General features: G+C 65.7%; 45 protein-coding genes and 4 tRNA genes (1 of these 49 running past the window's edge). 36 read left to right on the forward strand and 13 right to left on the reverse strand.

Annotation, left to right across the window (positions count from 1 at the left end; genetic code table 11):
• From mrdA to ACYVG8_RS12350, 4 genes are all read right to left on the reverse strand, one after another.
• On the reverse strand, positions 1–1,250 hold the 5' portion of the coding sequence (gene mrdA, locus ACYVG8_RS12335; RefSeq protein WP_051528714.1) for a penicillin-binding protein 2. The gene continues 808 nt to the left of window position 1, outside the view; the window shows 1,250 of its 2,058 coding nt (coding positions 1–1,250); its start codon is at positions 1,248–1,250; its stop codon lies off the left edge, out of view.
• Between the two features lie 4 nt (positions 1,251–1,254).
• Positions 1,255–1,752 (reverse strand): rod shape-determining protein MreD, encoded by a 498-nt coding sequence (mreD, locus tag ACYVG8_RS12340; RefSeq protein ID WP_028498501.1) that lies wholly within the window; start codon positions 1,750–1,752, stop codon positions 1,255–1,257.
• Between the two features lie 4 nt (positions 1,753–1,756).
• Positions 1,757–2,662 carry a rod shape-determining protein MreC gene (gene mreC / locus ACYVG8_RS12345; RefSeq protein ID WP_107888865.1) on the reverse strand — a complete coding sequence of 302 codons (906 nt, stop codon included), beginning with the start codon at positions 2,660–2,662 and terminating at the stop codon, positions 1,757–1,759.
• 63 nt (positions 2,663–2,725) lie between these two features.
• Entirely contained in the window at positions 2,726–3,769 is a 1,044-nt protein-coding gene (locus ACYVG8_RS12350; RefSeq protein ID WP_028498499.1) for a rod shape-determining protein, read from the reverse strand.
• Between the two features lie 148 nt (positions 3,770–3,917).
• Between ACYVG8_RS12350 and gatC the strand changes: the two genes are divergently transcribed.
• The 22 genes from gatC (at position 3,918) to moaC (ending at position 26,202) form a co-directional block, all read left to right on the forward strand.
• Entirely contained in the window at positions 3,918–4,205 is a 288-nt protein-coding gene (gatC, locus tag ACYVG8_RS12355) for an Asp-tRNA(Asn)/Glu-tRNA(Gln) amidotransferase subunit GatC (protein ID WP_028498498.1), read from the forward strand.
• 65 nt (positions 4,206–4,270) lie between these two features.
• Complete coding sequence (gatA, locus tag ACYVG8_RS12360; protein WP_028498497.1) at positions 4,271–5,722, forward strand: Asp-tRNA(Asn)/Glu-tRNA(Gln) amidotransferase subunit GatA; 1,452 nt, start codon at positions 4,271–4,273, stop codon at positions 5,720–5,722.
• Complete coding sequence (locus tag ACYVG8_RS12365) at positions 5,719–5,967, forward strand: hypothetical protein (RefSeq protein ID WP_028498496.1); 249 nt, start codon at positions 5,719–5,721, stop codon at positions 5,965–5,967. Before gatA ends, ACYVG8_RS12365 begins: the two co-directional genes overlap by 4 nt.
• An 11-nt stretch (positions 5,968–5,978) precedes the next feature.
• On the forward strand, positions 5,979–7,406 hold the full coding sequence (gene gatB / locus ACYVG8_RS12370; protein ID WP_107888864.1) for an Asp-tRNA(Asn)/Glu-tRNA(Gln) amidotransferase subunit GatB: 1,428 nt from the start codon (positions 5,979–5,981) through the stop codon (positions 7,404–7,406).
• 275 nt (positions 7,407–7,681) lie between these two features.
• On the forward strand, positions 7,682–8,128 hold the full coding sequence (mraZ, locus tag ACYVG8_RS12375; RefSeq protein WP_028498494.1) for a division/cell wall cluster transcriptional repressor MraZ: 447 nt from the start codon (positions 7,682–7,684) through the stop codon (positions 8,126–8,128).
• A complete protein-coding gene (gene rsmH / locus ACYVG8_RS12380) occupies positions 8,125–9,078 on the forward strand; it encodes a 16S rRNA (cytosine(1402)-N(4))-methyltransferase RsmH (protein ID WP_028498493.1) in 954 nt (317 codons plus the stop codon). Before mraZ ends, rsmH begins: the two co-directional genes overlap by 4 nt.
• A complete protein-coding gene (gene ftsL, locus ACYVG8_RS12385) occupies positions 9,075–9,347 on the forward strand; it encodes a cell division protein FtsL (protein WP_028498492.1) in 273 nt (90 codons plus the stop codon). The genes rsmH and ftsL overlap by 4 nt, the downstream gene beginning before the upstream one ends.
• Positions 9,344–11,107 (forward strand): peptidoglycan D,D-transpeptidase FtsI family protein, encoded by a 1,764-nt coding sequence (locus ACYVG8_RS12390; RefSeq protein ID WP_036385458.1) that lies wholly within the window; start codon positions 9,344–9,346, stop codon positions 11,105–11,107. The genes ftsL and ACYVG8_RS12390 overlap by 4 nt, the downstream gene beginning before the upstream one ends.
• Positions 11,104–12,576 (forward strand): UDP-N-acetylmuramoyl-L-alanyl-D-glutamate--2,6-diaminopimelate ligase, encoded by a 1,473-nt coding sequence (locus ACYVG8_RS12395; RefSeq protein ID WP_028498490.1) that lies wholly within the window; start codon positions 11,104–11,106, stop codon positions 12,574–12,576. The genes ACYVG8_RS12390 and ACYVG8_RS12395 overlap by 4 nt, the downstream gene beginning before the upstream one ends.
• Entirely contained in the window at positions 12,573–13,937 is a 1,365-nt protein-coding gene (locus ACYVG8_RS12400; RefSeq protein ID WP_460745911.1) for a UDP-N-acetylmuramoyl-tripeptide--D-alanyl-D-alanine ligase, read from the forward strand. The genes ACYVG8_RS12395 and ACYVG8_RS12400 overlap by 4 nt, the downstream gene beginning before the upstream one ends.
• 90 nt (positions 13,938–14,027) lie before the next feature.
• Positions 14,028–15,113 carry a phospho-N-acetylmuramoyl-pentapeptide-transferase gene (mraY, locus tag ACYVG8_RS12405; RefSeq protein ID WP_107888860.1) on the forward strand — a complete coding sequence of 362 codons (1,086 nt, stop codon included), beginning with the start codon at positions 14,028–14,030 and terminating at the stop codon, positions 15,111–15,113.
• A 5-nt stretch (positions 15,114–15,118) separates the two neighbouring features.
• Positions 15,119–16,489, forward strand: coding sequence for a UDP-N-acetylmuramoyl-L-alanine--D-glutamate ligase (gene murD / locus ACYVG8_RS12410; RefSeq protein WP_460745913.1), 1,371 nt, complete (start codon positions 15,119–15,121; stop codon positions 16,487–16,489).
• Between the two features lie 2 nt (positions 16,490–16,491).
• Positions 16,492–17,658 carry a putative lipid II flippase FtsW gene (gene ftsW, locus ACYVG8_RS12415; RefSeq protein ID WP_028498486.1) on the forward strand — a complete coding sequence of 389 codons (1,167 nt, stop codon included), beginning with the start codon at positions 16,492–16,494 and terminating at the stop codon, positions 17,656–17,658.
• Positions 17,655–18,737: an undecaprenyldiphospho-muramoylpentapeptide beta-N-acetylglucosaminyltransferase gene (murG, locus tag ACYVG8_RS12420; RefSeq protein ID WP_460745914.1), complete on the forward strand. Its 1,083-nt coding sequence runs from the start codon at positions 17,655–17,657 to the stop codon at positions 18,735–18,737. Before ftsW ends, murG begins: the two co-directional genes overlap by 4 nt.
• Before the next feature lie 73 nt (positions 18,738–18,810).
• Positions 18,811–20,208: a UDP-N-acetylmuramate--L-alanine ligase gene (murC, locus tag ACYVG8_RS12425; RefSeq protein WP_028498484.1), complete on the forward strand. Its 1,398-nt coding sequence runs from the start codon at positions 18,811–18,813 to the stop codon at positions 20,206–20,208.
• Complete coding sequence (locus tag ACYVG8_RS12430) at positions 20,208–21,134, forward strand: D-alanine--D-alanine ligase (RefSeq protein WP_460745934.1); 927 nt, start codon at positions 20,208–20,210, stop codon at positions 21,132–21,134. The genes murC and ACYVG8_RS12430 overlap by 1 nt, the downstream gene beginning before the upstream one ends.
• Positions 21,124–21,858 carry a cell division protein FtsQ/DivIB gene (locus ACYVG8_RS12435; protein WP_028498482.1) on the forward strand — a complete coding sequence of 245 codons (735 nt, stop codon included), beginning with the start codon at positions 21,124–21,126 and terminating at the stop codon, positions 21,856–21,858. The genes ACYVG8_RS12430 and ACYVG8_RS12435 overlap by 11 nt, the downstream gene beginning before the upstream one ends.
• 62 nt (positions 21,859–21,920) lie before the next feature.
• On the forward strand, positions 21,921–23,132 hold the full coding sequence (ftsA, locus tag ACYVG8_RS12440; RefSeq protein WP_233495175.1) for a cell division protein FtsA: 1,212 nt from the start codon (positions 21,921–21,923) through the stop codon (positions 23,130–23,132).
• A gap of 121 nt (positions 23,133–23,253) precedes the next feature.
• Positions 23,254–24,450, forward strand: a complete 1,197-nt coding sequence (ftsZ, locus tag ACYVG8_RS12445) for a cell division protein FtsZ (RefSeq protein WP_028498480.1) — start codon at positions 23,254–23,256, stop codon at positions 24,448–24,450.
• 105 nt (positions 24,451–24,555) lie between these two features.
• The gene (lpxC, locus tag ACYVG8_RS12450) at positions 24,556–25,467 is read left to right on the forward strand and encodes a UDP-3-O-acyl-N-acetylglucosamine deacetylase (protein ID WP_028498479.1); all 912 of its coding nucleotides are present in this window, start codon (positions 24,556–24,558) and stop codon (positions 25,465–25,467) included.
• A 49-nt stretch (positions 25,468–25,516) separates the two neighbouring features.
• On the forward strand, positions 25,517–25,699 hold the full coding sequence (locus ACYVG8_RS12455) for a hypothetical protein (protein WP_028498478.1): 183 nt from the start codon (positions 25,517–25,519) through the stop codon (positions 25,697–25,699).
• 20 nt (positions 25,700–25,719) lie between these two features.
• Complete coding sequence (moaC, locus tag ACYVG8_RS12460) at positions 25,720–26,202, forward strand: cyclic pyranopterin monophosphate synthase MoaC (RefSeq protein WP_460745917.1); 483 nt, start codon at positions 25,720–25,722, stop codon at positions 26,200–26,202.
• Here the strand turns inward: moaC and ACYVG8_RS12465 are convergent.
• The gene (locus tag ACYVG8_RS12465; RefSeq protein WP_028498476.1) at positions 26,199–26,639 is read right to left on the reverse strand and encodes a DciA family protein; all 441 of its coding nucleotides are present in this window, start codon (positions 26,637–26,639) and stop codon (positions 26,199–26,201) included. The genes moaC and ACYVG8_RS12465 overlap by 4 nt on opposite strands.
• A gap of 249 nt (positions 26,640–26,888) precedes the next feature.
• On the opposite strand from ACYVG8_RS12465, the gene secA reads away from it, so the two are divergent.
• Positions 26,889–29,609, forward strand: coding sequence for a preprotein translocase subunit SecA (secA, locus tag ACYVG8_RS12470; protein WP_460745919.1), 2,721 nt, complete (start codon positions 26,889–26,891; stop codon positions 29,607–29,609).
• Between the two features lie 68 nt (positions 29,610–29,677).
• Here the strand turns inward: secA and ACYVG8_RS12475 are convergent, their stop codons facing one another.
• On the reverse strand, positions 29,678–30,127 hold the full coding sequence (locus ACYVG8_RS12475; RefSeq protein ID WP_460745921.1) for a pilin: 450 nt from the start codon (positions 30,125–30,127) through the stop codon (positions 29,678–29,680).
• Positions 30,128–30,293: 166 nt separating this feature from the next.
• Here ACYVG8_RS12475 and ACYVG8_RS12480 point away from each other — a divergent pair, with 166 nt between their 5' ends.
• From ACYVG8_RS12480 to ACYVG8_RS12495, 4 genes are all read left to right on the forward strand, one after another.
• Entirely contained in the window at positions 30,294–31,637 is a 1,344-nt protein-coding gene (locus tag ACYVG8_RS12480; RefSeq protein ID WP_460745922.1) for an adenosylmethionine--8-amino-7-oxononanoate transaminase, read from the forward strand.
• 66 nt (positions 31,638–31,703) lie between these two features.
• Positions 31,704–32,117, forward strand: coding sequence for a hypothetical protein (locus ACYVG8_RS12485; RefSeq protein WP_028498473.1), 414 nt, complete (start codon positions 31,704–31,706; stop codon positions 32,115–32,117).
• Positions 32,114–33,085, forward strand: coding sequence for a 4-hydroxythreonine-4-phosphate dehydrogenase PdxA (gene pdxA / locus ACYVG8_RS12490; RefSeq protein WP_460745924.1), 972 nt, complete (start codon positions 32,114–32,116; stop codon positions 33,083–33,085). Before ACYVG8_RS12485 ends, pdxA begins: the two co-directional genes overlap by 4 nt.
• Positions 33,086–33,120: 35 nt before the next feature.
• Entirely contained in the window at positions 33,121–33,831 is a 711-nt protein-coding gene (locus ACYVG8_RS12495; protein WP_460745926.1) for an MgtC/SapB family protein, read from the forward strand.
• Positions 33,832–33,853: 22 nt separating this feature from the next.
• On the opposite strand, the gene ACYVG8_RS12500 is transcribed toward ACYVG8_RS12495, so the two are convergent.
• From ACYVG8_RS12500 to ACYVG8_RS12510, 3 genes are all read right to left on the reverse strand, one after another.
• Positions 33,854–34,408, reverse strand: coding sequence for an NADPH-dependent FMN reductase (locus ACYVG8_RS12500; protein WP_460745927.1), 555 nt, complete (start codon positions 34,406–34,408; stop codon positions 33,854–33,856).
• 151 nt (positions 34,409–34,559) lie between these two features.
• The gene (locus ACYVG8_RS12505) at positions 34,560–35,822 is read right to left on the reverse strand and encodes an Hsp70 family protein (protein ID WP_112691947.1); all 1,263 of its coding nucleotides are present in this window, start codon (positions 35,820–35,822) and stop codon (positions 34,560–34,562) included.
• A gap of 170 nt (positions 35,823–35,992) precedes the next feature.
• Positions 35,993–36,068, reverse strand: a tRNA-Ala gene (locus ACYVG8_RS12510).
• Between the two features lie 43 nt (positions 36,069–36,111).
• Between ACYVG8_RS12510 and ACYVG8_RS12515 the strand changes: the two genes are divergently transcribed.
• A complete protein-coding gene (locus ACYVG8_RS12515) occupies positions 36,112–36,675 on the forward strand; it encodes an O-acetyl-ADP-ribose deacetylase (protein ID WP_036385449.1) in 564 nt (187 codons plus the stop codon).
• Between the two features lie 54 nt (positions 36,676–36,729).
• Here the strand turns inward: ACYVG8_RS12515 and rpoH are convergent, their stop codons facing one another.
• From rpoH to ftsY, 4 genes are all read right to left on the reverse strand, one after another.
• Positions 36,730–37,578, reverse strand: coding sequence for an RNA polymerase sigma factor RpoH (gene rpoH / locus ACYVG8_RS12520; protein WP_028498463.1), 849 nt, complete (start codon positions 37,576–37,578; stop codon positions 36,730–36,732).
• Positions 37,579–37,803: 225 nt separating this feature from the next.
• Positions 37,804–38,712, reverse strand: a complete 909-nt coding sequence (ftsX, locus tag ACYVG8_RS12525) for a permease-like cell division protein FtsX (RefSeq protein WP_028498462.1) — start codon at positions 38,710–38,712, stop codon at positions 37,804–37,806.
• The gene (gene ftsE, locus ACYVG8_RS12530; protein WP_028498461.1) at positions 38,709–39,362 is read right to left on the reverse strand and encodes a cell division ATP-binding protein FtsE; all 654 of its coding nucleotides are present in this window, start codon (positions 39,360–39,362) and stop codon (positions 38,709–38,711) included. Before ftsE ends, ftsX begins: the two co-directional genes overlap by 4 nt.
• Before the next feature lie 11 nt (positions 39,363–39,373).
• A complete protein-coding gene (gene ftsY / locus ACYVG8_RS12535; protein WP_460745929.1) occupies positions 39,374–40,492 on the reverse strand; it encodes a signal recognition particle-docking protein FtsY in 1,119 nt (372 codons plus the stop codon).
• 100 nt (positions 40,493–40,592) lie between these two features.
• Here ftsY and ACYVG8_RS12540 point away from each other — a divergent pair, with 100 nt between their 5' ends.
• From ACYVG8_RS12540 to ACYVG8_RS12575, 8 genes are all read left to right on the forward strand, one after another.
• Entirely contained in the window at positions 40,593–41,975 is a 1,383-nt protein-coding gene (locus tag ACYVG8_RS12540) for a M16 family metallopeptidase (protein WP_281660501.1), read from the forward strand.
• Positions 41,965–43,296: a M16 family metallopeptidase gene (locus ACYVG8_RS12545; RefSeq protein ID WP_460745931.1), complete on the forward strand. Its 1,332-nt coding sequence runs from the start codon at positions 41,965–41,967 to the stop codon at positions 43,294–43,296. The genes ACYVG8_RS12540 and ACYVG8_RS12545 overlap by 11 nt, the downstream gene beginning before the upstream one ends.
• 6 nt (positions 43,297–43,302) lie before the next feature.
• A complete protein-coding gene (gene rsmD / locus ACYVG8_RS12550) occupies positions 43,303–43,851 on the forward strand; it encodes a 16S rRNA (guanine(966)-N(2))-methyltransferase RsmD (protein ID WP_028498457.1) in 549 nt (182 codons plus the stop codon).
• A 92-nt stretch (positions 43,852–43,943) separates the two neighbouring features.
• Positions 43,944–44,195, forward strand: a complete 252-nt coding sequence (locus tag ACYVG8_RS12555; protein WP_028498456.1) for a YfhL family 4Fe-4S dicluster ferredoxin — start codon at positions 43,944–43,946, stop codon at positions 44,193–44,195.
• A 165-nt stretch (positions 44,196–44,360) separates the two neighbouring features.
• A tRNA-Tyr gene (locus tag ACYVG8_RS12560) sits at positions 44,361–44,445 on the forward strand.
• Positions 44,446–44,498: 53 nt separating this feature from the next.
• Positions 44,499–44,572: transfer RNA gene (locus tag ACYVG8_RS12565), tRNA-Gly, on the forward strand.
• Between the two features lie 15 nt (positions 44,573–44,587).
• Positions 44,588–44,662: transfer RNA gene (locus tag ACYVG8_RS12570), tRNA-Thr, on the forward strand.
• Between the two features lie 35 nt (positions 44,663–44,697).
• On the forward strand, positions 44,698–45,356 hold a 659-nt coding region (locus tag ACYVG8_RS12575; RefSeq protein ID WP_460745932.1), incomplete at its 3' end, for a GTP-binding protein.

Below are 45,356 nucleotides of genomic sequence, written 5' to 3' on the forward strand. Positions count from 1 at the left end.
GGCGCAAGGCGGTCGATACCCATGTCCCAGGCCAGCTTGTAAAAGTAAGTGTCGCTGGAGACCTGGATCGCCTTGAACAGGTTGACCGAACCGCGGCCGCTCGGGAACGAGTCGCGGAAGCGGTGCGAGCTGCCCGGCAGCGTGAAGTAACCGGGGTCGGCGATCGCGTAGTCCGGGCTGCGGAAGCCGGCTTCCAGATTGGACATGGCCATGAACGGCTTGAAGGTCGAGCCGGGCGGGTACAGGCCGCGCAGCGCGCGGTTGACCAGCGGTTTCTTCCAGTCGTCGTTCAGATCTTTCCAGGTCTGGCTGTCGATGCCGTCGATAAACAGGTTCGGGTCGAAGCCGGGCTCGGACAGGAAGGCCAGCACGCCGCCGGTCGCCGGGTCAATGGCGACCAGGGCGCCGCGCCGGCCGGCAAACAGCTGGCTGGCTTTCTGCTGCAGGCGGATATCCAGCGCGAGCTTCAGGATCTTGCCGTTGCGCGGCGGGGTGCGGCGCAGGGTGCGGATGGCGCGGCCGCCGGCGTCGGTCTCGACTTCCTCGAAACCGGTGACGCCGTGCAGTTCTTCCTCGTAGACCTTTTCCAGCCCGGTCTTGCCGATATGGGTACTGCCGCGATAATTTGAAATCTGCTCGGTCTCCTCGAGCATGTCCTGGTCTTTCTGGTTGATGCGGCCGATATAGCCGATCACGTGCGACAGCAGGTTCTTGAACGGATAGTCACGGAACAGGCGGGCATTGATGTCGACGCCGGGCAGGCGATAGCGCTGGGCGGCGATGCGGGCGATCTCGACATCGGTCAGCTTGACCTTCAGCGGCACGCTCTCGAAATTGCGCGACTCGCCCAGCAGCTTGCGGAAGCGGCGCAGGTCGCGCGGCGTGACCTCGACCAGCTTGCCGACTTCGGCGATGGTGGCATCGAGATCGTCGATCTTGGACGGCGTCAGTTCCAGCGTGTAGGCCGAATAATTCTGCGCCAGAATCTCGCCGTTGCGGTCGACAATCAGCCCGCGGTTCGGCTCGACCGGCACCAGCGAAATCCGGTTCTGCTGCGCCAGGGTGGAAAAGTGGTCGTGCTGCAGTACCTGCAGGAACACGAAGCGGGTGAACAGCAGGAAAAACGCGAACACCATTGCCGCAAAGGCGACGACCAGCCGGATCTGGAACTGGCTGTCCTGCTGCTGGGCGGACGGGGAGTCGGCGCGCCACAGCGCTTTGAACCGGAAGCGGCGTCGGAAAGACAGCATCGCGTCAGCCCGGGCGCCCGCGGCGCTGCGGAATGATCAGGATATTGGTGACCAGCGGCCACAGCAGGGCGCCGACGAACGGCGAGGTGAAATAACCGAGACCCACCGGGGCGCTGCCCAGTGCGACGCGGGTAATCCACATGATGGCCTGGTTCAGCAGCAGCAGCGCCAGCACGACCAGCGCCTGCTGGCCGAGGTTGTACATGACCACCTGACGCTGGCGCAGCGTGATCAGGTAGGTGGTGAAGGTGTAGGCCAGCGCGTGCTGGCCGATGACGCTGGCGCTGGTGAAGTCGCAGGCGATGCCGACCAGAAAGGCCAGCACGATGCCGAAGCGCGACGGCTGGTTGATGGACCAGTACATCACCATCAGCGCGGCGAAGTCGGGCAGGAAGCGGGTACTGCCGCCCAGCGGCAGCAGCTCGACGACCAGGGCCAGGGCCACGGATAACAGGATCCAGCGCGCCTTGATCGGCTTGAGCAGTTCTCTCGGTTTGTCCATGGGCCTATTCGTCGCCGCCAGCGCGGCGGTTCTTCTTCTTCTGGGGTTTCGGCACCGGCTCGGGCGGCGGGGCCGGCAGCTCGGGCTGCTGCTGCAGCACCAGCGCAAAGCGGCCGCGGTCGACTTCACCCAGCGGGGTGCAGATGACGCGGGCGAAGGCGCCGCCGACATTGTGTTCGACCTTCAGCACCCTGGCGACGGCCAGGCCGGGCGGATAGGTGCCGTCGATGGCCGAGGTGACCAGCAAGTCGTTGGCCTCGATATCGGCGGTGGACGGCAGGAAGCGGACTTCGACGCCGCCGCCGGTACCGAACAGCAGCGCGCGCAGTCCGTTGCGCGACACCATGACCGGAACGGCGGAGTCCTTCTCGGTGATCAGCGTGACTTCGCTGGTCAGCGGGGCAACCCGCGACACCTGACCCAGCAGGCCGTGGGCATCGATGACCGGCATGCCGGGCTGGATGCCGCTCTGGTCGCCCTGGTCGATGATCAGCTTGCGGGTGAACGGGTCGCGACTCTGGTACAGGATTTCGGCGAACTGCTCGTGGCCCTGCTTCTGCGGCTTCAGGCCGCCGAGCGAGCGCAGTTCGCGGTTTTCCTGTTCGAGATTGGCCAGGCGCTGCAGCTTGGCCGACAGCATCAGCTGTTCGTTGCGCAGGGTGTGGTTTTCGCGCTCCAGCACCGCCTGGGCGGTGAAGAAGTCGCTGGCGCGCACCGCCGCCTCGATCGGGGTATTGACCAGCCACTGCAGCGGATAAAGGGCGACCGCCACCGTCTCGCGAATATGCTCGAGCAGGTGCAGGCGGCTGTCAGTGACCATCAGCGCGAGCGACAGCGACCCGCAGGCAATCAGGCGGGTCAGCGGTGTCGTACCGCGGCGAAAGAATCTCGGTTGGCTGGAAAAGTCCATGCGGCAGTCTGTGGGCCGTCAGTGGCCGGCCATCGCTGGCCGGCCGTCTCGACTGCAAAGGGATCAATCGTTGGTGAAGATGGTGCCGATGGCCTTGTCGAGCTTGTCGAGTGCCTTGCCGGAGCCGCGAACCACGCAGGTCAGCGGGTCTTCGGCAACGAACACCGGCAGGCCGGTTTCTTCCTGCAGCAGGCGGTCGATATCGCGCAGCAGCGCGCCACCACCGGTCAGCACCATGCCCTTGTCGGCGATGTCGGCGCCGAGTTCCGGCGGTGTCTGTTCCAGCGCGATCTTCACGGCGGACACGATCTGGTTCAGCGGCTCGGTCAGCGCTTCGAGGATTTCGTTCGACGACACGGTGAACGAACGCGGAATGCCTTCGGCCAGGTTGCGGCCCTTGACTTCCATCTCGCGGACTTCGGCGCCCGGGAAGGCGGAACCGATGGTCTTCTTGATCTCTTCGGCCGTGGTTTCACCGATCAGCATGCCGTAGTTGCGACGGATGTAGTTGATGATCGACTCGTCGAACTTGTCGCCGCCGACGCGAACCGAGTTCGAGTAGACGATGCCGCCCAGCGAGATCACGCCGACTTCGGTCGTGCCACCGCCGATGTCGACCACCATCGAACCGGTGGCTTCCTCGACCGGCAGGCCGGCACCGATGGCCGCGGCCATCGGCTCTTCGATCAGTTCGACGCGACGCGCGCCGGCGCCGAGCGCGGATTCCTTGATGGCGCGGCGCTCGACCTGGGTCGAGCCGCACGGCACGCAGATCACGATGCGCGGGCTGGACGACAGGAAGCGGCTCGGGCTGACCTTCTTGATGAACTGCTTGAGCATCTGCTCGGTGACGGTGAAGTCAGCGATCACGCCGTCCTTCATCGGGCGGATGGCCGAGATGCTTCCCGGGGTGCGGCCGAGCATTTTCTTGGCTTCGAGGCCGACGGCGAGAATGGTCTTCTTGTTCGAATTCGACTCGTGGTGGATCGAGACCACAGAGGGTTCGTTAAGCACGATGCCCTTGCCGGTGACGTAAATCAGCGTGTTGGCGGTGCCAAGGTCGATCGCGAGATCGTGAGAGAAATAACCGGTAATGGAACGGAGCATGTAACAATCCTGATCAGGGACGCCGCGTTTTGCGACGGCCCGAAATTCCGTGTGTGGGGGCAAATCCGCCGGTGGCGGAAGCTTGGGCGAAACGGCGCGGTATGATACCCTACAAAGTTCTAAATATTAAGGCATTAACGAGGTTTTTATGGCGCTCACGACCGAAGATGTCACCCGGATTGCCCGGCTTGCCCGGCTCCGGGTCAGCGACGAGGAACGGATGGCGGTGCAAGGTCAGTTGAATGGCATCCTCGGATTGATCGAGGCGATGCGCGCAGTCGACACGGAAGGTGTCGAGCCGATGGCGCATCCCCAGGACGTCAGCCTGCGTCTGCGTGCGGACGTCGTGACGGAAACCGATCACCGCGATGCGTTCCAGGCCGTGGCGCCGCAGGTCGAGGCTGGCCTCTACCTGGTGCCGAAAGTCATCGAATAACGCATTACCGTGCCCGGCCTCGTGCCGGCCGCCTCCCTTTATATCAAGATACTGCCCGCTCCGACATGGAATACACGCTAAAAGAGCTTTCCGACGCGCTCGCCGGCAAACAGGCATCGGCGGCCGAACTGGTTGCCGATGCGCTTGACCGCATCGAACGCGCCAACCCGGCACTCAATGCCTTTATCACCATTGCCGACCGCGACGTCGCGCTGGCCGCCGCCCGCGCGGCCGATGCGGCCCGCGCCGCCGGACAGGCCCCGCGTTTCGCCGGCATCCCGCTGGCGCACAAGGACCTGTTCGTCACCGAAGGCATGAAGACCAGCTGCGCATCGCGGATGCTCGACACCTTTATCGGCCCGTATGACGCCGCCGTGGTGTCGCGCTGCAAGCAGGCCGGCTTCGTGACCGTCGGCAAGACCAATATGGACGAGTTCGCGATGGGCTCGTCGAACGAGAACTCGTTCTATGGCCCGGTGCGCAACCCGTGGGATCACGGCGCGGTGCCCGGCGGCAGCTCCGGCGGCTCGGCCGCCGCCGTGGCCGCGCGGCTGGTGCCGGTTGCCACCGGTACCGATACCGGCGGCTCGATCCGCCAGCCGGCGTCGTTCTGCGGCATTACCGGCATCAAGCCGACCTATGGTGTCGTCAGCCGCTACGGGATGGTCGCCTTCGCCAGTTCGCTGGACCAGGGTGGCCCGATGGCGCAGACCGCCGAAGACTGCGCGCTGATGCTGAACGTGATGGCCGGTTTCGACGAACGCGACTCGACCAGCCTCGACCGTCCGGCCGAGGACTACACCCGCGAGCTGGGCCAGTCGCTGGCCGGGCTGAAGGTCGGCCTGCCGCGCGAATTCTTCACCGACGGGCTGGATGCCGAAGTGGCGCGGGTGGTTGATGCGACCGTGGCCGAGCTCAAGCGGCTCGGGGCCAGCATCGTCGAAGTCAGTTTGCCGAAGACCGAGCTGTCGATCCCGGCCTACTACGTGATCGCCCCGGCCGAAGCCAGCTCGAACCTGAGCCGCTATGACGGCGTGCGCTACGGCCACCGTGCGGCCGAATACCGCGACCTGACCGACATGTACGAAAAATCGCGCGCCGAAGGCTTCGGCGCCGAGGTCAAGCGCCGCATCCTGATGGGCACCTACGTGCTGTCGCACGGTTATTACGATGCCTATTACCTGCAGGCGCAGAAGATCCGCCGCCTGCTGGCCGACGATTTCCGTGCCGCGTTCGCGCAGTGCGACGTGATCCTCGGCCCGGTGGCGCCGACCCCGGCCTGGAACCTGGGCGAGAAGGGTGACGATCCGGTCGCGATGTACCTGGCCGACATCTACACGCTGGCGGTCAACCTGGCCGGTCTGCCGGGCATGAGCATGCCGGCCGGCTTCTCCGCCAGTGGCCGTCCGATCGGCGTGCAGCTGATCGGCAACTATTTCCGCGAGGCACAGCTGCTGAACGTTGCCCACCAGTTCCAGCAGTCGACCGACTGGCACCGACAGGCGCCGGCGTCGTGAGCGAGAAGCTTCGACATATCGTGCGCCGCGGCAAGGCGATCGGCACCGTGCTGACGCCGCACCGGTTCCGCGACGGCCTGCTCGCCGCCAGTCCGACCCACCTGGAGCGTGATTTCGTGCGTGTGCGCAGCGAACGCGAACTGGTCGAACTGGCGCGGCAGGGCTTGAAGATCCTGATGAGCAACCCGAAAGTGCCAGGCCACAACGTGCCGGTGCCGGTGATTGCGGAAATCTACGAAAAATAGGTACTGAAGCGATGAAATGGGAAGTCGTCATCGGGCTTGAGGTGCATACGCAGCTCTCGACCCAGTCGAAAATCTTTTCCGGCAGCAGCGTCGCCTTTGGCGCCGCGCCGAACACCCAGGCCAGCGCGGTCGACATCGCGCTGCCGGGCGTGCTGCCGGTGATGAACCGGGCCGCCATGGAAAAGGCCGTGCGCTTCGGGCTGGCCATCGGCGCGAAGATCAATCGCAAGTCGATCTTCGCCCGCAAGAACTACTTCTACCCCGACCTGCCGAAGGGCTACCAGATCAGCCAGTTCGAGCTGCCGATCGTCGAGGGCGGCGAGCTGGTGATCCGGGTCGGTGAGGCGGAAAAGACCGTGCGTCTGACCCGTGCCCACCTTGAGGAAGACGCCGGCAAGTCGCTGCACGAGGCCTTCCAGCACGTGACCGGCATCGACCTGAACCGCGCCGGCACGCCGCTGCTGGAAATCGTGTCCGAGCCGGACATGCGCTCGGCGGCCGAGGCGGTCGCCTATGCGCGGACCCTGCACGGGCTGGTGACCTGGCTCGGCATCTGCGACGGCAACATGCAGGAAGGCAGCTTCCGCGTCGACGCCAACGTGTCGATCCGTCCGTTTGGCCAGGCCGAATTCGGTACCCGGCGCGAGATCAAGAACCTGAACTCGTTCCGCTTCCTCGAACAGGCGATCAATGCCGAAATCCAGTGGCAGATCGATACCATCGAGGACGGCGGGCGCGTCCAGCAGGCCACCGTGCTGTTCGATGCGGACAGTGGCGAAACCCGCGCGATGCGCAGCAAGGAAGACGCGCACGACTACCGCTACTTCCCGGACCCGGACCTGCTGCCGCTCGAAGTGACCGATGCCGACCTCGACGCCGTGCGCGCCGACATGCCGGAACTGCCGGGCGAGATGAAGGCCCGCTTTATCGATGCCTATGGCGTGTCCGCCTACGACGCCGGTGCGCTGACCCAGGATCTGCATACCGCCCGTTATTTCGAGGCGGTGGCGAAGCTGTCCGGACAGGGCAAGCTGGCCGCGAACTGGATCGCCGGTGAAATCGCCGCGCGTCTGAACCGTGAGGAAAAGACGCTGGCCGATGTGCCGGTGTCGGCCGAACGCTTCTCCGGCCTGCTGGTCCGCATTGCCGACAACACGCTGTCGAACAAGCTGGCCAAGCAGGTGTTCGACGCGATGTGGGACGGCGAACTCGATGCCGACGCCATCATCGAACGCGACGGGCTGAAGCAGGTGTCCGATGCCGGCGCGATCGAAAAGCTGGTCGAGGAAGCGATCGCGGCCAACCCGAAGGCGGTCGAGGAATTCCGCGCCGGCAAGGAAAAAGCGCTGAACGCGCTGGCCGGTCAGGTGATGAAGGCCAGCCGCGGCAAGGCAAATCCGGGCCAGGTGCAGGAAATCCTGCGTCAGAAGCTGGCCTGAGGCACTGACCGTTCGTCATTTTCCCGGCAGTCCACAGTACGAGGCCCCTTGCGGGGCCTTTTACTGTTTTTGCCGTGTGGGCGCTGCAGCAAGCCGCTGATTCTTTCCGTTTTTTCCCATTCGGCAAATTCTCTAAGTGCTTGTCCTGCAAGGTGAATCGCGCAGGATGGTCATTGACCGGATTTTGTCGAATCCTTATAGTGGCGGAATGTGGGGGAAAGTGGATTAAAGTGGATTATTCCCCCCAGGGAAAACCAGGAACGCATCGGGCCATCATGTTAGGCGGCGTCAGCACCCTCAGTCTCGACAGCAAAGGTCGCCTTGCCATTCCGGCCAGGCACCGCGAGACCCTGTGCGCCGATTTCGGCGACAGGCTGGTGGTGACGCTCGAATCGCTGAATTGCCTGCTGGTGTATCCGCAGAAAACCTGGTTGCCGGTGGCGGAGAAAATTGCCGCCCTGCCGGCCAACAACCCGGCCGCGCTGCGCTACCAGCGCCTGCTGCTGGGCCACGCCGAAACGCTGGAGATGGACAGCGCCGGCCGCGTGCTGCTGCCGGCCAAACTCCGGCAGATGACCGGGCTGGACAAGAAAGTGGTGCTGGTCGGCATGGGCCGGCGCTTTGAATTGTGGGACGAAGACCGCTGGGACGCCGAGACCATGGCGACCCTGGCATTGCCGCCGGGCGAACTGACCGGCCAATTGGGAGAATTTTCATTGTGAGCACGCCGCTGCAACATATTACCGTGCTGCTTGACGAGGCTGTCGAGGCCCTCGCCGTGCGCGCGGACGGCGTGTATGTGGATTGCACGTTCGGACGCGGGGGACACTCGCGCCTGATCCTGTCCCGGCTCGGGCCCGAAGGCCGGCTGATCGCCTTCGACAAGGACCCGCTGGCCATTGCCGAGGCCGGCCGCATCGATGATCCGCGCCTGACCATCGTCCACGCCGGCTTTGAAACCCTGGCGGACGAGCTGGACCGGCTCGGCGTCGAACGGGTCGACGGCGTGCTGATGGATCTCGGCGTGTCCTCGCCGCAGATCGACGACGCGCAGCGTGGTTTCAGCTTCCGCTTCGACGCACCGCTGGACATGCGCATGGATACCACGCGCGGCCAGACGGCGGCCGACTGGCTGAACAGCGCCAGCGAGGACGATATCCGTCGCGTGATCCGCGAATACGGCGAGGAACGCTTCGCCGCCTCCATTGCCCGTGCCATCGTGCAGAACCGCGCCGACGGCACGCTGCTTCACACCACCCGCGAACTGGCGGCGCTGTGCGCGCGCTGCGTGCGAACGCGCGAACCCGGGCAGGACCCGGCCACGCGAACGTTCCAGGCCATCCGCATCTTCATCAATCGCGAGCTGGACGAACTGGAAGCCGTGCTGCCGCAGGCTGCGGCGCGGCTGTTGCCGGCCGGCCGCCTGGTGGTCATCGCCTTCCATTCGCTGGAAGACCGCATCGTCAAGCAGTTCATGCGCGCCGCGTCGTCGCCGCCCGAACTGCCACGCGGCATGCCGATCCGCGCCGCCGACCTGCCGCAGCCGCCGCTGGCGCTGCTTGGCAAACCGGTGCGCGAGGGCAGCGAACGGCTGGCGGCGAACCCGCGCGCGCGCAGCGCCATCATGCGCGTCGCGTCACGCAACAATGTGCGCTGGGGACCGTCGACATGACCCGGAGCCACCTTCTGCTGCTGGTCGTGCTGATCGGTTGTGCCCTGTCGGTCATCACCTGCCGGTTCGAATCGCGCAAGCGGTATGGCGAACTGCAGAAGGAACAGCGTTTTGCCCACGAGCTTGACGTCGAATACGGCCGCCTGCGGCTGGAACAGGGTACCTGGGCGGCGCATGCGCTGATCGAGCGCCGCGCCACCGACGCGCTCGGCATGCACATGCCGGACACGCGTGAAATCCAGGTCATTACCCTCGGGAGCCGGCCATGACCCGCGTCGGGGCGATCCACACCCCGCGCGGCGGCATTCCGCGCCGGCAGAACCAGAGCCTGCGCCTGCCCGCGTCGCGGGTCAAAATCGTCGGCTGCGTGCTGGGCGTGCTGTTTGGCGCGCTGCTGGCCCGCGCCATCTACCTGCAGGTCATCAAGCAGGACTTCCTGCAGGGGCAGGGCTCGGCCCGCTACAGCCGCACGCTGACGCTGGAAGCCACGCGCGGGATGATTACCGACCGCAACGGCGAACCGCTGGCCATCTCCACCCCGGTACAGTCGATCTGGGCCAGTCCGGCCGACATGGATGCGGTGCCGGTCGAGAAGATCAATGCGCTGGCGCGGCTGCTGGACCTGAAGCCCGAGGACATCGCGCGCAAGTTTGCCGACAAGCGGCGCGAGTTCGTCTACCTGAAACGCCAGATCCGCCCGGAACTGGCGGATGAAGTGGTCAAGCTCGCCATTCCCGGCGTGTCGACCCAGCGCGAATACCGCCGCTACTACCCGGCCGGCGAGATCATGGCCCAGGTGGTCGGCTACACCGGCATGGACGGGCGCGGCCAGGAAGGCATGGAGCTGTCGCGCGACAAGATGCTGGCCGGCCACGCCGGCAGCCGTCACGTGATCAAGGACCGTCGCGGTCATATCGTCGAGGACGTGGCCGCCATCGAGCGCCCGCGTGACGGCCAGACCCTGGCGCTGTCGCTGGACCGCCGCGTCCAGTACCTCGCCTATCGCGAACTGAAGGCCGGCATGGAAGCCAGCGGCGCCAAGGCCGGCGGCATTGTCGTGCTCGACGCGCAGACCGGCGAAACGCTGGCCCTGGTCAACCTGCCGACCTACAACCCGAACAACCGCTGGGACCTGAAACCGGCGGAGATGCGCAACCGCGTGCTCAGCGACCAGTACGAACCGGGCTCGATCATGAAGCCGCTGGTCATCGCCAAGGCTTTCGACGACCACCTGATCCGTGCCGAGCAGGTGTTCGATACCAGGAGCTATACCATCGGCCCGGCGCTGATCAAGGATACCCACCTGTATCCGGAGCTGGACATCGGCGGCATCCTGCAGAAATCGTCGAACGTCGGCGCCAGCAAGATCGCGCTGCTGCTGCAGCAGAAGACCATGTGGCAGTTCTTCAACGACATCGGCTTCGGCCGGCGGCCGCAGACCGGCTTCCCCGGTGAAGCCGCGGGCCATGTGCGGCCGTGGAAAACCTGGCGCCCGATCGAGCAGGCGACGATGGGCTACGGCCACGGCATTTCGGTCAGCCTGATCCAGATGGCGCGTGCCTACACCGTGTTCACCAACGACGGCGAAATGCTGCCGATCTCGTTTACCAAGCTGGATGCGCCGCTGCCGGGCAAGAGCATCATTTCGGCGCAGACGGCGCGCACCATCCGCCACATGATGATCAAGGTCACCGAGCCGGGCGGCACCGCGCCACGCGCGCAGGTGCTCGGCTACCACGTTGCCGGCAAGACCGGCACCGCGCTGAAGCTCGAAGGCGGGCGCTACGTGAAGAAATACGTGGCGTCCTTTGTCGGCTTTGCGCCGGCGACGCGGCCACGGCTGATCGTCGCCGTGATGTTCGATGAGCCCGGCAATGAAAGAGGCATGATTTACGGCGGGATTTCCGCCGCCCCGGTGTTCGCCAAGGTCATGGCGGACGGGTTGCGCATGCTGGGCGTCGAGCCCGATGCGCCGACCAACAACACGCTGTTCCCGGCCGATGTGCCGCTAGTGAAAGAAGAAACATGATTTCCCGCCTCATCAATCTGCCGGAATGGGACCCGGCGCAACTCGATTCGCTGGGACTGCGTCCCGATCGCGTCACGTCCGACAGCCGCCGCGTGCTGCCGGGCGACCTGTTTCTGGCCTTCCGTGGCGAATACGCCGACGGTCGCGACTACATTGCCCAGGCGATTGCCCAGGGCGCCGGCGGCGTGGCCTGGGACCCGGCCGACGGCTTCGCCTGGAACCCTGCATGGGATGTGCCCAACCTGGCCGTGCCCGACCTGCGCGCACGCGCGGGCGTGATCGCCAGCCACCGCCTCGGCGACCCGAGCCGGGCCATGACCGTCATCGGCGTGACCGGCACCAACGGCAAGACCTCGATCACTACCTGGCTGGCCCAGGCGCTGACCCTGAACAATCGCAAGACCGCGCTGATCGGCACGGTCGGCAACGGCTTCTTCGGTGAACTGGCCGACAGCACCCACACCACGCCGGACCCGGTCACCGTGCAGACCTCGCTGGCCGGTTTCCGCCGCCAGGGCGCCAGTGCGGTGGCGATGGAAGTGTCCAGCCACGGGCTGGACCAGCACCGCGTCAACGGCGTCGCCTTCACCACCGCCGTCTTCACCAACCTGACCCGCGACCACCTCGACTACCACGGCACGATGGAAGCGTACGGCGCGGCCAAGGAACGGCTGTTCCACTGGGTCGGGCTGCGTCACGCAATCATCAATGCCGACGATGCGTTCGGTCGCGAGCTTGCCACCCGCGCCGAAGCCGGCCGCGTCATCACCTATGGCATCGACCAGGGCGATGTGCGCACGCGCAAGTTCATCGCCAGCCTGGACGGGCTGCACCTCGACGTGGTCACGCCGTGGGGCGAGGGCCATATCGATTCGCCGCTGCTCGGCCGCTTCAATGCCTCGAACCTGCTCGCCTGCCTGGCGGCGCTGTGCGCCAATGGCGTGGCGCTGGACGAAGCCTGCCGCATTCTCGGCCGCATCCAGCCGGCGCGCGGGCGCATGCAGCGCGTCGGCAGCGGTGACGAGCCGCGGGTGGTGGTCGATTACGCCCACTCGCCGGACGCACTGGAAAAGGCGCTGGGCGCGCTGGCCGTGCTGCGGCCGGCCGGTGGCCGCCTGTTCTGCGTGTTCGGCTGCGGCGGCGATCGCGACCGCGGCAAGCGGCCGATGATGGGGGCCATTGCCGAACAGCTGGCCGATATCACCGTCGTCACCAGCGACAACCCGCGCACCGAAGCCCCGCAGGCGATCATCGACGACATCGTTGCCGGCATGCGTGCGCCGGGCCATGTCGATGCCGACCGCCGCGCCGCCATCCGCTGGGCGGTCAGCAATGCCCGCAGCGGCGACATGATTCTGGTCGCCGGCAAGGGCCACGAGGAATACCAGGACATCAAGGGCGTCAAGCACACGTTCAGCGACGTGCGGGAAGCCGAGGACGCGCTGGCCAGCTGGGGGACGCGGCCATGAGCATGCTGAGCCTGTCCGCCGCCGCCGATGCACTGTATGCCGTGCACACCGGACCGGATGCGGACTTTGCCCGCGTGGTGACCGACAGTCGCCAGGTCCGGCCTGGCGACCTGTTCGTTGCGCTGAAGGGCGAACGTTTCGATGCGCATGACTTCGTCGCCGACGTGCTGGCGGCCGGCGCCGTGGGCGCCGTCGTGCGTTGCGATTTCGAACTCGACGGCGCCTCGCTGATCAAGGTGCCGGATACCCGCATCGCACTCGGCCACCTGGCTGCCCGCTGGCGTCGTGGCTTCGCGCTGCCGCTGGCCGGCATCACCGGCTCGAACGGCAAGACCACGGTCAAGGAAATGCTGCGCGCGATCCTGGTCGCGCAATATGGCGACGCCGCCGTGCTGGCTACTCATGGCAACCTGAACAACGACATCGGCCAGCCGCTGACCCTGCTGCAACTGTCCGCCGGCCATCGTGCGGCGGTGATCGAAATGGGCATGAACCACGCCGGCGAGCTCAGCTGGCTGTCCGGGCTGGCCCGGCCGCGCGTGGCGCTGGTCAACAACGCGATGCGCGCGCATATCGGCTACTTCGGCAGTGTCGAGGCGGTGGCGCGGGCCAAGGCGGAAATCTACGCCGGCCTGCCGGCGGACGGTGTCGCCGTGCTGAATGCCGACGATCCGCATGCAGATCTGTTCCGGGTTGCGGCCGCCGGCCGCCGCCGGGTCGAGTTCGGCCTGACGCGCGGCGACGTCCATGCCCGCGATCTGGTCGCGCAGGCCGACGGCAGCCGCTTCACGCTGGTGACGGCGCAGGGCGAGGCCGCCGTGACGCTGCACGTACCCGGTGACCACATGGTCGCCAATGCGCTGGCTGCCGCTGCGGTGGCGCTGGCCCTCGGTGCCTCGCTGGCCGATGTCGCGACCGGACTGGATGCCTTTGCCGGCGTCGCCGGCCGGCTGGCGCCGGCCACGGCACTGAACGGTGCCGCCGTGATCGACGACACCTACAACGCCAACCCCGACTCGGTCCATGCCGCGATCCGCGTGCTGGCCGGCTGTGGTGGCGATACCTGGCTGGTGTTCGGCGATATCGGCGAACTGGGGGCCGAAGCCCCTGCGCTGCATGCCGAAATCGGCCGCTACGCCCGCGAACACGGCATCCGTCACCTGGTCACCATCGGCGAGCACAGTGCCGGGGCGACGCAGGCGTTCGGTGCCGGTGCCGTGCATGGCGCGGACATCGACGCGGTGCTGCAGGCGCTGGCTGCGACCGGGCGCGGTTCGACCGTGCTGGTCAAGGGCTCACGCTTCATGAAGCTGGAACGGGTGGTCGCCGCGCTGACCGGAAAGTCCGCGACCGGCCACTGAGCCGGCGGCGGAGAACAAGCGGCGACCGGACCACCGGTCGCAAACAGAAAAACAGGGTTCGCCGTACGCGGCGGACACAGGGAGTACGAGTTGTTACTTTGGCTGGCCGACTGGCTCGGGGAATATGTCCGCGCCTTCAACGTTCTCAATTACATCACGCTGCGCGCGGTGCTGGCGAGCCTGACTGCGCTCGGCATCGGGCTGTTCTCCGGCCCCTGGGTCATCCGCAAGCTGACCGAGCTGAAGGTCGGCCAGGCAGTGCGCAGCGACGGTCCGCAGACCCATCTGGTCAAGGCCGGCACGCCGACCATGGGCGGCACGCTGATCCTGATGTCGATCGGCATCACCACCCTGCTGTGGGCGGACCTGTCGAACAAATACGTGTGGCTGCTGCTGGCGGTCATGTTCGGTACCGGCGCCATCGGCTTCTACGACGACTGGCGCAAGGTGGTCTACAAGGACCCGAAGGGCATTTCGGCCCGGGCCAAGATGTTCTGGCAGTCGCTGATCGCCATCGGCGCCGGCGTCTATCTGATCACCACCGCGACGCTGCCGACCTCGACCGAATTCATCGTGCCGTTCTTCAAGAACGTCGTCTATCCGTTCGGGGTGGTCGGCTTCTGCGTTCTCACCTATTTCGTCATCGTCGGCACCTCGAACGCGGTCAACCTGACCGACGGCCTCGACGGTCTGGCCGCCATGCCGGTGGTGATGGTGGCCTCGGCGCTGGCGGTGTTCGCCTATGTGGCCGGCCACAGCGGCTTCGCCCATTACCTCGGTCTGCCGCACATTCCGGGCGCGCATGAAGTGGTGGTGTTCTGCGCGGCCATGGCCGGCGCCTGCCTGGCCTTCCTCTGGTACAACGCCTACCCGGCCCAGGTGTTCATGGGCGACGTCGGCGCACTGGCGCTGGGCGCCTCGCTCGGCACGGTGGCGGTGATCGTGCGCCAGGAGATCGTGCTGTTCGTCATGGGCGGACTGTTCGTGATGGAAGCGCTGTCGGTAATGATCCAGGTCGCCAGTTTCAAGCTGACCCGCAAGCGCGTGTTCCTGATGGCGCCGCTGCATCACCACTTCGAACTGAAAGGCTGGAAGGAGACCCAGGTCGTGGTCCGCTTCTGGATCATCACCATGATGCTGGTGCTGGCCGGCCTTTCCACGCTGAAGCTGAGGTAACGGACATGTTTGCGGATCTCGGACTCAAGCAAAAAACGGTCGGTGTGGTCGGCTTCGGCGATACCGGGCTGGCGGCGGCGGCGTTCCTTGCCTCGCGCGTCGGCCGGCTGGTAGTGGCCGACAGCCGCGACACGCTGCCGCATGCCGATGAGCTGCGTGCCGTGGCGCCGGACGCCGACGTGCGCACCGGCGCCTTTGACGCGACCACGTTCGCCGGCTGCGACCTGCTGGTGGTCAGCCCCGGCGTGCCGGTGGCGACGCCGGCCATCGCCGCCTTCACCGGCGAAGTGGTCGGTGATGTCGAGCTGTTCGCCCGCGCCATCCGCCCGCTCGGCAAGCCGGTGATTGCCATCACCGGTTCCAATGGCAAGACCACCGTGACCTCGCTGGTCGGCCATCTGTGCCATGCCACCGGACTGCGGGCCGTGGTGGCCGGCAATATCGGCCTGCCGACCCTGGCGGCGCTGACCGGCATCGAACGCGAAGGCCGGCTGCCGGACCTGTTTGTGCTCGAACTGTCGAGTTTCCAGCTGGAGACCACCCGCTCGCTGGATGCGGTCGCTGCCACGGTGCTGAACATTTCCGAAGACCACCTGAACCGCTATCGCGACCTGCTGGCCTATGCCGACAGCAAGGCTGCGGTTTTCAACGGGGCGGGCGTCCAGGTGCTGAATGCCGACGACGTGTTCGTCCGCGCCATGGCCCGCCCGGATCGCCGCCACGTCACCTTCTCGCTGCGCGACCCGTCCGCCGACTACGCACTGGTCGAACGCGATGGTCGTCACTGGCTGCAGGCCGGTGGCGTCGCGCTGCTGGCGGCCGACGAGATGCAACTGGTCGGCCTGCACAACGCGGCCAATGCGCTGGCGGCGCTGGCACTGGCCGAAGCGGCCGGCATGCCGCGCGCCGGACTGGTCGCCGGACTGAAAACCTTCCGTGGCCTGCCGCACCGGGTCGAACACGTACTGGCCCATGGTGGCGTCGATTTCATCGATGACTCCAAGGGCACCAATGTCGGTGCGACCGAGGCCGCCCTCAACGGCATGACCCGGCCGGTGGTGCTGATCGCCGGCGGTGACGGCAAGGGACAGGACTTTGCGCCGCTGAAGCCGGCCATCGCCCGCATCGCCCGCGCCGTGGTGCTGATCGGTCGCGACGCGGCGCAGATCCGCGGCGCGCTGGATGGCATTGCGCAGCCGGTCATTGATTGCGCCACGCTGGAAGACGCCACCCGCGAGGCCTTTGCGCTGGCGCAGGCCGGCGACGTGGTGCTGCTGTCGCCGGCCTGCGCCAGTTTCGACATGTTCCGCGGCTATGCCCACCGTTCCGAGGTGTTTATCGATGCCGCCCGTGCCATTGCGGCAGGCAGGAGCTGACCGTGCGCTTTGCCTTCGACCGACCCACCCCCGGCGCGCCACGCTTCACCGCGTATGACGAGGCGCTGGTGTGGGTCATCGTCGCGCTGCTGGCCATCGGTCTGGTGATGGTGTATTCGGCGTCGATCGCGTATGCGGAAGCCGATGCCGACACCCACAACCGCTTCTACTACCTGGTCCGGCACAGCATTGCGCTGACGGTCGCGCTGGCCGTGGGCTGGGTCGCCTTCCAGGTGCCGACCGCGATGTGGCAACGCCACGCCAGCCGGCTGTTCATGCTGGCCTTCGTCATGCTGATCCTGGTGCTGGTGCCCGGCATCGGCAAGGTGGTGAACGGCTCGCGGCGCTGGGTATCGCTCGGCATCATGAACCTGCAGCCGTCCGAGATCATGAAACTGGCGGCCTGCCTGTATGCGGCCGACTTCACCACCCGCAAGGCCGACTACATGCACAGCATCACCAAGGGCTTCGTGCCGATGGCGGCGGCAGTGGCGGTGACCGGCATCCTGCTGCTGATGGAGCCCGACTTCGGCGCCTTCGCCGTGGTGGCGGTGATCTCGATGGGCACGCTGTTCCTCGGCGGCATCAACTGGCGCATCTTCGCCGCGCTGATCACCGTTGGCGGCCTCAGCGCCGTTGGCCTGGTGATGAGTTCGCCATACCGGATGGAGCGCGTGGTCGGCTTCCTCGACCCGTGGCAGGACCCGTACGGCAAGGGCTACCAGCTGTCGCACTCGCTGATTGCCTTCGGCCGCGGCGAGTGGTTCGGCGTCGGCCTCGGCAACAGCGTGGAAAAACTGTTTTATCTGCCGGAAGCGCATACCGACTTCCTGATGGCAGTGATTGCCGAGGAATTCGGCTTCGTCGGCATTGCCGTCGTCGTCGGCCTGTTCGCCTGGCTGGTCCGGCGCGCGTTCCACATCGGCATGGAATCGAAAAAACTCGAACGCTTCTTCCAGGCGCTGGTCGCCCAGGCCATCGGCATCTGGATCGGCTGGCAGGCGTTCATCAACGTGGGTGTGAACATGGGCTTGCTGCCGACCAAGGGTCTGACCCTGCCGCTGCTGTCGTATGGCGGCAGCGCGATCCTGGCCAACTGCATCGCGCTGGCGATCCTGCTGCGCATCGACTGGGAAAACCGCTTGCTGATGCGGGGGTACAAGGTATGAGCATGCCGACCGCCCTGATCATGACCGGTGGCACCGGCGGGCATATCTTCCCGGCGCTGGCCGTTGCGGACGAACTGAGCTCGCGCGGCTGGCAGGCGGTATTCCTTGGCGCCGACGGCGGCATGGAAACCCGGCTGGTGCCGTCGCGCGGCTATGCGCTGGAAACCCTGGCCATTCGCGGCGTGCGCGGCAACGGCATCGCGCGCTGGCTGGCGCTGCCGGCCGTGCTCGGCCGCGCGGTCAGCCGCTCGGTGGCGATCCTGCGCCGGCTGCGTCCGGACGTGGTGATCGGCTTTGGCGGTTATACCGGCGCGCCGGGCGGCCTGGCTGCCCGGCTGCTGGGCATTCCGCTGGTGGTGCACGAACAGAATTCGGTCGCCGGGCTGACCAACCGCATGCTGTCGAAGATTGCCAGTCGCACCCTGTTCGCCTTCCCCGGTGCCTTTGCCGGCGAGGCCGGACTGGTCGGCAACCCGGTTCGGGCCGACATCGCCGCCGTTCCCGCTCCCGACACGCGCTTCGATGGCCGCGACGGCCCGCTGCGCCTGCTGGTGGTTGGCGGCAGCCTGGGCGCCCGGGTATTCAATGACACCCTGCCGGCCGCGCTGGCCAGCCTGCCCGTCGCCTCGCGGCCGCAGGTAGTCCACCAGGCCGGGCAGAAGCAGATCGAGGCGCTGCACCAGAACTATGCGGACGCCGGCGTCGAGGCCGACTGCCGTGCCTTTATCGACGACATGGCCGGCGAGTATGCGCGGGCCGACCTGGTGCTGTGCCGTGCCGGCGCGCTGACCGTGGCCGAGCTGGCCGCCGTGGGCGCGGCCAGCGTGCTGGTGCCGTTTCCGAGTGCGGTCGACGACCACCAGACCGGCAATGCGCGCTTCCTCAGCGAGGCCGGCGCCGGCATCCTGCTGCCGCAGCCGCAGATGACGGTCGAACGGGTCGCCGCGCTGATTTCCGGCCTGACGCGCAGCCAGTGTCTGGACATGGCGCGGGTCGCGCGCGGCAAGGCGAAAACCGATGCTGCCGCCCGTGTGGCGGACATTTGCGCGCAACTGGCGGGCAAAGGATGTAACAAATGACGCCACGCAAAACAGTTTTGGCTCAAAAGCCAGTATCCTTGCGGGTTTTGTGCGGTCTACGCGGAATATCGGGATGAAACACAGAGTCAGACATATCCATTTCGTCGGAATCGGCGGGGTCGGCATGAGCGGCATCGCCGAGGTGCTGCTGACGCTCGGCTATACCGTGTCAGGCTCCGACGTCGCGGCGAATGCCACCACCGAGCGGCTGACGGCTGCCGGCGCGAGCGTGCAGTTCGGCCATGACGCCACCTATGTCGGCGGCGCGGATGTCGTCGTCACCTCCACGGCGGTCAAGGCGGACAACCCGGAAGTGCTGGCGGCGCGTGCCGCAGGCATCCCCATCGTGCCGCGCGCGCTGATGCTGGCCGAGCTGATGCGGATCAAGCAGGGCATCGCCATTGCCGGTACCCACGGCAAGACCACGACCACCAGCCTGGTGGCCAGCGTGCTGGGCCAGGCCGGCATGGACCCGACCTTCGTCATCGGCGGGCGGCTGACCGCCGCCGGCAGCAATGCGCGGCTGGGGTCCGGTGATTTTCTCGTCGCCGAAGCCGACGAGTCGGACGCCTCGTTCCTGTACCTGTCGCCGATCATGGCCGTCGTCACCAATATCGACGCCGACCACATGGACACCTATGGCCACGACTTCGACAAGCTGAAGCAGGCCTTCGTCGACTTTCTGCAGCGGCTGCCGTTCTACGGTCGTGCCGTGGTCTGCGTCGACGACCCGAACGTGCGCGAGATTCTGCCGCGCATCACCAAGCCGATCACCACCTACGGTTTCAGCGAGGACGCCCAGGTGCGGGCCGAGAACGTGGTGGCCGACGGCGGGCGCATGCGCTTTGACGTGCTGTGGGAAAACGGCGAACGCCACCGGCGCACGGTCACGGTCAATCTGCCCGGCCTGCACAATGTGCTCAATGCGCTGGCGGCCATCGCCATCGGGCTGGAGTGCGGCGCGAACATCGACGATATCGCCGACGGACTGGCCGGTTTCTCCGGCGTCGGCCGGCGCTTCCAGCGCTATGGCGAGCTGCGGCTGCCGGATGGCGGCCATGCCACGCTGGTCGACGACTATGGTCACCACCCGGTCGAAATGGCGGCCACGCTGGCCGCGGCGCGCGGTGCCTTCCCCGGCCGCCGGCTGGTGCTGGCGTTCCAGCCGCACCGCTATACGCGGACCCGTGACCTGTTCGAGGACTTCGTCCGCGTGCTGTCGTCGGTCGATGCACTGCTGCTGGCCGATGTCTATCCGGCCGGCGAACAGCCGATCGTTGCCGCCGACGGGCGGGCGCTGAGCCGCGCGGTGCGCGTGGCCGGCAAGGTGGAACCGGTGTTCGTCGAGGCCATCGCCGACATGCCGGGCGCCGTGATGACGCATGTGCGTGATGGCGACGTGGTGATGACGATGGGCGCCGGCTCGATCGGCCAGGTGCCGGGCAAGCTGGCGGCGAAGCAGGAACAATGATGACGCGCGATATGAACAGGCATTTCGGCAAAGTGGCGGTGTTGCTCGGCGGGACCTCGTCCGAGCGTGAAGTGTCGCTGATGAGCGGCAGCGGGGTGCTGGCCGCGCTGCTGCACCACGGTGTGGACGCGCAGGCGTTCGACCCGGCGGAAAAACCGCTGCAGGCGCTGAAGGACGAAGGCTTCGACCGGGTGTTCATCGCCCTGCACGGCCCGTTCGGCGAGGATGGCACGCTGCAGGGCGCGCTGGAGACGCTGGGCATCCCGTATACCGGCTGTGGCGTGATGGCTTCGGCCATCGGCATGGACAAATGGCGCTCGAAGCTGGTCTGGAAGGCCGCCGGCCTGCCGATCCCGGCATTCGAATTGCTGGACGACGACAGCGACTTCGCCGCCATCGAACGCAAGCTGGGCCTGCCGCTGTTCGTCAAGCCGGCCTGTGAGGGGTCGAGCATCGGCGTGACCAAGGTGGTCGAGGCCGGCACGCTGGAAGCGGCCTACCGCGAAGCGCGCCAGTACGATCGCCTGGTGCTGGCGGAAAAATTCATTGGTGGCGGCGAGTACACCGTCTCCATTCTCAACGACAAGGCGTTGCCGGCGATCAAGATCGAGCCGGCGACCGAGTTTTACGACTACCAGGCCAAGTACTTCCGTGACGACACGGTGTACCGCTGCCCGGCCGGGCTCAGCGACGCGCGCGAAGCGGAAATGCGCCGGCTGGCCGAGCAGGGGTTCGCCGTGCTGGGCGGGCAGGGCTGGGGACGGATCGACTTCCTCGTCGACGAGGCCGGCGAGCCGTACCTGCTGGAAATCAATACCTCGCCGGGCATGACCACGCATTCGCTGGTGCCGATGGCGGCGCGGGTGGCCGGGCTGTCCTACGAGGACCTGTGTGTGCAGGTTCTGGATACGGCCCATGTGGGATAACCACAAGGCCCTCAACAGCTTCGCCAGTTTCCTGTTTGGCGCGGCGCTATTGATGAGCCTTGTGGCGGGCGGGTACTGGATCGCCCATTCGAGCTATTTTCCGGTGCGGAAGATCCGCATCGACGGGGCGCTGAAGCATGTGACCCCGGAGCAGTTGCGGTTGGTGGCCGAGTCGGAGCTGAAGGGCACGTTCTTTACCCTGAATCTCGATGCGACCCGGGAAGCGTTTGAAAAGCTGCCGTGGGTGCGGCGTGCGGTGGTGCGGCGGCAATGGCCCGATCAGCTGGAAATCGTGATCGACGAGCACCGCGCGGTGGCCCGCTGGGGCGAGAGCGGTCTGCTGTCGTCGCAGGGCGAGTGGTTCGATGCCGCATCGAGCGAGGCGCTGCCGATGGTCGAAGGACCGGCCGGCAGCGAGAAGGACCTGGTCAGGGCGCTGGCCGATGCCGGCCGGCTGCTGGCGCCGGCCTCGCTGCGGGTGGCCGGGCTGAAGCTGTCGGAGCGGCGGGCGTGGGATGTGATGCTGAGCAATGGCGTCCAGCTCCGGCTGGGGCACGATGATGTCGAGGGCCGGATGGCGAGGTTTGTCGCGGTGTGGCAGCAGGAGCTGGTCAAGCTGCCGTACCGCATTGAATACGTGGACTTGCGGTATCCGAACGGATTTGCGGTCCGGATGCCGGACTACAAGCCGGGAAATGTGCTGCCGAGAAAACCGGCGGCCTGAATGAAACCGAATACGCATACCGGGTGGAGCGATTGGTGAGCAAAACAAGGGACACGAAACAGATGCTGGTCGGCCTGGATATCGGCACGTCGAAGATCGTGGCCATCGTGGCCGAGGTCACCGACGAGGGCGGCATCAATATTGTCGGCATGGGCAATACGCCGTCGCGCGGTCTGCGCAAGGGCATGGTGGTCAATATCGAGGCGACGGTCAAAGCCATCGAGGCTGCCGTGCGCGAGGCCGAACTGATGGCCGACTGCAAGATCAACGAGGTGTACACCGGCATTGCCGGCAGTCACATCAAGAGCGTGAATTCGCACGGCATGGTGGCGATCCGCGAGCGCGAGGTCACCCAGGCCGATATCGACCGCGTGATCGAGACTGCCCGCGCCGTGACCATTCCGCCGGACCACCAGGTGCTGCACATCCTGACCCAGGAATTCTGCATTGACGGCCAGGAAGACGTGCGCGAACCGCTGGGCATGTCCGGCGTCCGGCTGGAGGCGCGGGTCCATATCGTGACCGGCGCGGTCAGCGCGGCGCAGAACATCGCCAAGTGCGTGCGCCGTTGCGGGCTGGAAGTCAGCGACCTGATCCTGCAGCCGCTGGCCAGTGCCCAGGCAGTGCTGACCGAGGACGAGAAGGATCTCGGCGTCTGCCTGATCGACATCGGCGGCGGCACGACCGACATCGCCGTGCTGCGGGGCGGCGCGATCCGTCACACGGCCGTCATTCCGATTGCCGGCGACCAGATCACCAACGACATCGCCATGGCGCTGCGCACGCCGACCAAGGACGCCGAGGACATCAAGATCCAGCACGGCGTCGGGCTGGCCCGCATGGCCGACGCGTCGCAGATGCTGGACGTGCCGGGCGTCGGCGAACGCGGACCGCGCCAGCTGTCGCGCGCGACGCTGGCCGAGGTCATCGAGCCGCGGGTCGAGGAGCTGTTCCAGCTGGTGCAGCAGGAACTCAAGCGTGCCGGTTTCGACGGCATGCTGAGCTCGGGCATCGTGCTGACCGGTGGCTCCAGCCAGATGCCGGGCGTCAGCGAGCTGGCCGAGGAAGTGTTCCACATGCCGGTGCGCGTCGGCGCGCCGCAGTACTATGCCGGCCTGGCCGAGGTCGTGCGCAAGCCGGCCTACTCGACCGCCGTCGGCCTGCTGCTGCTGGGCAAGGAGCGCGAGCACAAGGTATTGATGCCGAAGAACGACGGCGGTTCGATCACGTCGGTGTTCAGCAAGATGAAGGCGTGGTTCGGCAGCAACTTCTGACCGGACCCGAAACGGGATTGCGCCGTCCACCCGGGTGGACGGCCAAAGGAGTGCGACGGCAGGGCGTTGCCGTCGCGGATACAGGGCACATCGCCAGGGTGTTTTTTACGAGGAGAGAACCATGAGCGTTATGGTTTATGAAATGCTGCAGGACGCGCCGGCCCAACAGGCCGTCATCAAGGTGATCGGTGTCGGCGGCGGTGGCTGCAACGCGGTCAACAACATGATCGATGCCGGGATGAAGGGCGTCGAGTTCGTCGCTGCCAACACCGATGCCGATTCGCTGGCGCAGAACCGCGCCCCGACCCGCATCCAGCTCGGCCAGACGCTGACCAAGGGCCTTGGCGCCGGTTCCAAGCCGGAAGTCGGCCGCAATTCGGCGCTGGAAGACCGTGAGCGCATCGGCGACGTGCTGAAGGGTTGCGACATGGTGTTCATCGCCGCCGGCATGGGCGGCGGCACCGGTACCGGTGCCGCACCGGTGGTGGCCGAAGTCGCGCGCGAACTCGGCGTGCTGACCGTGGCGGTCGTCACCCGTCCGTTCGTGTTCGAAGGTGGCAAGCGCCTGGCGGTATCGGTGCAGGGCGTTGACGACCTGAAGAAGAACGTCGACTCGCTGATCGTGATCCCGAACCAGAAGCTGATGGAAGTGCTCGGCGACGACGTCACCATGCGTGAAGCGTTCCGTGCCGCCGACGACGTGCTGAAGGGCGCTGTCGCCGGTGTGGCCGAAGTGATCACCACCCCGGGCTTCGTCAACGTCGACTTTGCCGACGTGCGTACGGTGATGAGCCTCAACGGCATGGCCATGATGGGGACCGCCAGCGCATCCGGCATAGACCGCGCCCGCGTGGCCGCCGAACAGGCCGTGGCCAGCCCGCTGCTCGATGACGTGACCCTGATCGGCGCCAAGGGCCTGCTGGTCAACATCTCGACCGCGCCGGGTTGCCTGCGCATGCGCGAGTACAGCGAAATCATGGAAATCATCACCCAGCTCGCCGATGGCGACGCCGACATGAAGTTCGGCACTGCCGAAGTCGAAGGCATGCCGGATGACGAAATCCGCGTGACGCTGATCGCCACCGGCCTGTCGCCGAACAGCAAGAAGAATGCGGCCCGTGACGAACGTCCCGACTACCTGAAGGTCGTACGTACCGGTACCGATGACATGCCGTTCGAAGTGCCGGCTGCCGAAAACGACGTGTCCGGCTTCCTGAAGTCCGGCCGCCGCGCCGTGACCACCGGTGCCGATTTTGCCAACCCGGCAGTAATGGACAACTACGACATCCCGGCCTTCCTGCGCAAGCAGGCAGACTGATAGCAGTTTGCTATCGCCGGTATCAGTGCAAGTCATCAGCGCAATGAGTGCGCTGTGCTACGCTGACGCCGTCAATACGCAGTACAGGAAGTTTGGATAACCATGATCCACCAGCGCACGCTCAAGGAGCCTGTCAGCGCGAGCGGGGTCGGGTTGCACTCGGGCGACCGCATCAAGCTGACGCTACGCCCGGCGCCTCCCGATTCCGGCATCGTGTTTCGCCGCACCGATCTCCCCGGTAGCGACGATATCCGGCTTGCCCCGGAACTGGTGAACGACACGCGCCTCTCCTCGACGCTCGTCACGCCCGACGGCGTGCGTGTCGGCACCATCGAGCACCTCATGAGCGCGCTGGCCGGACTGGGTATCGACAACCTGATTGTGGAAATGACGGCGCAGGAAACGCCGATCATGGACGGCAGCGCCATGCCGTTCATCTATCTGCTGCAAAGTGCGGGCATCGTCGATCAGGCGAAGCCCAAGCGCTTTATCCGCGTGCTGGACACGGTGGAAGTGAGCGAAGGCGACAAGTGGGTCCGCCTGTCGCCGCACGACGGTTTCAAGGTCAGCCTGGAAATCGCCTTCAACCACCCGGTATTCCAGCGCGCGCCGCAGAAGGTCGAGATCGACTTTGCCGGCACCAGCTACATCGACGCGATCGCCCGTGCCCGTACCTTTGGCTTCATGCATGAAGTGGAAAGCATGGCCAAGGCCGGTCTGGGCCGTGGCGGCAGCCTCGACAACGCCATCGTCATCGATGATGAATACGTATTGAACAGCGATGGCCTGCGCTATCCGGACGAGTTCGTGCGCCACAAGATCCTCGATGCGATCGGCGACCTGTACGTGCTCGGACACCCGCTGATCGCAGCCTTCTCCGGCTACAAGTCCGGGCACGCGCTGAACAACCAGTTGCTGCGCAAGCTGCTGGCCTGTACCGATGCCTGGGAATACGTCAGCTTCGCTTCGGCCGACCAGGCACCATCCAGTTTCCATCGCCTGCCGGCCCCGGTCTGAACCGCGGCAGGCGCCGCCCCGGAAACCACCCTGACCGGAGGGCGCCGTCATGCTGTTTTTCCGCCTGTGGCTGCTGATCGTCATCTTTGGCGTCGGCTGGTCACTGTTCTGCTTTGCCTTTACCCGCCAGCGCCGCTTTCTGGGCTATATCCGCCGCATCGTCATCGGTTCGGCCGTGCTGGCGCTGGTATTGACCCTGGTCTGGGCGCTGGTGCGCCACCTGTACAACTGAGTGACTGAACGGAGCCCCGCATGTCCTCTCCGCTGACCCATTTCGATACCGCCGGCCAGGCTCACATGGTCGATGTCGGCGCCAAGGCCGAAACCGCCCGCGTCGCCGTGGCCACCGGCTGGATCGCCATGCAGCCGGCGACCTTTGCCCTGGTGCGCGATGGTGGCCACAAGAAGGGCGACGTGCTCGGCATAGCCCGCGTGGCCGCCATCATGGCGTCCAAGCAGGCGTCGTCGCTGATCCCGCTGTGCCACCCGATCGCGCTGACGCGGGTCGCGGTCGAGTTCGCGCTCGATGAGGCCGCCAGCCGCGTCGGCTGCACCGTGACCGCTGAAACGGTCGGCAAGACCGGAGTGGAAATGGAAGCGCTGACCGCAGTCAGCGTCGCCCTGCTGACCGTCTACGACATGTGCAAGGCAGTCGACCGCGGCATGGAAATGGGCGGCATCCGGCTGCTGGAAAAAGCCGGCGGCAAATCGGGGCACTGGAAGGCGGAAGACTAGCGCTTCGCCCGTCGTGCCGCGATAAACCGTGACAGCGCCCGCGCGAGTTGCGGATGGCCGGCGACATTGCCGGCAGTGCGTTCCAGCGCGTCGAGTGCGGGGTCGTTGACCGAGAAATTCTTGGGCTTCTTGTTCGGCTTGATGTCGACCCGTACCCGGACCTTCAGCCGCGACACCGGCCAGCCATCGGCGGCCAGGGTGTTGCACAGCCGGGTTTCCAGCGAGCGCAGCTTGGTGACCACGCTGCCGCTGGCGGCGAACACCACCAGCTCGCCGTTTTCGCGCACGCAGGCGACCTCGACACTGCCGGCCAGGCCGGGCGTCAGCTGCCGTTTCAGTGCGGCGTCGAGCTCGCGGTAGCGGTGCGACAGCTCGGCGAGCGCGGCCAGTTTCGGTACGCGGGTCAGGTGCTTGGTAACGGGGTCGCTGGAGTCCATGCCGTGGATTGTGCCACGAGCCCGGCCTGTCGCCATCCCTGTAAATTCATGCCGTCGGGCTTGAGAAATGGCGGGATCGCCGCATCTGTCACCGCGCATGCAGGATTGATCTGGCACAGACAATACGCGATCGCAGCACCCGCAGGCCCGCGCGCCCGGTCGGGATCGTTGCGTGCCCAGCGTGGGCGCATGGCCGCTGTGCTAATATTCCCTCTATTTTTTTCGGCGCGCACCGCCTACTGACAACCCATGATCCAGAGTCTACTGAAAAAAGTCTTCGGCAGTCGCAACGACCGGCTGCTCAAGCAATACCGCGGTACGGTGACCCGCATCAATGCGATGGAACCGGAGATGCAGGCGCTGGATGATGCGGCGCTGGCTGCCAAGACCGACGAGTTCCGCGACCGCTTCCAGAAGGGTGCCACGCTCGATTCGCTGCTGTCCGAAGCCTTCGCCGTCTGCCGCGAGGCCAGCCGCCGCGTGATGGGCATGCGCCACTTCGACGTGCAGCTGATCGGCGGCATGGTGCTGCACAACGGCAAGATCGCCGAAATGCGCACTGGTGAAGGCAAGACGCTGGTCGCCACGCTGCCGGCCTACCTGAACGCGATCGCCGGCAAGGGCGTGCACGTCGTGACCGTCAACGACTACCTGGCCAGCCGTGACGCGAACACCATGGCCAAGCTGTACAACTTCCTCGGCCTCAGCGTCGGCGTGAACCTGTCGCAGATGGCCCATGGCGACAAGCAGACCGCCTACGCCGCCGACATCACCTACGGCACCAACAACGAATTCGGCTTCGACTACCTGCGCGACAACATGGTGTACAGCACCGGCGAGCGCGTGCAGCGCCCGCTGTCGTATGCCATCGTCGACGAAGTGGACTCGATCCTGATCGACGAAGCGCGCACGCCGCTGATCATCAGCGGCCCGGCTGACGACAATATCGACATGTACCAGCGCATGAACGCCATTCCGCCGCTGCTGGTCCGCCAGCAGGAAGAAGAAGGCGAAGGCGACTACTGGGTCGACGAGAAGGCGCACAGCGTCATGCTGTCCGAATCCGGTTTCGAGCATGCCGAAGTCCAGCTGATCAATGCCGGCCTGCTGCGCGAAGGCGACAGCCTGTACTCGGCCGCCAACATCACGCTGATGCACCATCTGATGGCCGCACTGCGCGCCCATGCGCTGTTCCATCGTGACCAGCACTATGTGGTGCAGGACGACGAAATCATCATCGTCGACGAGTTCACCGGCCGGCTGATGGCCGGTCGCCGCTGGAGCGAGGGTCTGCACCAGGCGGTCGAGGCCAAGGAAGGCGTGACCGTCAACCGCGAGAACCAGACGCTGGCGTCGATCACGTTCCAGAACTACTTCCGCATCTACAAGAAGCTGGCCGGCATGACCGGCACGGCCGATACCGAAGCCTACGAATTCCAGCAGATCTACGGTCTGGAAACCGTGGTGATCCCGACCAACCGGCCGATGATCCGCAAGGACAACCTCGACCTGGTCTACCGCACCGCCGACGAGAAGCATCACGCCATCGTCGCCGACATCCGCGACTGCCAGCAGCGCGGCCAGCCGGTGCTGGTCGGTACCACCTCGATCGAAAACTCCGAACTGCTGTCGGCCCTGCTCGACAAGGAAAAGCTGCCGCACGAAGTGCTGAACGCCAAGCAGCACGCGCGTGAAGCCGACATCGTGGTCCAGGCCGGTCGTCCAGGCGTCATCACCATCGCCACCAACATGGCCGGTCGCGGTACCGACATCGTGCTGGGCGGCAGCATTGCGCCGGACATTCTCGCCATCGAGAACGATGCGTCGCTGACTGCAGAACAGAAAACGGCAAAGATCGAAGCGCTGAAAGCCGACTGGCAGCCGCGCCACGATCAGGTGCTGGCCGCTGGCGGCCTGCACATCATCGGCACCGAACGCCATGAATCGCGCCGGATCGACAACCAGCTGCGTGGCCGTTCCGGCCGCCAGGGCGACCCGGGCAGCTCGCGCTTCTACCTGTCGCTGGAAGACCCGCTGCTGCGCATCTTCGCCTCCGACCGCGTCGGCGCGATCATGCAGCGACTGAAAATGCCGGAAGGCGAAGCGATCGAGCACCCGTGGGTGACCCGCGCCATCGAGAATGCCCAGCGCAAGGTGGAAGGCCGCAACTTCGACATCCGCAAGCAACTGCTCGAATACGACGACGTGTCGAACGACCAGCGCAAGGTCATCTACCAGCAGCGCAACGAGATCCTCGAATCGGAGAATGTCGCCGACATGATCGCCGCCATGCGCGACGACGTGCTGGCCGGCCTGTTCGATGCCTATATCCCGCCGCAGTCGATGGAAGAACAGTGGGACGTGGCCGGTCTGCGCAAGGTGCTGGCTGCCGACTACCAGATCGACGCACCGGTCGACGAATGGATGAAGGCCGAACCGTCGGTCGAGACCGAAACGTTCAAGCTGCGCATCCTTGACCAGGCTCGCGCCCAGTACGATGCCAAGGTCGAATCGGCCGGCGGCGACGTCATGCGCCAGTTCGAGCGTGCCGTGCTGCTGCAGCACTTCGACAGCGCCTGGCGCGAACACCTGTCCGCGCTCGACCACCTGCGCCAGGGCATCCACCTGCGCGGCTACGCACAGAAGAACCCGAAGCAGGAATACAAGCGCGAAGCCTTCGAGCTGTTCGCCGCGATGCTGGAACGCATCAAGCGCGAAGTGACGCAGATCGTGGCCACGGTGCAGATCCGCAGCCCGGACGAAGCTGCCGCTGCCGAAGCGTTCGAGCACGAACCGCTGCCGATGGAGTTCCGTCATGACGAGTTCACCGTCGACGGCGACGAAGCGGTCGACGGCAACCCGTACTCGCCGGATCGCCTGGCTGCCGCCGGCATCAAGGTCGGTCGCAACGATGCGTGCCCGTGCGGTTCCGGCAAGCGCTACAAACAGTGCCACGGTCGTCTGGCCTAAGCTGACCGAAGCACGAAAAAACGCCGCGTTCTTGTGATCGCGGCGTTTTTTATGGGCGAATGCCGTCGTTATCCACAGCTTTCCGGCAGGTAGCGGGCCGGTGTCGGCGACGTGCTGCCGGGCTGACAGCGCCACTGCACCCGCCGCGTCGCGCTGTCGCCAGTGCCGATCAGTTCGAATGTGGTGTGGCGCAGCGTGCTGGCCAGCGCGTCGCTGGCGGACAGCGTGACCAGATAGCGGCGGCTGCCGGCGTCGGCCGGGGCGTCGGCAATTCGAGCAACCAGCGGCGATGGCGAGATCACGGCCTGTTCTGTCGCGGCCGGCATCCGGCCATGGGTCGCATAGTAGGCCGATACTGAAGCGCGGGTGGTTGCCAGCGCTTCCAGCGCCAGCGTCACCTGACTGCGGTTCGCGTGCTGCCAGTACAGTGGCAGGGCGATGGCCGAGCTGATGCCGACCACGGCGACCAGCAGCATGCGCTCGATCAGTGAAAAGCCCTGCGGCCGTGGTGCTGTCATCTCTCTCGTCTCCGGTTCGGTTCCCGCGATCATAGCAATGGCACCGTGGGTGCGGCCGGCCGATGGCGTCGTCGTTGCCGTCGGTGTCGCTTCGGTCGTCGGCAGCCTGCCCGGCGGGGGCCAGCCTGTTAAACTGGCGCCTGACCATCTTGCCCGGGAGCCCGTTATGACCTCCGCCAATGCCGACTGGCTGCAACGCAGTCGGCAAGCCGTCTGGCATCCATGCACGCAAATGAAGCGGCATGAAACCCTGCCCATCACTCCGATCGCTTCCGGCGACGGCATGTGGCTGGTGGATTTCGACGGCAAGCGCTATCTGGATGGCGTCAGCTCATGGTGGGTCAACCTGTTCGGGCACAATGAACCGCGCATCAAGGCGGCGATCACCCGGCAGATGGACAGTATCGAACACATCATGCTGGCCGGATTCACTCACCGGCCGGTGGTGGAACTGTCGGAACGGCTGGCGGCACTGACCGGTCTCGGTCATGCGTTCTACGGCTCGGATGGCGCCAGCGCCACCGAAATCGCGCTGAAGATGAGCTTCCACTACTGGAAGAACCGCGGCCTGCCGTGGAAAAACCGCTACCTGCACCTCGATGGCAGCTACCACGGCGAAACCGTCGGCGCGCTGGCAGTGACCGACGTCGCCATTTTCCGGGATACCTACGCACCGCTGGTGCGCTCCGGCCTGCAACTGCCGGCGCCGCTGCCCGAGCGCCAGGAAACGGCCGACGACGCCGTGCGCCGTGCGCTGGCAGCGCTGGAACATGCGCTGGAGCGTCATTCGGACGAAACCGCCGCGCTGATTCTGGAACCGCTGGTTCAGGGGGCGGCCGGCATGCGCATGTACCCGCCTGCCTATCTGAGCGGCGCGCGGCGGCTGTGCGACCTGTACCACATCCATCTGATCGCGGACGAAATCGCCGTCGGCTTCGGCCGCACCGGCACGCTGTTCGCCTGCGAACAGGCCGGCATCAAGCCGGACTTCCTGTGTCTGTCCAAGGGCATTACCGGCGGCTATCTGCCGCTGTCCTGCGTGCTGACCAGCGACACGGTCTACGATGCGTTCTATGACGATTCGGTGGCGCGCGCCTTTCTGCATTCGCACAGCTATACCGGCAATGCGCTGGCCTGCGCGGCGGCGCTGGCGGTGCTGGACATTTTCGAGCAGGACGACGTGCTGGCTGCCAACTGCGAGCGTGCTGCCCTGTTCACCCGGAAGCTCGCGCCGGTGGCGGCGCACGCCAAGGTGTCCGGCTTCCGCCAGCAGGGCATGATCTGGGCATTCGAAGTCACCAGCCGGCGCAATGACTTTTCGCCGGCGTTCTTCGCCGCGATGCTGGAACAGGGCTGCCTGTTGCGCCCCATCGGCAACACCGTATATTTCATGCCGCCGTACGTGATCGAGGCCGCGCACATGGACCAGCTGGTCGAGGCGACGCTGGCGACGCTGGAGCGCATCGATGAACTGCCGGTGCGCGCCGGCCCCGATGGCCGGATGGCCTGACCGCATTCGAGGACGGACGGTGGCTGTCCCGCCGCCCGCCGAACTTGTTCTGACCCTGGAGGTTCCATGTTTTTCATGCTGCTCGCCGCGACGTTCCTGATTTCCCTGGTGACGTCGGTGCTGGTGTCGCGCTTTTTCGATGGCGCGGTTGCGCGCATTCTTGGCCGTATCGTCGGTGACGACCTGACCGATCCGTGGCGCAAGTACCTGCGCTTCGCCATTGTCGTGGTCGGGGTATCCGGCGGGGTGCGGCTGTGGGAGCTGGAAAAGTACCTGGACGGCAAGAGTGTGGCGACCGAGCTGACCGGCGCGCGCTGGACGCTGGAAATCTACCGCACGCTGATCGAGACGCTGCAGTCGGTCGCCTGGCTGCTGCTGCTGTTCTTCCTGTGCACGATGATCGCCTACGTGGTGGTCCGCGCCATCGAGAGCAAGTCCGCGAGCCCGGCCCGGCGTGAAAAGCAGGACGACGCGCAATGAACACGCGCCCCCTCGCGCTGACCGCCGGCGAACCGGCCGGCATCGGCCCCGACCTGGTCTGCCAGCTGGCACTGCGGCCCCGCGACAGCCGGGTGGTGGTCATCGCCGACCGCGAACTGCTGGTCGCGCGGGCGGCACAACTGGGCCTGCCGGCGCAGTTCGTCGCTTTCGACCCTGCCGCGCCGGCACCGGACACGGCGCTGGAAGTGCTGCATGTGCCGCTGGCCGTGCCGGTGCAGGCCGGCGTGCTGGATGCACGCAATGGTCACTATGTGCTGGCGACGCTGGATGCCGCCATCGATGGCTGTCTCGACGGCACCTTCGCGGCGATGGTGACCGCGCCGGTGCACAAGGGCGTGATCAATGAAGCCGGCGTGCCGTTTACCGGCCATACCGAATACCTGGCCGAGCGCACCGGTACGCCACGGGTGGTGATGATGCTGGCCGGTGGCGGCATGCGTGTCGCCCTGGTTACCACCCATCTGCCGCTGCGCGAGGTGGCGGATGCCATTACCGGCGCGCTGCTGGACGAAGTGATCACCATCCTGCATGCCGACCTGGTCGGCAAGTTCGGCATCCCGGCGCCGCGCATTCTGGTGGCCGGCCTGAATCCGCATGCCGGCGAGGGCGGCCACATGGGGCGCGAGGAAATCGACATCATCGAACCGGCGCTGGCCGCGCTGCGCACGCGCGGCATCGATCTGACCGGTCCGCTGCCGGCCGATACCCTGTTCAATCCCGACAAGCTGGCCCACTGCGATGCCGTTCTGGTGATGTACCACGACCAGGGGCTGCCGGTCCTGAAGCATGCCAGCTTCGGCCACGGCATCAACATTACCCTTGGCCTGCCGATCGTCCGCACCTCGGTCGACCATGGCACGGCGCTGGATCTGGCCGGCAGCGGTCGTGCCGACCCCGGCAGCCTGTACGCGGCGCTGGCGCTGGCCGACACCCTGGGTCGACCCTAGTCCGGGCGCAGACCTGACACCAAGGAAGGACCGCGATGGAGATTCCCCTGCTGTCGGCACAGACCGGTGACCTGGCGCTGCGACTGCTGGCGGCGCTGTTTGCCGGCGCGATCATCGGCGTCGAGCGTCATTACCATGGACGTCCGGCCGGCTTTCGCACTCACGGACTGGTCTGCCTGTCGTCCTGCCTGCTGATGCTGATGACGGTCTATCCGGCCGACTGGGTGCCGGCCGGCATGCAGGCTCATCTGCAGATGGACCCGACCCGGATGGCGCAGGGGATCATGACCGGCATCGGTTTTCTCGGTGCCGGGACCATTTTGCGTGAAGGGTTCTCGATACGCGGGCTGACCACGGCCGCGTCGATCTGGGCCACGGCTGCGATCGGCGTACTGATCGGCATCGGCTTCGTGTGGCCGGCGGCACTGTCCACCGTACTGGCGATTGGCACGCTGTCGGTGTTCCGCTGGGTTGAAAAGCGGATGCCGGCGCTGTTCTATGCCCACCTGACGCTGCGCTTCTCGCTGCGCGAGGTCATGTCCGAGCCGGAACTGGCCAGCCTGCTGGCCGGCCAGGGTTTCACCCTGACCGGACTCAGCTACAAGTACGATGCCGACGATGACTACTTCGAGTACCGGATGGTGATCCGGGCGTCGCATGCTGACGCCGGCACCCGGCTGTCGGACCATCTGCGCGGGCTGGGCCTGGTCAAGGGCTTCCGCATCGCTCCCAGCGGCGAGGCCTGAAGCAGCCCGTCAGCCGCCGGCCTCAACGCGGGTTGTGCTGTCTGACCCAGGCCGCGTAGCGGTCGGCAAAGCCCTGCAGATAGGCGCGGGTGTCGTCGTTGCCGATATGGCCATCGGCGTCGATCAGCCCGTCCTTGTACTGCAGGAAGATCTCCGGCTGGCCCAGCACCTGCACATCGAGATAGGCGAGGATGTTGCGCAGGTGCTGCTGTGCCAGTGCGGTGCCGATTGCCCCGGGCGAGGTGCCGGCCACGGCCGCCGGCTTGCCACCCCAGGCACTCTTGCCCCAGGGACGCGAGCCCCAGTCCAGCGCATTCTTCAGCACCCCGGGCACCGAGCGGTTGTATTCAGGCGTCACGAACAGCAGGGCATCGGCAGCTTCGATCTGCTGCTTGAAGTGCACGGCGGCGGCGGGAAACTGGCTGTCCAGATCCTGGTTGTACAGCGGCAGCACGCCGATATCGACGAACTCGAAGCGGAAGTCGGCCGGCAGCAGCCGGGACAAGGCCAGCGCGAAGCGGCGGTTGTACGACTCCTTGCGCAGGCTGCCAACCAGAACGGCGACGGTATGGCTCATGAACGATCTCCTTGCGGGTGGGGGAAAACGACAATGACGCTTAACGCTAGACGAAAAAACCCTGACTGTCCGCTCAGAACGGCCGATCGCCGTCGGTGCCCCTTTATGAGCAGTCCGGGGAATGCCTGTTCCCGTTTCAGGCGTTGCGCCGTCAGCCGTAGCGTCGTGCCGCTTCCACCGCCAGGCCGGCGCCGATGCTGCCGTACAGATCGCCTTCGACCGCGCGCGCACACGGCAACTCGGCGGCGATGCGGGCGCGCAGATGCGGCACGCCGCTGCTGCCGCCGGTAAAGTAGATGGTCGATACCCGTTCGCGGGCGACGCCGGCATCCTTCAGCAACTGGCCGACCACCACGGCCACCCGGTCGACCAGCGACTGGGTCGCCGTGGTGAAGTCGTCACGGGTGATGACGGGCGCCAGGCCGGCTTCCAGCCGCTCCAGCGACAGACTGGCGTGCTCCGCCGTCGACAGGTCGATCTTGGCCTGCTCGACCTGCAACGCCAGCCAGTGGCCCTCATGGCGATTGACCACCCGCGACAGCCGGTCGAGCTCGGTCCGTGCCAGTGCGTCACGATAAATGCCCTGCAGATCGGCCCAGGCCTGGCGGGTGTAGGCGAGGTTGATCGTGTGCCAGGTCGCCAGATGGAAGAAGATGCCGGACGGAATCTCGGCGCCATTCTTCATCCGCGAGCGGTAACCGAGGTGCGGCATCATGCCGCCGAGACTGAGCGCACGGTCGAAGTCAGTGCCGCCGATATGCACGCCGGCATTGCCGAGCAGATCGTCCGCCCGTTCCGAACGGGCCGAGCGTTCCGGCGACAGCCGCACCAGCGAGAAGTCGGCCGTGCCACCGCCGATATCGGCGATCAATACCAGCTCCTCGTGGGCCAGCGTCGTTTCATAGTGCAGCGCGGCGCCGATTGGCTCGAACTGGAAACTGACGTCGCGGAAACCGACCTGGCGGGCGATGGCTTCCAGCGTGTCCTGTGCGCGCTGGTCCGCTTCCGGATTCTCGTCGACGAAAAACACCGGCCGGCCGAAGACCGCCTGGTCGAACGGTCGCCCGGCGGCGGTCTCGGCGCGGGACTTCAGTTCACCGATAAAGGTCGCCAGCAGCTCGCGGAACGGCAGGGCGCGGCCGAGCACCTCGGTATGACCGTCTATCAGGCTGCTGCCGAGCAGGCTTTTCAGTGCCCGCATCAGCCGGCCCTCATAGCCATCGATGTACTCCGCCATCGCCGCGCGGCCGACGCTCATGCTGTCTTCGTCGGCGTTGAAGAACACGGCCGACGGCAGCGTCGGCTTGCCGTCTTCCAGTGGCAGCAGCGTGGCGACGCCCGGACGCAGCCAGCCGGCGGTGGAGTTCGAGGTGCCGAAATCGATGCCGCAGGCGCGGGCGGGTGAGAGATTCATGGTGGGAACGTCGCCGTGAAAGGGGCATGGATGCTACGCGAGCAGGCGGCGTCAGGCCAGCCCCATCGGGAGGAAGTGTCGCCAAAGTCCTTCACCTGCTGCGCGCTGCATCCGCAAATAAAAAACGCATTACACTTTGCCGTGTAATGCGTTTTTTATCGGGTGTTCTCTGGTGGACCGGATGAGGATCGAACTCACGACCTTAGCATTGCGAACGCTACGCTCTCCCAACTGAGCTACCGGCCCAACGAGGCGCTATTATACGTTTTTTGAGGTGCCGGACAAGTCCATGGACAAAATCACACCTGCCGGTTTGCCGGCTGATCGGGTCCGCATTTGCGTGGGAGACCTGACGCAGATTGAAGTGGATGTCATCGTCAATGCCGCCAATTCGGGGCTGATGGGCGGTGGCGGGGTGGATGGCGCCATCCACCGGGCCGGCGGGCCGGCCATCCTTGCCGATTGCCGGCGCCTGCGCGAGACGGTGCTGCCGGACGGACTGCCGACCGGACAGGTGGTGGAAACGACCGGGGGCCGGCTGCCGGCGCGCTATGTGCTGCATACGGTCGGACCGGTCTGGGGCCGGCATGGCGGGGATGAAGCGGCGCTGCTGGCCGCCTGCTACCGCAATGCGCTTGCGCGGGCGGCGGCACTGGAGTGCGCCAGCATTGCCTTCCCGGCCATCTCGACCGGCATCTACGGCTATCCGCATGTCGATGCGGCACAGGTCGTGGCCGGGGTGCTGGCTGACTGGTGCGCGAGCATGGCCCAGCCCGAGCGCATCGTGCTGGTGTTCTTCTCCCCCCGCGACGGCGAGATATTCAGCCGGGTCAGCGGATTGCCATGGCAGTGAGTGGAAAGAAAAAAGCCCGCGAATGTGCGGGCTTTTTCGTTGATGTGGCGGCGATCAGCCGGCAACCATCGTCATCTGCATCTTCTTCAGTGCCTTGGCCTCGATCTGGCGGATGCGCTCGGCGGACACGCCGAATTCGCCAGCCAGGTCGTGCAGCGTCAGGCCGCCATCGTCCTGCAGCCAGCGCGCCTCGATGATGCGGCGGCTGCGTGCGTCGAGGCTGGCCAGGGCTTCCTCGATGCCTTCGCGCTGCAGGCGGTCATAGGCCTTGCGTTCGATTTCGCGCGTCGGCTCGCTTTCGTGGTCGGCCAGCCAGTCGATCGGCGCGTAGCCGTCTTCGTCGCCATCATCGGCCAGCAGCGCGATGTCCTGACCGGACAGCCGCGTTTCCATTTCGCGGACTTCTTCCGGCTTGACGCCGAGGTCGTCGGCGATGCGCTGCGCTTCCTTGTCCGACAGTGCCGAGAAGCCCTGCTTCATCGAGCGCAGATTGAAGAACAGCTTGCGCTGCGGCTTGGTGGTCGCGATGCGCACCAGGCGCCAGTTGCGCAGGATGAATTCGTGTATTTCGGCCTTGATCCAGTGGACGGCGAACGAGAACAGGCGCACGCCGCGGGTCGGCTCGAAGCGTTTGACCGCTTTCATCAGGCCGATATTGCCTTCCTGGATCAGGTCGGCCTGCGGCAGGCCATAGCCGGCGTAGCCGCGCGAGATCGAGACCACCACGCGCAGGTGCGACAGCACCAGTTGCCGCGCGGCTTCAAGGTCTTCGTCCTGCTGGAAGCGGGTAGCGAGTTCGAGTTCTTCCTCTTGCGTCAGCATCGGAACGCTGTTCACGGCCGCAATGTACTGATCTAGGCTGCCATTGGCAGACGGTACCGGCAGGTTCATCGTGGCATTCATCAAGTGGATATCCTCCTTCAACGCTCGATTCTAGCACTCACATCGGGAGACTGCTAAAAGCATCCGGTTTCGCCGGCCAGTCATTTTTTATCGACAACATAGCTCAAGACTATGATTGGCCAGCGCAAAAATCCAGCAGGGCAGGTCGACGGCTGTCGTCCTGCCCGGGAAACCCAGTCTGCCCACCAGGGCTTAGCCCGGACTTAATCGTCGGCGGCCGGGATCTCAGTGCGGTGTCAGCTGCCGCAGGTGGTGGTTGACCGCCAGGCGGGCGCCGAGCATGGTCAGCAGCGCGCTGGCGGCGATCAGGATGGCGATCTCGTCGGCATCGAGTGGCGCCAGCCGGGCCTGCGACCCGTACAGCGTGGCGATCTGGCCCAGCGCCGGGCTGGCCATGCTGGCGAAACCGGCCGACAGCCCCCAGGCGATCAGCGCGGCGAAAATGCCCTGCCACAGCGCGTGATACATGAACGGACGACGGATAAAGCCGTTGGTCGCACCAATCAGCTTGGCGACTTCTATCTCGTCACGCCGCGCCAGAACCTGCAGGCGGATGGTGTTGTGGGTCACCAGCACCAGCGCGACCGCCAGCACGATGCCGAGCCCGAGCAGCAGTTGCCGGCCCAGGGTCAGGATGGCGTCCAGCTTGTGCGCCCACGACGCATCGAACTGGGCCAGTTCGACCAGCGGCAGCCCGGACAGTTCGCGCTGCAGATGCTCAAGCTGCGTGGCCGGCATGTCCTTCGGCGTCACGATAAACGCATCCGGCAGCGGATTGCCGCCGAGGCCGTCCTGCATGCCGTCCAGCCCGTTGCGCGCCAGCAGCCCTTTCAGCGCCGTATCGCGGCCGACGAACTCGATGCTGGCCACGCCGGGATGCTGCTTCAGCGCCGCCTCGACCGCCTTGACGTCGGCGGTGTCGGCCGACAGTTCCATGAACAGCGTCATTTGCGGGACCGAGGTCAGCTGGCCGGCCCAGGCCGACAGGCCCTTGACCGTCTGGTACAGACCGAGCGGCAGCGACAGGGCCACGGCGAGCAGCAACAGCGTCAGCAGATTGCCGAACGGCTGGCGGAAAAAGCCGGTCAGCGCGCGGCGGGCCGACTGCCAGTTCAGGATCAGCGAGTGTTTCATGCGGCGAACGCTCCATGGGCCAGGCGGATGATGCGACGGCCATAGTCGGCCATCAGGGTTTCGTCGTGGGCGGAAATGACCACGGTGGCGCCGACCTGGTGGAAGGACTTGAACAGTTCCATGATGTCGAGCGCATAGGCGCGGTCGAGGTTGGCCGACGGCTCGTCGGCCAGCAGGATGCTGGGGCGGTGGACCACGGCGCGGGCGATGCACAGCCGCTGCTGCTCGCCACCGGACAGGCGGATCGGATTGGTCTTTTCCTTGCCGAGCAGGCCGACCTTGTCCAGCGCCGCATGAACGCGGCGGGTCGATTCGCGACGGTCGAAGCCGATGATGTCCAGCGGCAGCATCACATTGTCGAACACGCTGCGGTCGTAGAGGATCTTGTGATCCTGGAACACCACGCCGATATGCTGGCGTACGTACGGCAGCTGGCTGGCGCGCAGCTTGGACAGGTTCTGGCCGTTGACCACCACATTGCCCATCGTCGCGCGCTCGATGCCGGAGATCAGCTTCAGCAGCGTGGACTTGCCGGCGCCGGAGTGGCCGGCGAGAAACACCATCTCGCCGCGATCGATCTGGAAGCTCAGGCCCTTGATGGCGTCGATACTGCCGGGATAGCGCTTGGTGACTTGGTCGAATTTGATCATGGCTCTCGTGCTCAGTCGAACAGGGCGTCGACGTAGTCGCGTGCCGAGAACGGCCGCAAGTCGTCGAGGGTTTCGCCAACGCCGATAAAGTACATCGGGATCGGGCGTTCGCGGGCGATGGCGGCAATGGCGCCACCCTTGGCCGTGCCGTCCAGCTTGGTCAGGATCAGGCCGGTCAGGCCGAGCGCGTCGTCGAAGGCCTTGACCTGCTGCACGGCGTTCTGGCCGATATTGGCATCCAGCACCAGCAGGATTTCGTGCGGCGCGTCCGGCAGCGCCTTGTTGCAGACGCGCTTGACCTTCTTGATCTCTTCCATCAGGTGCAACTGCGTCGGCAGCCGGCCGGCCGTATCGGCCAGCACGATGTCGATCTTGCGCGCGATGGCGGCCTGGATCGCGTCGTAGCACACGGCGGCCGCGTCCCCGCCCTGCTGCGAGACCACGGTCACATTGTTGCGCGTCCCCCACTCGGCCAGCTGCTCGCGCGCGGCGGCACGGAAGGTGTCGCCGGCGGCAAGCAGCACGCGCTTGTCCAGGGTCTGGAAGTACTTGGCCAGCTTGCCGATCGACGTGGTTTTGCCGGCGCCGTTGACACCGGCCATCATGATGACCAGCGGGGCGGCGCGCTGCAGGTCGAGCGGCTTCTCCAGCGGGCCGATCAGATCGAGAAGGGCATCCTTCAGCGCGCCCTTCAGCTCGCTGGCATCCTTGAGCCCCCTCAGCGAGACCCGCTTGCGCACGTCGTCCAGCAGATGCTGGGTGGCGCTGACGCCCATGTCGGCGGTCAGCAGCACGGCTTCCAGTTCCTCGTACAGGTCCTCGTCGATCTTGCCGCCGCCGAACAGGCCGGCAAACTGCTTGCCGAGCTTGTCGCGGGTTTTCGACAAGCCGGCCTTCAGGCGCTCGGTCCATGATGGGCGCCGGGCCGTCTCCGTGCCTGCCGGTTCCGGCTCCGGTTCCGCAGCAACAGGCGGGACCGGGGTGGATTCGACGACCGCAACCGGCTCGGGCACAGTGTTCACCGGTTCGGCTGCTGCCGGGACCGGTGTGTCGGGCGTGTCCGCGGCTTCGGGCGCGGTGTCGGGCGACGGGGTGACGGGAGTGGGTTTACGCTTGAAAAAACTGAACATGGAATAAGCTGACAGTCGTTGCGCGAGGATGACTCGCGACAAAATGATTAGGTATAAGCCCGGATTTTATTCTTTTTTCGACTTTCTACTAGGCAAGGGCATGAAAGCAATTCAACTTTCCGGTTTTTCCGGTGCCTTGCTGCTGCTGGCGGCCAGCGCGGGCGCGGCGGAAGCACCGACGGTCGAGGCGGTTCTCGACAATGGCATGAAAGTGGTCATCCGTCCCGATGACAGGGCACCGGTCGCCGTGTCGCAGGTATGGTACCGGGTTGGCGGCATCGACGAGATCGGCACCCTGACCGGGATCAGCCATGCACTGGAACACATCATGTTCAAGGGTACGCGCAGCGTCGGTCCGGGCGAGTTCGCCCGCCGTGTCGCCGCCCGCGGTGGCCAGGACAACGCATTCACCAATCGCGACTACACCGCGTACTACCAGCAGATCGGCAGCGCGGCATTGCCGGAGATGTTCCGGCTCGAAGCCGACCGCATGGCCAATCTGGTCATCGACGCCGACACGCTGAAGAACGAACTGGAAGTCATCCGCGAAGAGCGGCGCATGCGCACCGACGACAGCCCGGCGGCCGTGCTGATGGAGAAGGTGAGGGCGACCGCGTTCAAGGGGCCGGCCCGGCAACCGGTCATCGGCTGGGCCGACGACATCCCCCGCATCGACCGCGGCGTGCTGAACGACTGGTACCAGCGCTTCTACGCGCCGAACAACGCCACGCTGGTGGTGGTCGGGGGCGTCGACCCGGCCCAGGTGCTGGCCGCCGCCCGCGACACCTTCGGCAAGCTGCCGCGGCGCGACGTGCGCCGGCCGGAAGCGCCGGTCGAGCCGCCGATGCAGGATGGTCCGCACCGCTTCGTGGTCGAGCAGCCGTCGCAACTGCCGTATCTGGTCATGGCCTGGCGGGTGCCGAAACTGAACAAGCTCGACGATGCCGATCCGTATGCGCTGAGCATGCTGGCGGCCACGCTGGACGGCATCGATGCGTCAAGGCTGCCCAAGCGCGTGGTGCGCGAGGCGCGCATCGCCGACAGCATCAATGTCGACTACAACCCGGCGTCGCGCGGCGACACGCTGTTCACCATCACTGCCGTACCGGCCGCCGGCAAGACGGTGGCCGAGGTCGAAAAGGCCATTCGCACCGAACTGACCCGGCTGGCGCGCGATGGCGTCAGTCAGGACGAACTGAAACGCATCCGCCGGCAAATGATGGCTTCCCGCATCTACCAGCGCGATTCGCAGTTTGCCCAGGCCATGAATATTGGCGTACTGGAAACGCGCGGCTTCGGCTGGAAGGCCGAAGACGAAATGGATGCACGGCTGAACAAGGTCACCAGCGCCGACATCCAGCGCGTGGCCCGCGCCTGGCTGCGTGATTCGGCACTGACAGTCGGTGTGCTGAAGCCGCTGCCGCCGGACCCGAAGCACCCGCTGCCCGCGCAGAACCTCAAAGGAGACGGCAATGTCCATTAATCACGTTCCGGTCCTGAAGGCCGTGCTGGCGCTCGGCCTGCTCGGCGCAGTGTGCAGCGCCAGTGCGGCGACCATCGAGCACTGGACCCAGCCCGATGGCGCCCGCGTCCTCTATGTAGAAGCGCGACAGAATCCGATTGTTGACCTGCGCATCGATTTCGACGCCGGCAGCCGGCGTGATCCGGCCGACCGGCCCGGTGTGGCCGGCATGACGGCCGACATGCTGTCCGCCGGCACGACGACGCTGAGCGAAGACGCCATCTCCAATCGCTTCTCCGATCTGGCCAGCGAGTTTGGCGCCGGTGTCGACCGCGATCGCGCCTTTGTCCACCTGCGCAGCCTGTCGTCCATGACGGAGCGCGAGGCCTCGGTGAAACTGGTCAACGAGATCCTGACCCGGCCGGCGTTTCCGGCCAGGGTGCTGACCCGGCTCAAGGCCCAGGCCATTGCCGCCTACCGGCAGCAGCAGGACAGCCCGGAGGCCGTCGCCTACCGGCTGCTGAACCGCAGCATGTATGGAACGCATCCGTATGCCAGCGGTGCCCGTACCGACGAAGCGGCCATCAGCGCGCTGACCCGGGCCGACCTGCAGGCGTTCTGGCGGCATTACTACCGGCCGTCGACCATGACCATTTCCATCGTCGGTGACGTTGACCGGACCAGTGCGGAACGGCTGGCCCGACAGCTGACACGTGGTCTGTCCCCCGCGCAGGCTGCCCTGCCGGCCCTGCCGCCAGTACCGGCGGCGCAGGGCGACACGATCCGGAAGACGCACACCGCCACCCAGGCCAGCGTCATGTTCGGCATGCCGCTGATCACCCGGGACGATCCGGACTACTACGCGCTGGTGGTCGGCAACTACATCCTCGGCGGTGGTTCCTTCGACTCGCGTCTGATGAAGGAGCTGCGTGACAAGCGCGGGCTGACCTACGGCGCGTCGAGCTGGCTGGCGCCGTATGCGCAACCCGGCGACTTCGCCCTGTCGGTCAATACCCGGCGCGAACAGGCCGACGAGGCGCTGAAAGTCGCCCGGCAGACCCTGGCCGACTTTGTCGAGCACGGGCCGACCGAAGCGGAAATGGCCCAGGCGAAGGGGAATATCGTCGGCGGATTTCCGCTGCGCTATGCCAGCAATCGCAGTCTGATCGGATACGTGGCGGTCATTGGCTTCTATAATCTGCCCCTTTCCTGGCTGGACGATTACCCGAAGGCCATAGACAAGGTGACCGCCGCCGACGTGCGCGACGCTTACCGCCGTCGGGTCGATCCGGCGCGGATGAGCGTGGTCGTGGTCGGTGGCGAGCCGCAGCGCGTTCAATGAGGCAGCGTGAAATCCAACAGCAATAAAGTGCGGATCATCGGCGGCGACTATCGCCGCCGGCTGATTTCGTTTCCGGACCAGCAGGGGTTGCGGCCGACGCCGGACCGGGTGCGCGAGACCCTGTTCAACTGGCTGGGGCAGGCGCTCTACGGCCAGCGTGTGCTGGACCTGTTCGCCGGCAGCGGTGCCCTGGGCTTCGAGGCGGCCAGCCGCGGCGCCTCGCGCGTGGTCATGGTTGAAAAATCCAGGGCGGTGGCAGCCAGTCTGCATGACAATCGCCGCCTGCTTGAAGCCGGCACGGTCGAAGTGGTCAACGCCGACGCCATTGGCTGGCTGTCCGGCTGCACGGACACCTTCGACCTGATCCTGGTCGATCCGCCGTACGATTCGGACCTGCTGGCCCGCGTCCTGCCACTGCTGGCGGCACGACTTGCGCCGGGCGGAACGGTCTACGCAGAATGTCGCGACTGGCCGGAACTGAATGGCTGGAAACGGGTCAAGGAAGGCAGGGCGGGCGTGGTCCGCCATGGCTTGCTGATGCGCGAGCCGGCATGAACTTAGAACCCGCCGTTAGTTGCTCAGGCGGGACTTAGCTGACACAATTGTCAGCTTGCTTACTAACTTATTGAAACAAAGCGAGAATCAGCATGGCTCTGATGATTACCGACGAGTGCATCAATTGCGATGTCTGCGAGCCGGAATGCCCGAATAACGCCATTTCCCAAGGCGAAGAGATTTACCAGATCGATCCGAATCTCTGCACCCAGTGTGTCGGCCATTACGACGAACCGCAGTGCCAGCAAGTCTGCCCGGTCGACTGTATCCCGTTGGACCCGGGTCACGAAGAGACGCACGACCAGCTGTACCAGAAATTCGTGATCATCAGCGGCAAGGCCTGAGTCTTCCGCGTGCCATCGCCTAACTGGCTGATTGGCAAGGACAACGCCCCGGCATTTTCCGGGGCGTTGTTGCATCCGGCACATTTGGTCAGCAGAAATTGGGCTTTTTTCGCAAAAAGGTGTTGACGGGTTTCCGGGTGGTCTATATAGTTCGGGCTCTCTCACGGAGGGGTTCCCGAGCGGTCAAAGGGATCAGACTGTAAATCTGACGGCTCAGCCTTCGAAGGTTCGAATCCTTCCCCCTCCACCAGAATTCAAGATTTAAAGTCTTGGCGGCGTGACGTTGAATCGACGCGCAGCGAGGCGGGTGTAGCTCAATGGTAGAGCAGAAGCCTTCCAAGCTTATGACGAGGGTTCGATTCCCTTCACCCGCTCCAAGTCTCAGGTCAAGCGCCCATGTAGCTCAGGGGTAGAGCACTCCCTTGGTAAGGGAGAGGTCGGCAGTTCGAATCTGCCCATGGGCACCACTTACTTCTTTGTTTTTCTGACAGGAAAACTCATCATGGCTAAAGAGAAGTTCGAGCGGACGAAGCCGCACGTGAACGTCGGCACGATCGGCCACGTTGACCACGGCAAGACCACGCTGACCGCGGCGATCACCACCATCCTGTCGAAGAAGTTCGGCGGGGAGGCCAAGGACTACGCAGCAATCGACAGCGCACCGGAAGAACGCGCGCGCGGCATTACCATCAATACCGCTCACGTCGAGTACGAAACGGAAGCGCGTCACTACGCGCACGTTGACTGCCCGGGACACGCCGACTACGTGAAGAACATGATCACGGGTGCAGCGCAGATGGACGGCGCGATCCTGGTGTGCTCGGCCGCTGACGGCCCGATGCCGCAGACCCGCGAACACATCCTGCTGGCCCGTCAGGTTGGCGTGCCGTACATCATCGTGTTCCTGAACAAGGCCGACATGGTTGATGACGCCGAGCTGCTGGAACTGGTGGAAATGGAAGTCCGCGAACTGCTGAGCAGCTACGACTTCCCGGGCGACGATCTGCCGATCATCACCGGTTCGGCGCTGAAGGCGCTGGAAGGTGATCAGTCGGAAATCGGCGAACCGGCAATCTTCCGCCTGGCTGATGCACTGGACAGCTACATCCCGACGCCGGAACGCGCCGTTGACAAGCCGTTCCTGCTGCCGATCGAAGACGT

Source organism: Microvirgula curvata (genome assembly GCF_054781615.1).

Excerpts from the sequence above, each read along its gene's own strand:
- ACYVG8_RS12480 (WP_460745922.1), top strand. The coding sequence starts at position 30,294 with ATGACCTCCGCCAATGCCGACTGGCTGCAACGCAGTCGGCAAGCCGTC.
- mreC (WP_107888865.1), bottom strand. The coding sequence starts at position 2,662 with ATGGACTTTTCCAGCCAACCGAGATTCTTTCGCCGCGGTACGACACCG.
- ACYVG8_RS12435 (WP_028498482.1), top strand. The coding sequence starts at position 21,124 with ATGTGGGATAACCACAAGGCCCTCAACAGCTTCGCCAGTTTCCTGTTT.
- murG (WP_460745914.1), top strand. The coding sequence starts at position 17,655 with ATGAGCATGCCGACCGCCCTGATCATGACCGGTGGCACCGGCGGGCAT.
- ACYVG8_RS12465 (WP_028498476.1), bottom strand. The coding sequence starts at position 26,639 with ATGGACTCCAGCGACCCCGTTACCAAGCACCTGACCCGCGTACCGAAA.
- ftsY (WP_460745929.1), bottom strand. The coding sequence starts at position 40,492 with ATGTTCAGTTTTTTCAAGCGTAAACCCACTCCCGTCACCCCGTCGCCC.
- ftsA (WP_233495175.1), top strand. The coding sequence starts at position 21,921 with ATGCTGGTCGGCCTGGATATCGGCACGTCGAAGATCGTGGCCATCGTG.
- ACYVG8_RS12390 (WP_036385458.1), top strand. The coding sequence starts at position 9,344 with ATGACCCGCGTCGGGGCGATCCACACCCCGCGCGGCGGCATTCCGCGC.
- ACYVG8_RS12350 (WP_028498499.1), bottom strand. The coding sequence starts at position 3,769 with ATGCTCCGTTCCATTACCGGTTATTTCTCTCACGATCTCGCGATCGAC.
- murD (WP_460745913.1), top strand. The coding sequence starts at position 15,119 with ATGTTTGCGGATCTCGGACTCAAGCAAAAAACGGTCGGTGTGGTCGGC.
- murC (WP_028498484.1), top strand. The coding sequence starts at position 18,811 with ATGAAACACAGAGTCAGACATATCCATTTCGTCGGAATCGGCGGGGTC.
- mreD (WP_028498501.1), bottom strand. The coding sequence starts at position 1,752 with ATGGACAAACCGAGAGAACTGCTCAAGCCGATCAAGGCGCGCTGGATC.
- secA (WP_460745919.1), top strand. The coding sequence starts at position 26,889 with ATGATCCAGAGTCTACTGAAAAAAGTCTTCGGCAGTCGCAACGACCGG.
- ACYVG8_RS12475 (WP_460745921.1), bottom strand. The coding sequence starts at position 30,127 with ATGACAGCACCACGGCCGCAGGGCTTTTCACTGATCGAGCGCATGCTG.
- ACYVG8_RS12495 (WP_460745926.1), top strand. The coding sequence starts at position 33,121 with ATGGAGATTCCCCTGCTGTCGGCACAGACCGGTGACCTGGCGCTGCGA.
- ftsE (WP_028498461.1), bottom strand. The coding sequence starts at position 39,362 with ATGATCAAATTCGACCAAGTCACCAAGCGCTATCCCGGCAGTATCGAC.
- ftsX (WP_028498462.1), bottom strand. The coding sequence starts at position 38,712 with ATGAAACACTCGCTGATCCTGAACTGGCAGTCGGCCCGCCGCGCGCTG.
- ACYVG8_RS12500 (WP_460745927.1), bottom strand. The coding sequence starts at position 34,408 with ATGAGCCATACCGTCGCCGTTCTGGTTGGCAGCCTGCGCAAGGAGTCG.
- ACYVG8_RS12455 (WP_028498478.1), top strand. The coding sequence starts at position 25,517 with ATGCTGTTTTTCCGCCTGTGGCTGCTGATCGTCATCTTTGGCGTCGGC.
- ACYVG8_RS12540 (WP_281660501.1), top strand. The coding sequence starts at position 40,593 with ATGAAAGCAATTCAACTTTCCGGTTTTTCCGGTGCCTTGCTGCTGCTG.
- ACYVG8_RS12515 (WP_036385449.1), top strand. The coding sequence starts at position 36,112 with ATGGACAAAATCACACCTGCCGGTTTGCCGGCTGATCGGGTCCGCATT.
- gatB (WP_107888864.1), top strand. The coding sequence starts at position 5,979 with ATGAAATGGGAAGTCGTCATCGGGCTTGAGGTGCATACGCAGCTCTCG.
- pdxA (WP_460745924.1), top strand. The coding sequence starts at position 32,114 with ATGAACACGCGCCCCCTCGCGCTGACCGCCGGCGAACCGGCCGGCATC.
- ACYVG8_RS12485 (WP_028498473.1), top strand. The coding sequence starts at position 31,704 with ATGTTTTTCATGCTGCTCGCCGCGACGTTCCTGATTTCCCTGGTGACG.
- ACYVG8_RS12395 (WP_028498490.1), top strand. The coding sequence starts at position 11,104 with ATGATTTCCCGCCTCATCAATCTGCCGGAATGGGACCCGGCGCAACTC.
- moaC (WP_460745917.1), top strand. The coding sequence starts at position 25,720 with ATGTCCTCTCCGCTGACCCATTTCGATACCGCCGGCCAGGCTCACATG.
- ACYVG8_RS12430 (WP_460745934.1), top strand. The coding sequence starts at position 20,208 with ATGACGCGCGATATGAACAGGCATTTCGGCAAAGTGGCGGTGTTGCTC.
- rpoH (WP_028498463.1), bottom strand. The coding sequence starts at position 37,578 with ATGAATGCCACGATGAACCTGCCGGTACCGTCTGCCAATGGCAGCCTA.
- ACYVG8_RS12555 (WP_028498456.1), top strand. The coding sequence starts at position 43,944 with ATGGCTCTGATGATTACCGACGAGTGCATCAATTGCGATGTCTGCGAG.
- ACYVG8_RS12400 (WP_460745911.1), top strand. The coding sequence starts at position 12,573 with ATGAGCATGCTGAGCCTGTCCGCCGCCGCCGATGCACTGTATGCCGTG.
- mraZ (WP_028498494.1), top strand. The coding sequence starts at position 7,682 with ATGTTAGGCGGCGTCAGCACCCTCAGTCTCGACAGCAAAGGTCGCCTT.
- ACYVG8_RS12505 (WP_112691947.1), bottom strand. The coding sequence starts at position 35,822 with ATGAATCTCTCACCCGCCCGCGCCTGCGGCATCGATTTCGGCACCTCG.
- gatA (WP_028498497.1), top strand. The coding sequence starts at position 4,271 with ATGGAATACACGCTAAAAGAGCTTTCCGACGCGCTCGCCGGCAAACAG.
- gatC (WP_028498498.1), top strand. The coding sequence starts at position 3,918 with ATGGCGCTCACGACCGAAGATGTCACCCGGATTGCCCGGCTTGCCCGG.
- ftsZ (WP_028498480.1), top strand. The coding sequence starts at position 23,254 with ATGAGCGTTATGGTTTATGAAATGCTGCAGGACGCGCCGGCCCAACAG.
- ACYVG8_RS12545 (WP_460745931.1), top strand. The coding sequence starts at position 41,965 with ATGTCCATTAATCACGTTCCGGTCCTGAAGGCCGTGCTGGCGCTCGGC.
- ftsL (WP_028498492.1), top strand. The coding sequence starts at position 9,075 with ATGACCCGGAGCCACCTTCTGCTGCTGGTCGTGCTGATCGGTTGTGCC.